Source organism: Pseudomonas sp. R1-7, from assembly GCF_051132105.1.
In the GTDB taxonomy this organism is placed as follows: domain Bacteria; phylum Pseudomonadota; class Gammaproteobacteria; order Pseudomonadales; family Pseudomonadaceae; genus Aquipseudomonas.
Window position 1 is genome coordinate 3,038,959 of record NZ_CP071661.1, and the last position, 57,671, is coordinate 3,096,629.

Sequence of the window (57,671 nt, forward strand, 5' to 3'; positions counted from 1 at the left end):
CGCTTCGGCAGCCGTCGAGCGGTAGACGCGACGTGCTGATCGAAGTCATCGGTTCCGGGATCCTGGTGGCCGTCACGTTCCCCAGCGTCATGTGGCTCAGCGGCAGAATCCTCAGCCTCGCCGTGCCGGAAATGAGGGGCGCCCTGGCCACGCTGCCATGGGTTGCCGGGTTCGCGCTGTTCCTGGTGCTCGATGACATGACCCAATACTGGTGGCATCGGCTGACGCACCGGGTCCCGGCGCTGTATGCGCTGCACCGCGCCCATCACTCCGCACCGTACATGAGCATCCGCATCGTCTACCGCAACAACAGCTTCTATTACTTGCTGATGCCGGGTATCTGGCTGTCCGGCATGTTGATCTACCTTGGGCTCGCGCCGGTCTACTACGTCTACCTGATCATCAAGATGACGGTGATCTTCGCCGCCCACAGCAGCGTGCCGTGGGATGACAAACTCTACCGCATCCGTATTTTGCGACCGTTGGTCTGGGTGCTCGAACGAACGATCTCCACCCCCGCGACCCATTCCGCTCACCACGGTCTGACCGCCGATGACGGCGTCACCCATTACAAAGGCAACTTTGGCAACTTGCTGTTCTTCTGGGATGTGTTGTTCGGGACGGCAAAAATCACCCGTCGACGTCCGCCTGCTTACGGCATCGAACACCTGAAGCCGATCACCTGGAAAGAAGAATTGTTCTGGCCCATCGTGCGCTCCCATCGTGCGTCGCCAAAGGTCAGCACAACACAGGAAGTGAACCCATGAACCCGCATATCGTTGTGCTCTCGGGTTCCAATCGGCTGGACAGCCAATCGGCCAAAGTTGCGCGATACCTGCGCCAGCGACTAATGGATCTCCACCTGTGTGAATCCAGCGAGCTGATCGACCTTGCCACCAGTCAGCTGCCACTCTGGCCGGAACATGACGTTGACGAGACCTGGCGAGCCCAGCAATCGGCCCTTGCGCAAGCGACGGCGCTGATTGTGATCAGTCCGGAATGGAACGGCATGGCATGCCCCGCCTTGAAGAATTTCTTCCTGTACGCCGGGCTCGCCGAACTCGGGCACAAGCCCGCGCTGCTGGTCGGTGTTTCGGCCGGGACCGGAGGCGCCTACCCCATCGCCGAGCTGCGGGCGTCGAGCTATAAGAACTGCCGGATCGCGTATTTGCCCGAGCAATTGATCATCCGGCACGTTGAATCGGTGCTGAACGGCGAAGAGCCCGCCGACCCAAGCGACAGCCGCCTGCGCGCCAGGGCTGATTGGACGCTACGAATGCTCTGCCGCTACGAACAAGCCTTCCACCAGATTCGCGCTGCGATCGAGCATCCGCCGGCCTACACCAGCGGGATGTGAAGGCCGTTTACACCACCCCGCTTTTCCCATGAAACGCCTGCCCCAGCACCGCCAACCGCTCCGCCAGGGGCGGCAGGCACTGGCTGCTGCGGGTCAGCACGCCGATGTTCTCGGCGTTGCGCTCGGCCACGGCCTGCACGGTTTGCAGCCGCTCGTTGAGGCCCAGCGAGGCCTTTGATTGCGCCTCGGTCGTACTGGCAATCAAATCGTTGAAGTGGTTGATCACGGCGATGTCTTCCACCACCGCATGGAGCAATTGCGAGGCTTGCTGGCTGGCGGACACGCAACGCTCAACCCCTTCGCGGCTGTCTTGCATGGCGATGGCGGCTTGACGGCTGCCTTGCTGCAGCTTGGCGATGATCTGCTGGATTTCCGTCGTGGAGGTCGAGGTTCTCTGCGACAACGTGCGTACTTCATCGGCCACCACTGCAAACCCACGGCCTTGCTCACCGGCGCGGGCGGCCTCGATGGCGGCGTTGAGGGCCAGCAAGTTGGTCTGTTCGGCAATGCTGTTGATCACGTCCAGCACTTGGCCGATCTGCTGGGCCTGCTCGGCCAACAGCTGCACGGTGTCGTTGGTCAGGTTGATGCGTCCCGCCAGTTCGACAATTTCTTCGCGGGTCTGGTCAACGGTGCTGCGTCCCCGGTTGACCTGTTCGTTGGCTTGCCCGGCCCGTTGCACCGTCTGGCCGACATGGCTGGAGATGTTTTCCATGGCCTGGACCAGATGAGCGATCGCGCCACTCATCTGCGCCACCTCATCGAGTTGGTGCCGGGCACCGTTTTCCAGGGTCTGGCCGACCTGGGACAGATCCTGGCCAAGGTCCGACAAGTTGCGGGTGTCGCGCACCACGCCGTCCACCAGATGGGTGACTTGTCGGAGGAAATGGTCGAAACGCTCACCAGACGAGACTTTCGCGCCATGGCTGCGTTGAGCGCTGGTGTCACTGCTCAGTTGCGCGGCGGCGGCCAGCACTTTGTCGAGCACCTCCTGGTTTTCCCTGGCGTCCTTCAGGCTCTGGTTGGCCAGGTAGATCAGGATCACGCTCTCGACCACAACGTAGAAAGCATGAACGAAGATCATTCCCCAGCCGCCATGGGCATCCATCACGAACACCGGGAAGCCTTGGTGCTGCAACCAATGAAAGCCGACATGATGGACGGCGATGGTGGCGGCGGCCACGACGATGGGCAGCCAGTCGCGATAAAACGTCAACACCGCCAGCAGCACGAAGATGCCGAAGTGAAATTCGATTACACCTTGGGTCTGGTTGATGTGCAGGGCCGCCATGACCATCAGCGCCGTGGCGATGATGCAACGCATGGCCCGGGTCCCGCCCAAGCCGCGATACAGGGCGGTGGTCAACAGGCAGGTCGTGCCCCCGACCAGCAAGGCCTGGGTAAACGTCGAGTGAAGGAAAGCCAGGCCCACGGCATACAGCAGCGTGAGCCAGAGCAGCCCCAGCATGATCCGATCGGCTTTGCGGTGATGCTCGTTGAAGCGCGCGGGCGAGTCCATGGGGCTGTCCTTGTCGTTTATGGTTGGGCGGATACCGGGCCGGCTAGGGAATAACAATCATTCGTCTCGCGACTATAGCCTATGGCCATCACCGATGGCAGCCGTCATAACTCTTTTCCACGGGGATCTTTGCTTTATCATGGCGCGATCCCATTTCTCTTACCTGATGGAACGACCATGACTTTCGATTTCGACCTGGTGTTCGAGCGCCACGGCACCGGTAGCACCAAGTGGAGCCGCTACCCGGCCGACGTATTGCCGATGTGGGTAGCCGACATGGATTTCGTCGTGCCCCCGGTGGTGGTCGATGCACTGCGCAAGCGCCTGGAGCATCCGATGCTCGGCTACAGCGTGGCCCAGGACAACCTGCGCGCCGCCATCGTCGCCGATCTGTGGAGCAAATACGCCTGGCGCGTCGAGCCCCAGCAGATCCTGTTCCTGCCGGGGGTCGAGCCGGGCTTCAACATGGCCTTGCACGCGCTGGTGGAACCGCAGCAGAACGTCGTCGTGCAGGTGCCCAACTACCCACCGCTGCGCAATGCTCCGGGGAACTGGGGCCTGAACAAAGTGGAATTGCCGTTCAACGCGGTGGATGGTGAGTTCCGTACGCCACTCCCTGCACTGCGCGATGCCTTGCGCGGCGGTGGTGCGCTGTTGCTGAGCAATCCGCACAACCCGTTGGGCAAAGTATTCGATGGCGACGAACTCAAGGCCGTGGCCGACATTTGCGTCGAGCAGGACGCCTGGATCATCTCCGACGAAATCCATGCCGAGCTGTGCTTCGACGACCGCAAGCACATCCCCACCGCCACCCTGGGCGCGGAGATTGCCGATCGCACCATCACGCTGATGTCCGCCAGCAAGGCTTATAACATCGCCGGTCTGAAAACCTCCTTCGCGATCATCCAGAACGCCAAGCTGCGCGAACGGGTCAACAGCGCCAGGGCCGGCATGGTCGACAGCGTCAACGCCCTGGGCCTCGAGGCCACTCGTGCCGCCTACAGCGAAGCAGGCCCCTGGCTGGAGGCTTTGAAGCGTTATCTGCAAGCCAACCGCGATTATCTGGTCGAGGCGGTCAAAACCCGCCTGCCGGGCGTCACCATGACCGTACCCCAGGGCACCTACCTGGCGTGGCTGGATTGCGCTGGGCTGGGGCTTGACGACCCGCAGGCGTTTTTCCTGAAGGAAGCCAAGGTCGGCTTGAGCGCCGGATCGGATTTCGGTGACGACGCAGGGCAATTCGTGCGGTTGAACTTCGGCTGTCCACGGGCGTTGCTCGAGGAAGGGATTGCGCGGATGGAGCGTAGCCTGACAGCCAGAAACTGACTGGATTCTCCGTGGCGAAGGAGCTTGCTCCCTCGCCGCTAGAGCAGTCCTCAGCGTTTTGTGTCAGTCGTGCATGTCGGGCGTATGCACAAAGCACAATTTATTTCCTTCCGGATCCCGGCAATAGGCGCCGTAATAGTCCTTCGAATATTGTGGCCTCGGGCCCGGCGCGCCTTCGTCGAAACCGCCCATGTCGAGTGCCGTCTGCCAGGCGTTGCGTACCGCTTCCTGTGATTCAGCAGCGAAACTGACTTGCATGCCATTGCCCCACGTCGCCGGAAGCCCGTTGATGGGCACCTGGACGAACACCTGCGGCCAATGCTTGCCGGGCTGATGCCAACCCTCCCCCGGTGGCCCGGAGTCATCCTCGCTCTCCATGCGCACCAGGCCCAGGCAGCCAAGTACAGCATCATAAAACGCGACCATTTTCGGCAGGTCCCGCGCGCCAATCTGTATGTGACTGAACATGCTCTTCTCCTGTTTTAGCCTTACTGCATTGGATTATTCGGGCTCACCCATGTTCATCCGAACGGATGAACAGTCGGCGAACCGCTGCCAATCACGCTTATCGGCCCACGCACAAATCCAACCGAACTCTGCCGGAAAGCCCGAAGTCCACCCTCCATCGCAACCACTCGCCATGGAGAACGATTATGGCCAATTACCCAACCCCGCCCTTCCCCAAGCAACAACAACCCGTACCGGGCAGCCAACAGAAAATGGACCCTTACCCGGACTGCGGCGAACAAAGCTATAAAGGCTCCGGACGCCTGGCGAACAAGATCGCGCTGATTACCGGTGCCGACAGCGGCATCGGGCGTGCCGTGGCGATTGCCTTCGCCCGTGAAGGCGCGGACGTGGCGATCTCTTACCTGAACGAGCATGACGACGCCAAGGAAACCGCTCGTTGGGTCGAAGAAGCTGGGCGCCAATGCCTGTTGCTACCGGGTGACCTCGCCGATAAGGGCCAGTGCCGCAAGGTCGTCGACGACACCGTCGCGCGCTTCGGGCGGATCGACGTCCTCGTCAACAATGCCGCGTTCCAGATGACTCATGAAAGCCTGGAAGAAATCCCCGACGAGGAATGGGTGCGCACCTTCGATATCAACATCACGGCGATGTTCAGGATCTGCCAGGCCGCGGTGCCGCACATGAAGGTCGGTGGTTCGATCATCAACACCACCTCGGTCAACTCCGACATGCCCAAGCCAACGCTGCTGGCCTATGCCACGACCAAGGGCGCCATTGCCAACTTCACCGGCGGTCTGGCGCAGATGCTCGGGCCCAAGGGCATCCGCGTGAACAGCGTCGCGCCAGGGCCGATCTGGACGCCGCTGATCGTCGCCACCATGCCCGAGGAAGAAGTACAGAATTTCGGTTCCCAGACGCCACTGGGCCGTCCCGGCCAGCCGGTGGAAGTGGCGCCGATCTTCGTGCTGCTGGCGTCGGATGAGTCCAGCTACATTTCCGGCTCGCGGTATGCGGTGACGGGGGGCAAGCCGATTCTGTAGGCACACGCACATATCCCGTGGCGAGGGAGCTTGCTCCCGCTCGGTTGCGCAGCGGCCGCAAAAATTTCAGGGGCGCTGCGCACCCCAGCGGGAGCAAGCTCCCTCGCCACAGAAACGTCCTTCGGATCACTCCTTGGCAATCACCGAAATCTTCCCATTGCGCTCGATGATCGCAAACTTGATCTGGTCCAGGGTCTCGATGCCCTGGCTCGATCGAGCCGCTTCCATGATGTCCGCCTCGATCAGCCTCGCGTGGCGCATGCGCCCCTCCAAGATACGCCCATCTTCGACAATGACGGTCGGGCCGCCGTCGATCAGCCGGGACACCCAATCGGAGCGCAGCTTGAGCAACGAAAAACCGATGTCGATGGCAATCAGCGTGACGATGACCATGAATGCGTTGGTCATTGAAAAGTCATCCCCCAGCAGCGCCTGCTGGGTCGCCTCGCCAATGATCATCAACAACACGAAATCGAAGGTGGTGATCTCCGCCAGCGAACGGCGCCCGGCGATCTTGAACAGCACCATCAACACCGCGTACATCGCGGCGGCTCGCAATACCGAATCCATACGTCACCTAAGGAAAGATGAATTGACTGAACGTAACCACGGCGCCATTGGGCGTGGCGATGCGGCTGTGAAAGGTGCCAAGGCCTTCGCCGAGCAATGACAGGTGCAGGTTCGCCTCACCTTGGCCATCGGCCTGGAGCCAGAGCTTCATGCCCGGCCCCGCGGCGGACGAGCGCATGGGTTGCGGTTGCACGCTCTGCACGTCGAACCCTTCCAGCCAGTCACCGCCGAGCTCGACTTCCAGCACCGCATTGGGTGCGCCTTTCAAGCGAACGATCAGCGGGTTGGTCGAGCCGTTGCGGTGGAACTTCTCGTACTCCACGCCAATGCTGCCGTCGGCGCTGTGTATTTGACGGCTGCTCAACGGGCCTCGGGAAAACAGCCCGAGCAAGGTCAGGATCACCAGCAGCACCAACACGTACCAACCCACCCGTTCGAAACGCCAGACCTTGTGTTGGAACACCATGTCCTCACGCACCGGGTACTCGCGGCTGCGATGGTCGTCCTGCTCGCAATGTTCGGTCATGACGGTTCTCCCTATCGACGGTCACCCGCCAAAGCGCGCTGGTGGTAGCTCGGTATTTGCCCCAAGGCGTACTCACTGGACAGCCGTTGCACCTGGGAACGATCGCCAAAGAACCGTTCCCGGCGACTGAACAGCGCACGTTGCCCGTCCACCTCGAACGCCCAGGCAAAACACACGGTGCCAGCGGGAATACCGTCCTTGTCGTCCGGCCCGAGCAGACCGGTGGTGGCCACCGCGACGTTGGCGTTGGCGTCGCGCAGGGCGCCGAGGGCCATTTCCTCGGCAACCTCGCGGCTGGTCAGGTTGAAGGTCTCGATGGTTCGTGGCTTGACCCCGAGCAGCCGCTGCTTGGCTTCGGGGGAATACACCACATAACCGCTTTCGATCAGCGAACCGCTGCCCGGCACTTCTGCCAGCAGCGTGACGATCAGCCCGGCGGTGCAGGACTCAGCGGTGGTCAGGCGCAAGTCATGTTCGCGCATGTACTCGATCAGGGAATGGGCAACAGTCATGGCATACAGTCCTTCATGGATGCTGATGGGTTGACCCCGGCCGTTTCGAATCATTCCCTTTATCGCGCCGCGCCCATGAGTGGCCAAATAAATGAAACCCCTGGCCAATCCTGTACCTCATAACGGTATGAGCCTCATGCAGAGGCTGTCCTGATCAGGAGGTCGTCATGTCCGTGCTTTTCGTCAAACTGTTCACCCATCCTGAATTCGCCTGGGGGGACATTCGCGAGCAAGAGCAGGCTCATCCCCACCATTACCTGGCGCATTTGCTGTTGCTCGCGTTGATCCCGGCGGTGTGCCTGTTCATCGGCACCACCTGGACCGGTTGGAGCCTGGCCGAAAACGAAACCGTGCGACTCAGTCACGCCAGTGCGCTGCAGCTGTGCGTCTTGCTATACGTGACCATCGTGGTGGGTGTGTCGCTGATGGGATTGTTCATCCGTTGGATGTCGCGCACCTTCGAGGCAAGACCGACGGTCAACCAGTGCATCGGTTTCGCCGCCTACACCGCTACCCCGTACTTCCTGGCCGGGATCTTCGGCGTGTATCCGAGCCGCTGGCTGGCGGTGGCGGTCCTGCTGGCCGCTTCGGCCTACTCGACGTTCCTGCTGTTCGTCGGCCTGCCCAAGTTCATGGGTTTGAAGAAGGAACAGGGCCTGCTGTATTCGGCCAGTGTCTGGGGCGTCGGCTTGCTGGTGCTGGTCACGATCCTGGTGGAGATGATCCTGCTGTGGTTCAACTATTTGCAGCCGGAATATCTGCGGGTTCCGGTAGGCTGAATGGCTTTTGAAGGTACACAATGTGGGGGGCGGCGGCGTAGCGAAGCGTGAGTTTTCGCAATCTTCGCGTAACCCGACTATCCTGCGACTTTTTGCATCCAGAATCGAGTCGGCAGCGCTGGACCGCCCCGCCGCCCCTTAAGGCCAAATTTATATGCCATCTTCAAGCAAACGCTCTCCCAACGTGCCACAGCGACGAGAGCTGAGCCCCAGCACCCTGGATTTCGCCGTGGTCGGAATCGGCGCTTCCGCGGGTGGGCTACAGGCCATCAAGCAGTTTTTCGAACACATGCCCAAGGACAACGGCATGGCGTTCGTGATCGTTCTCCACCTGGCGCCGGATCATCAGAGCATCGCCGACAAGATCATCCAGGAATCCACCAAGATGCCTGTGTTGCAGGTGACCGAGGCGGTGCCGATCCAGAAGAACCGTGTCTATGTGATTTCCCCTGCCCATCAGTTGTCGATGAACGACGGTTACCTGAAGGTTTCCCCGGCCGAGCCGCGCCAGGGCGGACACGTGGCGATTGACCTGTTTTTCCGTGACCTGGCCGATGTGCACAAGGACCGCGCGTTCTGCCTGGTGCTGTCCGGCACCGGCTCCGACGGCGCGGTGGGCCTGTCGCGCATCAAGGAACAAGGTGGCGTGACCATCGCCCAATCGCCCCAGGACGCGGAGTTCGACGGCATGCCCCAAGCCGCCATCGACACCCAGATGGTCGACCTGGTGCTCCCGGTCGTCGAGATGCCGCAAAAGCTCCTGGAGCTCTGGCGCAACTCCCAGACGATCCGCCTGCCGACGGCCAATGATCCGGAGATAAAAACCCAGCCACCGGCGTCGGAACGCGAAGCCGTCGCCGCCGAGCAATCGTTGCACGACATCCTGGTGCAGCTGCGGGCCGGTACCGGCCATGACTTCAAGCATTACAAGCGTGCCACCGTGCTGCGTCGCATCGAACGGCGCATGCAAGTCACCACCCAACCGGACCTGGGCGCCTACTACAGCTACCTGCAAAACCACCCGGAAGAAACCAAGGCACTGCTCGGCGACCTGCTGATCGGAGTGACCAACTTCTTCCGCGATCGCGAGGCCTTCGAAGCGCTGGAGCGAGACGTCCTGCCCAACCTGCTCAAGCCGGTGGAACCGGGCAGCGTGCCCCCGGAGGAAATCCGCGTCTGGTCGGCCGGCTGCTCGACCGGCGAAGAAGCCTACACCCTGGCGATGTTGCTCAGCGACCAGCTGCAACACGACGCCAGCAGCGCCAAGTTGCAGATATTCGCCACTGATATCGATGAGCGGGCGATTACTGTGGGTCGCGGCGGCGCCTATCCGGAAGCGATCATCACCGACGTTCCCCCCACCCGCCTGCGTCAGTACTTCTTGAAGGAAGGCGCCAGTTTCAGGGTTCGCAAGGAAATTCGCGAACGGGTGCTGTTCGCCAAGCACAGCCTGCTGTCGGACCCGCCTTTCTCGCAGATTGGCCTGATCGTCTGCCGCAACCTGCTGATCTACCTCGACCGCGAAGTGCAGCGCGAAATCCTGCAGATGTTCCACTTTGCCCTGCGACCGGGCGGCTATCTGTTCCTCGGTTCCTCGGAGTCGGCGGATGCTTGCCATGAACTGTTCAGCCCAGTGGACAAGCGCAACCGGATCTTCCGAGCCAAGTACGGCACCGCCAGCAGCCGCCGCACCCCGACCATGCCCCGTGGCGGCTACGTGCGCAGCACCTCCGCGCTGGCCGCGCCGCAGATCGTCGTGCCGCGCAAGGTCTCGTTCTCCGATATCCACCTGCGCGCCATCGAGCAGGCCGCGCCACCGAGCATGATTATCGACACCAACGGCGACATCCTGCACATGATCGAAAGTGCGGGTCGCTTCTTGCGCCATGTCGGCGGCGAGATGTCGCGCAACCTGCTGACGCTGATCAATCCGCAACTGCGCCTGGAAATCCGCACCGCGTTGTTCCAGGTCAACCAGAATGGGCAGCCAGTCAAGTCGCGCCAGGTCAATATGGAGCGCGATGGCCGGCGTTTCCTGGTGGACCTGCTGGTCCAGCCGTATCGCGACGAACAATCCGATGGTGACTTTGTGCTCGTCGTGTTCGAAGAGGAAGAAGTCGACCCCAGCCAGCAGGTTGCCGCTATCACCAGCCAGACCGAAAACCAGGTGCTCGCCAACCTGGAACGCGAACTCCAGCGCACCAAGTCGCACCTGCAAGACACCATCGAGCAGGCCGAAGTCTCCAGCGAGGAGCTCAAGGCTTCCAACGAGGAAATGCAGGCCATCAACGAGGAACTGCGCTCCGCCACCGAGGAGCTGGAGACCAGCAAGGAAGAGCTGCAATCGATCAACGAAGAATTGCTGACGGTCAACTACGAGCTCAAGACCAAGGTTGAAGAAACCGACAAGATCAACGATTACCTGACCAACCTGATCGCCTCCACCGACATCGCCACGGTGTTCATCGACCGCAGCATGCGCATCAAATGGTTCACGCCTCGGGCCACCGACATTTTCAGCATGCTTCCGGTGGACACCGGGCGCTCGCTGCTGGACATCACCCATCGCCTGGACTATCCGGACATGGCGGCGGACGCGACCCAAGTGTTCGAGTCCCTGAACATGATCGAGCGCGAAGTCAGCAGCAGCGATGCGCGCTGGTACATCGCCCGGCTGCTGCCGTACCGCTCCAGCGAAGACCATATCGACGGCACAGTGCTGACGTTCATCGACATCACTAAGCGTCGGGCCGCCGAAGAGGAGCTGCGTTTGGGTGAGGAGCGCATGCGCCTGGTGGCTGAAAGCACCCGCGACTACGCGATTATCCTGCTGGACGAGCACGGCGTGATCACCAGTTGGAACACCGGGGCGGAGCTGATCTTCGGTCATACCAAGGGCGAAGCCGAAGGCAGTTATTACGATTTCGTGTTCACGCCGGAAGACCGTGCCACCGGCGTCCCCGAAACGGAACTGAGCACCGCTCGGGCCAAGGGCCGTTGCGAAGACGAGCGCTGGCACCAGCGCAAGGACGGCAGCCGCTTTTTCTGCAGCGGCGAAGTCACGCTGCTCAGTGGCGACTATTTGCAGGGCTACGTGAAGATCGCCCGTGACCTCACCGGCCACAAGCGCCTGCACGAGGAACAAACCCAGCGACTGATGGAAACCCAGAACTCCAGCCATTTGAAGGATGAGTTTTTCGCCGTCATGTCCCACGAGCTCAAGCACCCGTTGAACCTGATCCAGCTCAACGCCGAGCTGCTGCGGCGCCTGCCGGTGACCAAGACCGTCACCGCGGCGGCCCGGGCCGTCAATACCATCTGCGACGCGGTCACCAGCCAGGCGCGCATCATCGACGACCTGCTGGACGTGGCCCGTGTCCGCACCGGCAAGCTCAAGCTCAAGCGCCAGCCGGTCGATCTGGCGCGGGTGCTGCAAGACATCTACACCGTGGTGATCAACGACAATCACCCGAACAAGGTCACCCTGGAGCTGCCTGAAGGCTCCAGTGGCGAGCTGATCGTCAACGTCGACCCGACCCGGCTGGAGCAGATCATCTGGAATCTGGTGAACAACGCGCTGAAATTCACCCCGAGTGGTGGTCGAGTGCAACTGGTCGCCAGCCATGACGACCATATGGCGCGCCTGGACGTAAAGGATTCTGGCGTGGGTATCGCGGCGGAGCACCTGAACGAAGTGTTCGACCTGTTCGGCCAGGCCGAGACCCAGCACGCCACCCACCAGCGCGAAGGTCTGGGGATCGGCCTGTCACTGGTCCGGCAATTGACCGAAGCCCACGGCGGCAGTGTGGAGGTCAAGTCCGAAGGGTTGGGCAAGGGGTGTACCTTCACCATTCGCCTGCCCCTGAGCAATGCCACGATCGAGCCTAAACCTCAGTCCTGCGACGAGCAGTCCGGACGCCTGAGCGGGCTGACGATCCTGCTGGTGGACGACTCGCCTGACGTACTCGACACCCTCAAGCTGCTGTTGGAGATGGAAGACGCCAACGTGGTCGCCTTCGATCAGCCGCTGCAAGCCCTGGAGGCTGCCAAGGACGCCCGTTTCGACGTGGTGATTTCCGACCTGGGCATGCCGGTGATGAATGGCCATGAGCTGATGCGAGCGCTGCGCGAGCTGCCCCACATCAAACACATCCCGGCCATCGCCCTGACCGGCTACGGCGCGTCCATCGACCTGCATAAATCGCAACAATCGGGCTTCGACCAGCACATCGGCAAGCCGGTGTCTTATGACGAGTTGATTGAAACGATCGAGCAGTTGCGGCGTTCGCAGGTTTACTAGCCCTGGACTGGCTAGAATTGCTTTTGTGGCGAGGGAGCTTGCTCCCTCGCCACAAAAGCGGGTCCGCTTCAGCGAGTAGATGATTTGCTGTCCACCGAAGCGGTACGGCGAAAATACTATTTGCCGGTCTTCTTCATCCCAATCCGCCGCCGCATCTCTGCGGTGATGCTCTGGCGCGTCTTGCGCAAGTCCGCCCAAGGCTCATGCCCCACCTCCGCCAGACGCTCATGGACGTTGTGCACGTTCCACAGGTTCGCGCCCTTGAGCTCGGCCACTTCTTCGCGGTAGATCGGCACTGACACCGGCAACCCTTCGCGAGTGCGTGCGGCGTAGGCACAGATCGTAGTGGCGCCGAGACCATTGCGCAGGTAGTCGATGAAGATCCGCCCTACCCGGTTTTTTGGCCCTGAAACCGCCGAGAAGCGATCCGGCAACAGTTTGGCCATGTGGCTGACGATGGCATGGCTGAAGCCCTTCACCTCGTCCCAGCCCAACTTGCGGGTAATCGGCACGACGATGTGGATGCCCTTGCCGCCGCTGGTCTTGAGAAACGCCTTCAGGCCCAGCTCATCCAGCACCGACAGGGTCAATTGCGTGGCTTCCACCATGCTTTTCCACGGTAGCGCCGGGTCCGGGTCAAGATCGAGGACGAAGCGATCGGGCTTGTTCAGGTCGACTGAAGTGCCGTTCCAGGTGTGCAGCTCCACGGTGCTCATCTGTACCGCGCCGATCAGCGCCTCGGCGTTGTTGATGATCATCACCGGTTGCCCGGTCAAGTCCTTGTCCAGGCTGACGATGCCGGGAATGGCCAGGCGCTCGGGGTTCTTCTGGAAGAACAACTCCCCGGCGATACCGTCCGGCGCCCGAACCAGCGCCACCGGACGGTCGGCCAGCTCCGGCAGAATGAAATCGGCCACGCTGGCGTAGTACTCGGCCAATTGCATTTTTGTCGTGCCGCTGCTCGCGTCGATGATCCGATCCGGATGGGTGATGCGGACCTTGCCGTCCAAGGTTGGCGACTGCGTGGTCTTGGGCTTGGCTCGCGACTTTGGCTTGGCCGCCGCCGGTTTGGCATCGTCCTTGGCCGCGGTCTTTTTCACGGTCTTGGGCAGTTCCTGGGTGATCGCCTTGGCGGGCTTGTCGTTGCGCAAGCCATGGAACACCGCATGGCGTACCGAGCCTTCCTTGGTCATTTCGGCAAACGCCACTTCCGCCAGCAACTGCGGCTTGAGCCAATGCACGCCCTTGGCGTCGTAGCCGGTGGGCGGATTGACCACGGCGGCTTTTTTGGTTTCGAGGGGCAACAGTTGCTGGTAGATGCTCTTGAGCGTGGTTTCGTTGAATCCGGTGCCGACCTTGCCGGCATAGCGCAACTCGCCGCTGTCGACATCATGCAAACCCAGCAACAGGGCGCCGAACGCGCTGCGAGCGCCCTTCGGGTCGCTGTAGCCGACCACCACGAATTCCTGACGATTCTTGCACTTGAGCTTGATCCAATCGCTACTGCGTCGGGAGACATAGGCGCTGCCCTGGCGCTTGCCGATCAACCCTTCCATGCGCATCTGGCAAGCGCTGTTGAGCAGCGCTTCGGGGGTTTCTTCGAAGGAATCGGAGAAACGCAGCAGTGGGTCTTCATTGGGTTCAAGGACCGCGGCCAACGCGGCCCGGCGTTCTTCCACCGGCACTTTGCGCAGGTCCATACCGTTGAGGTACGGCAGGTCGAACAGGTAATAGGCGATCTTGCCGCTGCTGCCGACGTCGAAAGCGTTTTGCAGGGCCTGGAAATCCGGCACGCCTTGCTCATTGGCGACGACCATCTCGCCGTCGAGCCAGGCAGACTCCAACCCCAGCCCCGCCAGCGCCTCGGCCTGTTTCGGCAGTTTATGCGTCCAGTCATGGCCGTTGCGGGTGATCAAGCGCACGTCGCCATTGTCGATACGTGCCATGACCCGGTAGCCGTCAAACTTGATTTCATAGAGCCAGTCGCCATCGGGTGCGCTTTCCACCAGGGTCGCCAGTTCCGGCTTCAGGGTTTCAGGCAGCGGGCCGGCGACGGCGCCGCTGAGGGTTGTCTGTCCGGTTTTTTTCGTCGACTTCGGTTTGGCAGGTTCGTCCGGCTGCTTGACGGGTTTGGCTGCAGCCGCCTTGCCCCGGCGCTTGGGCACAATGGTGCGGTCGCTGAGCACGCTGTCGGGCTCGGCCTGCACCACGTCGTAGTCGCTTTCCGGGCGGGCAGCGTCGTCCTGATGCTTGATCAGGAACCATTGCTCCTGCTTGCCCGGCATATGGGTGCGCACCAGGTTCCATAGGCCCGCGAGCTTTTCCCCGCGCAATTCGAATTTGAGCCGGCCCTTTTCGTAGGCTTCGTGTACGTCACCCTGGGGAATCCACACGCCCCGGTCCCAGACGATGACGTCGCCGGCGCCGTAATGCCCCTCGGGAATACTGCCCTCGAAGGAGGCGTAATCGAGCGGATGATCTTCAACATGCACCGCCAGGCGCTTGACCTTCGGGTCCAGGGACGGTCCCTTGGGCACCGCCCAGCTTTTCAATGCGCCATCCAGTTCCAGGCGAAAATCGTAATGCAGCCGCGTGGCGTCGTGCTTCTGGATGCAGTACTGCAGCGCATGGGCGGTTTTCGCCGATTTGCGTGAACGCTTCGCCGCCGGCTCGGGAGTGGCGGCGAAGTCGCGCATGCGGTTGTAGTCGTCGAGGGTCTTGCTGGTCATGGGCCACCTGCCACTTGCGCGAGGGTCGGATCCGCGACGGGCATCCCGGCGGTTTCCGATAGCAGCTGGTCGACGACCCGGCCCAGTGCCTCGTCGGTCGTGTCGCCCAGCAGCAGCCCTTGTTCGTAGAGGAGCACTTGCCGATCGGCGCTGGTACCCTCCTGGATGATCCGGCGCGCTTGTTTGAACACGTCCTGCGCACCCAGCGCCGTTGCGGTGTCGCCGAAGGTCTGTTCAGCCAGGTTCAGCAACTCGCCAATCAGCATCGGTTGCTCCTGGCCCTCGACGATGAACTCGGCGAGGATGCCGTGGCGTTTGGCCCGGTAGCGGTTTTCCTTGAGGATCCAGTGGGACATCAAGCTGTAGTTGGCGCCCGCCTTGGGCTGGGCGATGGCGTGGGCAATCATCAGCCGGAATAGCGATACGAGGCACAGCACATCTTCAATCCGTGGGCAGGCATCACAGATGCGCAATTCCAGGGTCGGGTAACGCGACGAAGGCCGCACCACCCACCAGCAATCGCTGGGCTGGCGGATCGACCCGGTGCGCGTGAGCATGTTGACGTAACCGTCGAACGCCGCTTCGTCCTCGAAGAATTCGGGCACGCCCATGCGCGGCCACTCATCGCAGGCCACTTGCCGATAACTGCTGAAGCCGCTGTAGGCGCCATTCCAGAACGGCGAAGACGCACTCAGCGCCAACAGCATCGGCAGCCAGGGCAACACCTCATTCATCACCTTGACCCGGTCATGATCGCCCGGCACTTCTACGTGTACGTGCAGGCCCGACAGGACGCTGCGGCGCGCTACGCGCTGGTAATCGTCGAACAGTTGCTGGAAGTGCAACTCGTCGGTGGGCTGCAAGCCGACGGTCGCCATCGGATGGGATCCGGCGCTCAGCAATCCCAGGCCATGGGGCGCCAGGCGCTGGGTCAGGCCGGTACGCACTTTCGCCAGGTAATCGCCTGCTTCGGCCAGGCTGCGGAAAATGGGCGAAGCCATTTCTACCTGGCTCTGGAACATTTCATGGGCGAAATGCTTGCCCAACTCCTCCCGGCATGCCGCAACGGCCGCCGCGGACGGCTGGTCGGGCATGCGGCGGGTTTGCAGGTCGGTGATGAAATATTCCTCTTCAATGCCGAACTTCAGACGCCTGTTCATCGATGTTCCCTCCGATACCCGCACCCGTGCGGGTGACAACCAACGCCACCACGGCGATCCTTTCCACGTCCTGATAACCCGGTGTGAGCAGCTCCTCGCCAAACACGTCCGGGTCCAATTCCCTGTAGGTCCAGCCGAACTGCGGCGAATCGCGCCACGGGCCCAGGGCCTCCAGGAACGGGTCACGACCATCGACCATCGCCACGCCGGTATAAAGCACCAGCGAGCCGCCAGGCGTGAGCCGGGGCAACGCCTGTTCGACGATCCGCAGCGACAACCCGGCGCCCAGCGTTCCACCGCCATGGCGATAGGCGCGCTCGGCGGGGTCGGCCATGTACGGTGGATTGGCGACGATCAAGTCGAACTCGCCCTCGACGTCCCGGAGCACATCGCTGCGGGCGACCTCGACGTTGGCAACCTCGGCCAGCGCCGCGTTGACGGCACACAGGCGCAGCGCCAAGGGATTGATGTCGACGGCCAGCACCTGGGCCTCGCGTCGGGCACGGGCAATGACCATCGCCCCGACACCCGCGCCACAGCCGATGTCCACGGCGCGATGCACGGCGGTGAAGTTCTGTTGCAGATGGGTATGGATCAGATGCGCAAAACGGTAGCTGTCCGGGCCGAAGAACACCGCGTCATTGGCCTGGGTCGGGAATTGCGAGTGGGCAAACAGCATGCCGTCCAGGCTCGACCAACGCACGCGGCTGCGCAGCAGGCCATCGCGCTCTTCCAGCACTTCAGCCTCCTGCAATTGGCGCTGCTCGTCGGCGGAAATCAGGCCCGGCGCGAAAGGCCGCGACCAACCGAACACATCCCGCAGGGTCTTGGAGCGCTCGTTACCGGGGCGCTGATTGACCCGCTCGTGGGTCAGCGGCGTCGGGGTGATGAAACGGTAACCGTCGGCGTGCAGGCGGCGACCCAGTTGCAGCAGCGCCAGGTCGGGTTCGGACAGGCGATCTTCCTGATTCATGCAAAGCTCCTAGCGAAGGGCGGATTTGAGTTCGATGAACCGGCGGGTCGCCAGCAACCCGGCCGGATGGCTGTGGCAGCGGGCCGAGAGCCAGGGCCTCAGGATCTGCATCTGCTCGTCGGGCGCCTTGCCCCGCAGCGTTTGCTGCAGATTCTGCACGTCCGGATCCTGGGCCGGCGCCGGCGGTTCATGCGCCGCGCCATGGTTTCGTCGTGCGCCGGGGCGGCCACGCTGATCCAGCCAGTCGCCAGCAATCCAATCGTGCAGCAACTGTTTTTCATAAGGGCTGAAGACCCCGAACATGGCTGCGCCCGCGCCTTCGATCAGGGTCCAGAAACGGCTGTTCTGCGGATCTTCATGGCGTCGGATCCAGCCTTTGCCTTGCATGGCCTTGAGGAAACCTTCCAGTTGCCCCGGTTCCGCCAGCCACTGGTTGACGGTCTTACCTTCGAATTTGCAGTAGTCGGAATGCATGTGCTGGCCAAACGGGCGCTTGCGCTCGAGCATGTCCAGCACTTCGCGCTCAAGGTCGAACGACTCGATGATCGCCCGGCTGCCCTGCCCCAGGTCATTCAGCCGATAGCCGAGGGTGACGCGGTGCCAGAAGGCTTCGCGGTCGGCCTCCATCGGCATCAGTTGTTGCAACGCTTGCACGGCTTTGTGGGCGTGGCCGGTGCTGGCGTTGTCGATTGTCACGTGGAGGGTGAAGTAATACGGGTCGATGTCGAGTTCGCTCAGCTCATAGGCGCTGATCAGCAAATGCAGGGGCAGTTGTTCATAGCCCAGGTTGTAGCCGATGACCTCGGGCAGGTATTCGTCGCCGGCATAGCCCAACGCCAACTGAACCGCGCCTTGCAGGTAGCGTTCATCATCGATGTCAGGCATGTCCTGCAAGCCATGTTCAGCCAGGAGCTTGCGGTAGAGCACGACGTGATTCTGCGCGGGAACGCCATCCCCAAGCTCTTCCAGGTAGGTGCACAGCAGCCCTTCGAAGCGATGGTCATGCCAGTGCTTGAGCACGCCATACAACCAGGCGCCGTCCACGAGCTTGGTCGGGGCCACGGCCTGGATAAAATACAGGGCATGGGCCTTGGTCTGGAAAAACTCCCGGCAGCCGCCGTTTTTGCGTCGCTCCAGATAATCGGCATATTGCCGGGCCACGCCGGCGCTGTGCTGTTCTACCCAAGCCAGCAAGGCGCTGGGGTCGTCTGGCATCTCCTGGGGCAATGTGCTGGCTTGTTCAAGGCAAGGTTGCAGGAAGGCTTGGGCGGCCGCTTGTTTTTCGGCATCGTCGGTGCCCTGCAGCAGCTGTTCGTAAGATTGACGAATGCTGCCAGCGGTCGCGAATGGCTGCGCGGTGGCAGGCCTGGATTGGAGGGGTGTCAGCGCAGTCATAAAGGCCTCTTGGGTTCTTGGCTGGACGCTCGAATCGGCACGTCTCTTCCTTTGCAGAGCCTTGCGGACGGCAAAAAATTCCCCTGGATCGAAAAGCGCCCGGATAAACGGAAGCGCGCCGATACGCAGTGGAACCCTCGCTTCCCTATGGGTCTCGAACGTTAGACGAGGCGTTTCGTTACCCAAGGAGCAATCATGATCTTCACCGTGTGGGTAGCCGTGCTCGGCGCTGTCTTGCTGACCTTGGCCCTGACCTCCTCCTACCTGCGCTGGATGCCTGTCACCACCTCCGCGGTGTGCCTGGCGCTGGGCGTCGCCATCGGGCCGGCGGGGCTGGGGCTGCTAAAGCTCGACTTGGATGATTCTTCCGTGTGGATGGAGCACCTGACCGAGGTCGCCGTGGTGTTTTCGCTGTTCGTCAGCGGGCTCAAGCTGCGCCTGCCCCTAAAGAACCGTAGCTGGCGCGTGGCGTATGGGCTCGCCGGACCGGTGATGATCCTGACGATCGCCGGGCTTTGCCTGGTGCTGCACTATCTGTTTGGTCTCGGTTGGGGCCTGTCGATGCTGATCGGCGCGATACTGGCGCCGACCGACCCGGTGCTGGCGGCCCTGGTGCAGGTCAACGATGCCCGCGACGACGACCGGGTGCGGTTCGGCCTGTCCGGTGAAGCCGGACTCAACGACGGCACGGCATTCCCCTTCGTCATCCTTGGCTTGCTCATGCTCAACGAGGACGGCGGCGGCTTCCTGGGAGAGTGGGCATTGCGCGATGTCCTTTGGGCGGTGCCGGCGGGTTTACTGGTCGGCTATTGGCTGGGGCGCGGCATCGGCAGGCTTACCTTGTCGCTGCGCATCAAGAATGCAGACAGCACCTTATCTCCCAATGACTACCTGGCCCTGGCGCTGATCGCCTTGGCCTACGTCGCGGCGGAAGCGGTCCAAGGCTACGGTTTTCTGTCGGTTTTCGCCGCTGGCCTGGGGTTGCGCCAGGCGGAAGTGGAGTCCACCGACGAACACGCGCCCCCAGCCGAGCACTTGGTACAACCGGTGGTCGGCCACGAGACGGTCGAGCCCCACCAGGCGGTGCACGGCGACACCCAGGCCTTGGACGACGGTCAAGTGGCGGCAGGTGTGATGATGAGCGACATGCTGGCGTTCGGCAGCCTGGTGGAGCGCGCCATGGAAGTCTTCCTGGTCACATTGCTGGGCGTGGTCCTTGCAAGCCATTGGGATTGGCGAGCCTTGGTCGTTGGCGTGCTGCTGTTCGCCTTCATTCGTCCACTCAGTGTGCTGGCGATGCCTTGGGGACGGTTGCTGGACAACCCGCAACGCCTGCTGATCGGCTGGTTCGGCATCCGCGGGATCGGCAGTCTGTTCTATCTGTTCTATGCATTGAACCATGGCTTGCAACCTGGAATGGCGCAAGTGTGCGTCGACCTCTCGCTGTCCGTGGTGGCGCTGAGCATCCTGGTCCACGGCGTGACCACCCAACCCGTCCTGGCCTGGTATGAGCGCCGCAAAAACGACCCCGGCGCCTAGCCGCCCGGATCGCTCACTTGGATATACACCGAATAGACCCCCAAGAGCACCCAGAACGCCGCGAAGATCCAAGGTGTGCGCACCGAAAACAGGAGCGATTTACGGTAGCCCTTATGCGTCGACTCCTGCTCGCTGAACAGCGGGGACTCATCGTAGGCCAGGCCCATCAATGGCTCGCTGCGCAGCAATTCACTTTGCTTGAAGTGCCAGTGGTCGATGATCTCGTAAGCGGCGCGAATGCCCGGCCAGGCGTTGAGCGAACTCAGGAAGCCGAGCAGCGCCAAAAAGGGCGGCACGATCAGCGTAAAGAGCTTGCCCCATTCCGGGTTCAGGTTGGCCATGCACGAGGCAAACGCAATCACCAGGAAGGACTGGGCGGTCAGGTAGGCGTCGGTGCGATTGGCCAGGATGCTGGTTTCGTACTGGATTTCCCGACGATAGAAGTCCAGCCGCTCCTTGGGCGACCCGAACAGCTTGGCGTTGTGTTCGGTCAGGTCTTCTTCAGGGGTCTGGCGGGTCAGGATTCTGGGCATTGCGTGAATTGTCCCTCGGCTTGGTTGGGTGCATTTGGAAAGGATCACCACGAGGCAAGTTCAAGCCGATGGACCAAAGGTCAACGAAACGCTACGCGCTCACCGGGGTCTTTAAGGAATCGATGGCAAGAGGAAAAACGCGTGGATTATCTTGGATGGGTGCAATGGCCGGCGATGGCCGTCACGGTGCTGGCGGCCTGGTTGATCGGCTCGCGCCAGCCCCGTCGGCGAGTGGCGGGCTTCAGCTGTTTTATTCTCAGCAACATCTTGTGGGTCATCTGGGGCTTGCACACCGATGCCTATGCATTGATCGTCCTGCAGTTCTGCTTGTGCGCAATGAACCTGCGGGGCTTCAAGAAAAACACCCAAGGGTCCTGATCAGCGGTTTATTTCATCGTCTGTCCAATGATCTGCACCAAGTCGATCTGCTTGAACGGCTTGGTCAACCGTGGCAACTGCGTGGCAAACCCTTCCAGGCGCTCGGCGTAGCCGGTGGCGAGGATGATCGGCAGGGCCGGTTGGCGCTCACGCAGCAGTTTTGCCAGTTGCGCGCCATCCATCTGTGGCATGGCCATGTCAGTGATTACCAAATCAATGCCTTCATTGCGCTCGAACAACTCCAGCGCCTGGGCGCCCGACAACGCGCAATGGACCCGGTGCCCCAGGTCTTCGATCAATAGACGCGTGCTGGTCAGCACCAGGCTGTCGTCGTCCACCACCAGCACCGTCAGTGCTGGGACGTGTTCCCCGGCAGTCTCGATGACGGCCGGCTTGTCCCTGACCGAGTCATCGGCCACTGGCAACCAAAACTCGGCGCTGGTCCCGACGCCTTTTTCGCTCCTGAGAATCAGCCTGCCACCCAATTGCTCGGCCAGGCCATGCACCATGGACAGCCCCAGGCCTGTGCCCTTGCCGACGCCCTTGGTGGTGAAGAAAGGGTCCACCGCCGAGGCCAGCGTCGCCTCGTCCATGCCCTCGCCTTCATCGGTGATGGTCAGGCAAATGTAGCGCCCGGTGGCCAGTGGTTTGCTCGCCGCCGGAGCGTCGCTGCCTTGCCGTTCCTGCGCCTGAATCAATATCCGGCCGCCCTGGGGCATCGCGTCCCGCGCATTCGTCGCCAGGTTGAGGATCGCCAGTTCGAGCTGGTTGACGTCGGCCAGTACCGGCGACAACGCCTCGGCGAACTGGGTCTGGATGTGGATCGACGGGCCCATGGAGCTTTGCAGCAAACCACTGATGCCGTCGACCAGCACCGACAGTTCCACCGGCTCGGCGCTGAGCTTCTGCCGACGGGCAAACGCGAGCATGCGTTGGGTCAGCGACACGCCGCGCAGCGCGCCCTGTGTAGCGTTGTCCAGAAGCTGGGTGAGCTTGGGTTCGCTGGGGATACGCTTGCGCACGATCTCAAGGTTGCCGAGGATCACCGTCAGCAGATTGTTGAAATCATGGGCGATGCCACCGGTGAGCTGGCCGATGGCATGCAGTTTCTGGGATTGGAACAGCGCCTCGCGCGCCTGTTCAAGGGCCTGTTGCGCCTGGGTGGCATCGGTGATGTCCCTGGTTATCTTGGCAAATCCAAGCAACGTACCGGTATCACTGCGAATCGCGTCGATCACCACGTGGGCCATGAATCGCGTGCCGTCCTTGCGCACGCGCCAGCCCTTCTTTTCGAAACGCCCCTCAGTGGCGGCTATGCGCAGGGCGCGCTGTGGCTCGCCGGCTTCGCGGTCCTCAGGGGTATAGAACATTGAAAAATGCTGGCCGATGGCTTGTGCCGGCAGATAACCCTTGATGCGCTGGGCTCCCTGGTTCCAGTTGGTCACCTGCCCATCGGGATCGAGCATGTAGATGGCGTAGTCGGTGACGCTTTGCACCAGCAGGCGAAATTGCTGTTCGCTTTGCTTGAGGGTTTCCTCGGCCATCTTGCGATCGGTCAGGTCACGGGTGATCTTGGCAAAACCGAGCAGCTCGCCACTCTGGGCGTCGATGATCGGATCGATGACCACATGGGACCAGAACAGCGTGCCGTCCTTGCGCACTCGCCACCCTTCGCCTTCGAAGCGCCCTTCGCGCACGGCCGTGTCCAGCGCCCGTTGGGGCAGGCCGGCGGCACGGTCCTGATCGGTGTAGAAACGGGAAAAATGCTGGCCCAGGATCTCCGACTCTTCATAACCCTTGAAGCGCCGCGCCCCCGAATTCCAACTGGTGATGATGCCCGACGGATCGGTCATGTAGATGGCGTAGTCGACCACCGCGTCGATCAGCAAGCGAAAGCGCTGTTCTTCATCGATACGGGTGGTCTTGGGGTTCTTCTCAAGCATGTGGCCGAGGCATCCATGGGAATTTGGGTGGAGTATGGAACAACTGCCGCGCCAGGAAAAACCTGATTTTCGTAGGGCTATAAGTCGCTTTGCGAACCATGGAGGAACCCAGCAGGTTCGCAGGGGGATCCAAGCGCCTCTTGCTTGATCGACCACCACCGCGGCAGCAATCGCTGCACCTTGGCCTCGCCAAAACGATCGTCGATCAGCATCACCACCCCGCGATCCTGCTGGGTGCGGATGACGCGGCCGGCGGCCTGCACGACCTTTTGCAGGCCCGGATACAGATAGGTGTAGTCGTAGCCGTCACCAAAGATCGCCGCCATGCGCTGCTTTATCTGTTCATTGACCGGGTTGAATTGCGCGAGGCCCAGGGTGGCGATGAAGGCGCCGATCAGTCGCGAGCCCGGCAGATCGATGCCTTCGCCGAACGCCCCGCCCAGCACGGCGAAACCGATACCCTGGCTGTGCTCCATGAACCGATCGAGAAAAGCCTGTCGAGGCGCCTCGCCCATGCCGCGCGATTGCGTCCAGGTCGCAACGTGGGGATGCCGCTCTTCGAACAACCCGGCCACCTGTTGCAGATAATCGAAACTGCTGAAGAACGCCAGGTAATTGCCGGGGCGCTCGTCGAACTGGCGGGCCATCAACGCAACGATCGGCTCGAGGGACGCCTGGCGGCGAGCGAATCGGGTGGAAATCCGGCTGACCACCTGCACGTCCAATTGTTGGGCCTGGAACGGTGATTCGACATCGATCCACACCGTGTCCGTCGGTGCCCCCAGCAGATCAGCGTAGTACCGCCGAGGGCTCAAGGTCGCGGAAAACAGCACGCTGGCGCGTGACGCCGTGAACCGGGGCCGCAGGAAACCGGCCGGGACCACGTTGCGCAGGCACAGCGTAGACAGGCTGCGCTGGCGACCGACGTCGCGCTTATGGATATCGAACAGGAAGTGCTCGTCGAATGACTCCGCCACGCGCCCGAACTGCAAGATGTCGAAATAGAACGCCTGCAGGCCGCTGTCCAGGCCTTGGGGATGGTCGTTGAGGTAATCGCCCATCGCCGTGGCGCAGGATCCCAGCGCCAAGAGCAGCTTTTGCGGGGGTTTGTCATAAGCCTGGTAGTCGGCGATCTGCGGCCCGTGCAGGGCATTCCATTGGCGATTGACCTTTTGCAGCGGTTTCTTCAGCGCCTCGGGTGCGCTCTTGAGGACGGCCGCCAAGTTGGCCTGGTCCAGAGTCGAGCTGTACATCTGCCGCCCCCGCTCCACCAGGTTGTGGGCTTCGTCCACCAGGGTCGCGACCGTCCAGCCGTTGGCCTGGGCAAGGCCGAAGAGCAAGGCGCTGAAGTCGAAATAATAGTTGTAGTCCGCTACCACCACGTCGGCCCAGCGGGCCATTTCCTGGCTCAGGTAATACGGGCAGACATCATGCTCCAGCGCGATGCCACGCAACGCGGCTTGATCGAGCAGCGTGACCTGGCTCGCCGCAGCCCGAGCCTGCGGCAGGCGGTCATAGAAACCTCGGGCCAGCGGGCAGGATTCACCATGGCAGGCTTTGTCCGGATGTTCGCAGGCCTTGTCCCGCGCAATCATCTCCAGCACCCGCAGCGGCATTGCGGGCGCGCTGTCGGTGAGCAGCCGGGCGGCGTCCAACGCCAGTTTGCGCCCCGGGGTTTTCGCAGTGAGGAAAAAAACCTTGTCCAGGCGCTGCGGCGCCAAGGCCTTGAGCATCGGGAACAGCGTGCCGACAGTCTTGCCGATACCCGTCGGCGCCTGGGCCATCAGGCAACGACCGGTGCTGACGGCCTTGAACACCGATTCAGCCATATGACGTTGCCCGGGCCTGAAGCCCGCGTGGGGGAAAGCCAGGGCCTGGGCGCCCTGGTTGCGGGCCTGGCGGTGGCGCATTTCCTGCTCCGCCCAGGCCAGGAACCGTGCACACTGCTGCTCGAAGAACGCCTGGAGTTGCGACGCTTCGAACGTTTGGTCCAGGCAGGTTTCCCTCTCGCTGACGATGTCGAAATAGACCAGGGCAACGTCAATGCGCGGCAGCTGCAATTTCTGGCACATCAGCCAGCCGTAGATCTTTGCCTGGGCCCAGTGCAACTGACGATGGTTGTCCGGCTGTTTGCTCAGGTCGCCACGGTAGGTCTTAACTTCTTCGAGACGATTGCGCGCAGGGTCGTAGCCGTCTGCCCGGCCCTTGACTCTCAGGCTATGGTAGTCGCCTTGCAGGCTGACCTCGGCTTGATAACCCTCGCTGCGCCGCGCTGCCACGGTCCGGTGGCCGACAATTCCCTCCAGCGCCGTGGGCGATGGCGTAAAGCGCAAATCGAGGTCGCCGGCCTTGGCGGTGAACTCACAGAGCGCGCGGACAGCAATGCTGTAGCCCGGCACCTCGGTCATGCGCCCTGCTCCGCCCATTGCACGTAACAGACGGCGACCGGCATCTGGTGTTCATGGCAGAAGTCCAGCCAGCGCAGTTGATTGTCCTGCAGGCGATCGCCAGGACCTTTGACTTCGATCATGCGGTAGGTCTTGTGCTGCGGCCAGAACTGGATCAGGTCCGGCATGCCGGCGCGGTTGGCCTTGATGTCCAATAGCAGGCGACTGAACCAGTGCTTGAGGTGCTCCGCCGGCAAACAGTCGAGCGCCTGGTCCAGGAGCGCTTCGGACAGCGCCCCCCAAAACACGAAAGGTGATTGAACCCCGTATTTTTCCACGTAGCGACGGCGGATGGTCCCGCGGTAGCGACCGTCATCCAGTTCCGCGAAACACGCCGCGAACAGCTCGGCGCGCCGCTCACGAAAGTCTTCGTTGAGCAGGTCCACCGGACCGCGTTGGAAGGGGTGGAAAAACGACCCCGGCAAAGGCGCAAAAATCGCCGGCCAGCACAGCAGGCCGAACAGCGAATTGACCAGGCTGTTCTCGACGTAATGCACCGGGGCGTCGTCGTCATGCAAATGGGCCTGGACGCAATATTCCACCGACGATGCCGGATCGACCCGGGGCAAGTGCAAGTCCAGCCGCTCGACTTCCCGCGCAATCGGACGCGGCACGGGTGGCCCGCCCAGTTTGCGCCGCAGCCGCGGCACGATCCGCAGCAACGCTTGGCGTTCAGCGGCGCTTTGTGGCGATTGCGCGGCGGCTTCGCCCAGCTCCAAGGCCAAGGCATGTTCACCGATGCGCTCCAGCACTCGGATCATCCGCAACCGTGCGCCGGGATAACTGCAATCGCGATAGACGCACAGGGCCGAGGCGAATTCACCGATACGCTCAGCGTGCTGGCCGATCTGGAACAACAACTTGCCCCGGCGTCGCTCCAGCCAAGGGTTATCCAGTTCCAGCGTATTGATCCGGGCAACGATCGTTTCGAGCGCTTCGCCGGCCTCGAAACATTGCTGGCACTCATGCAGGAAAAGACAGGCGTCGATGTCCTGGCGGTTGCGCAGTCCCCGGGACTCGGCGCTGAACTCAACCGTTTCGTAGGAAAAAATGCCCAGGTCCGCCAGCACGAATTCCGACCAGTCCTGGTAGAGATTGCCGAAAAACATCAAGCGCAAGCGGTCGCACAACGCCATGACCGTAAGACTGAACAGCCGATCCTCCAACTGAGGGCACCAGACCCCAAAGGGCTGGGGCTGGTTGAAACGTTCGCACAGCGCCAACAGCCAGTCAGCCTTCTTCGCCTTGGGCTGCTCGATCGCATGGCCCAGGCAGAGCAGGATTTCAGGCTTGAGCAACACTTCGAACAGCTCCGTCAGGCTCAACTCAGCCTGCTCCTGCACCCAGCCCAATACGATCAACGGTTGCACCGCAGCGCCGATGTCGCCGATTTCGTGATAACGCAGTTTGCCGAGGCGAAAATGCAGCCCCTTGCGCATCACCATCCGCACCAGCAGGCCTTGGGACGGACGCGGTAATTCGGCAAAAGCCTCGATGAAGCGCTGCTCGTCGATGCTGAGCACACCGGCGTAGCGTTGTGCCAGCCAGGCAAGCACCCGCTGGAAATTGTTCAGGTAATAAAAAGGATCGTCGAGGGGGTTGGTTGTCACGGGAGAAGCGCCACGGTGCTTTGAAGTACTGGTTATGCGTACAGATATCAGCTAGCCGCGGTCCAGGCAACTGCAAAAGATGAGCGGTCTCCTATATTTAAAGGAGAATTCCTTCAGGCGGCGATGAACTTTCCTACAACAAGCGGGACAAATGGCGGTTAACTCAGTGATGGCCCGGTCGAATCAACTGGGCGTCATCCCTTTGCATAGAGGTTATGGATATGAACATCAGGTTTCCGGGCCTGCCCTTGGTCGCGGTGGCATTTCTCGCACTGGCCGGCTGCGCATCACCGACCGTCGTGACCTTGCAGAACGGCACCCAGTATTTGACCGAGGACACCCCCAATACCCGCACTGCGGATGGCTTCTACGAGTTCGAAGACATCTCGGGCAGGAAGGTCCGGGTTCGTGCCGATGAGGTCGGGACGATACGCAAGGAAGACTGATCGAAAGCCGAGCCCTCTGTCCCGGAGGGCCTCACGCCCCTTCCATGTCCGGAGGTCGCGTGGCAGCCCCCGCTATATCCCCTTTTCTCCCGCGCATACTTCTCGCAAGCAACCCCTGAGCCAGCGGTGCACGGGGTCGGCGTCCATTCGCGGGTGCCAGAGCATCGCGACAGTGAACTCAGGAACCACGACCGGCAGCGGGAAACTGTGCATGCCAAGGCGCAAGCGCGTGGTGTAGCGTTCCGGCACGCTGGCGATCAGGTCGCTGGACCGGGCGAGCCCCAGGGCAGTCGAAAAGCCCGGTACGCAAGTCACGATTTCCCGGGATAGCTCCAAGGTGCTCAACGCCTCATCGATCGGGCCTTGCTCGAGGCCGCGCAGGGAGACACCGACGTGCCGGCCGGCCGCGTAATCATCAACGCTCACCTTGTTCCGGCTCAGCGGATGCCCTGCCCGGACCACGCCGATGATGCGATCGACAAACAACGCCTGGGTGCGCAGTTCGGGGCGCGTGTCCTCATCGACGACCGCCGTCTCCAGGTCAACGCTGCCTTCGCGCAGCGCCGTGCTGTCCCGGTCGGTCTTTTCGACAAAACGCAGCCGCACGCCCGGGGCCTGCTCGCCAATGTGGTTGATCAGGTCGACGGCGAAGTTCTCCACGAACCCTTGCCGAGTGCGCAAGGTGAACGTTCGGTTGATCCGTTGCAGGTCCGGGGCCCGCACGGGGCGCAGGGCCGCCTGGGCGTCCTGGACCAGTTGGCTGACCTGCTCGCGCAACTCCATGGCCCGGGGCGTGGGAACCAGTCCGCGCCCTGCCCGCACCAACAGTGGATCCCCCGTAGCCTCGCGCAACCGCGCCAGGGCCCGGCTCATGGCCGAGGCGCTGAGGCGCAGCCGCCGGGCCGCACCGGCGACGCTGCCTTCAGACAGCAACGCGTCCAGGGTGACGAGTAAATTCAGATCGATCGCGGACATTGACGAGCCCTTGGCTGAGATAGATGGCGTCTGGTGCAGCTATAACCTGCAACTCATGCGTCTTCCGCCATGTTAAGCCTGGACGTAACGTTGTGACAGTACGTCAAACACAACGGGGACATGATGAAGCCAGCCAATGCAGAACAACGCTTGCCACCGATCGCGGTGCCACAGTCACGCATTCCAGTGCGCTGGGCCTTGGCCAGCCTCGCACTGTCGACACTCCTGGCGTCATTGGGCGCCAGCGTAGCCACCGTCGGCCTGCCGGTGCTGGCCGAGGCTTTCGGAGCCTCTTTCGCGCAAGTCCAATGGGTCGTGCTGGCCTACCTGTTGGCAATCACCACACTGATAGTCAGCCTGGGCAGGCTCGGCGACCTTGTAGGCCGACGCAGGCTGTTGCTCGCGGGCATTGCGCTGTTCACCCTCGCGTCAGCGCTGTGCGGCCTGGCACCGTCATTGTCGTGGTTGATCGCGGCCAGGGCCGTGCAAGGCCTGGGAGCGGCGATCATGATGACACTGACGTTGGCTCTGGTCGGCGAGACGGTGGAAAAAACCAGGACCGGCAGCGCCATGGGGTTGCTCGCCACGCTGTCGGCGGTGGGCACCGCGCTGGGCCCGTCCCTGGGTGGCCTGTTGATTACAGGTTTTGGTTGGCACGCGCTGTTCCTGATCAACGTCCCCCTGGGCCTGCTGACGCTGCTGCTGGCTTGGCGCTTCCTGCCCACGGGACACCGACCTCGGACGGCCGGGCGCTTGCGCTTCGACGGCTTGGGCACGCTGCTGCTGACCGCAACGCTGGGGACCTACGCGCTGGCGATGACCCTTGGACGCGCAAGCTTCGGCGGGTTGAACATCGGGCTGTTATCCGCGGCGATTATCTGTGGCGGCCTGTTCATTCAGGTCCAACGTCGGCTGGAGTCGCCACTGATCCCCTTGGCAATGTTCCGCGATCGTCTTCTGGTGTCGGGCCTGGCGTCCAGCACATTGGTCGGGGCGGTCATGATGGCGACTTTGCTGGTCGGTCCGTTCTACCTGTCCATCACCCTCGGACTGGCCCCGGCAATCGTGGGGCTGGCCCTGGCGGCAGGCCCCTGCGTGGCCGCGCTCGCCGGTGTGCCCGCCGGACGCCTGGCTGACCGATTCGGAGTACGTCCCATGCGGCTTGCAGGGCTGACGACAATGATCCTCGGTACCCTGCTCTTGTCCCTGGTTTCCCCCGCCCTCGGCATCGCGGGCTATGTTTTTTCCATCGCCATAACCACCCTTGGCTATGCGCTGTTTCAACCAGCAAACAACGCCGCAGTCATGGCGCCGGTCTCTGATAACAACCGCGGCGTCGTTGCCGGTCTGCTTAATCTATCGCGCAATCTCGGCTTCTTTACTGGCGCATCGGTGCTCGGCGCGGTTTTCGCCACCCAGTTGCCGACGAACGGTATCGCCGCGGCAAGCCCAAAGGATGTGACAAACGGCTTGCATCTCACCTTTGCCGCCGCCCTTCTATTGACCGCGCTTGCATGGCTAATTGCCGCTGGATTACCCGTGCCAGAGGGGTTTCTACAGAACGAGGACAACGCCGGCAAACAATGATGGCGTTCTGAACATTTATGGTTAGGTCATGATGCAGATCAAAAAAACTGAACCAATCGCCAAACGGACTGAAAAAATCCACGTGGCGTTCATTTTCCGGTGCTATTTTTAGTTCTCACTGGTAGAGCCATGAGGGCTCTTCCTTCCTGATATGAGCAAAAGGAAGCGCTTGATGAAGAAGGCGGGCTACAGATGAATAAAGGATCTTTCAGCAAGGTAACGTTCCCCAATGCCTGCCAGTTGATGCGCTGGCATTTCCATCCCATGGGCTTCGAAGCCAGCATGGACGCGCCGGGCAGTATGGTTGCCCGGCTATTTGATCGCGCAAGCGGCGAAACCATGATCGCAATTGCAGGTATCCCCTGTGCGACCGTGATGAATGCCCCCGACGTCGAGCGAATTATCGAAGCGGTGGAAGCCGAGCTTGAAGCCTTCGTTCCGCCGGTTGGATTGCGACGATTCGCCTCCTGACAAAAAAGCCCACATATCCATGTGGGCTTTTTTGTCGGTGTTGGTTTCCCCAGGCAGGTCAGCCCCGCGCCCGGCGATGGTCAACGAAAAACGGTTTGCCCACCCCGATACGATCCGAAGCCTTCGGTGCGTTGGCCGCCTGGCTGTCCTGGCCGTCGACATACCAATAGCAGTGCTGCATGGCCCGGGTAATACCCACGTATGCCAAACGCAGGATCTCATCCCGCTGCGCCGAGTCATACGGCTCGGCATCGCCTTGCTGGCCCAGCCCTGCCATGCGATAGATCTGGTTCTTGTAAGGCGAGCGCGTCAAATGTTGGCAGTCGCCCACCAGGAACACCGCATCCGCCTGGAGGCCCTTGGCACTGTGATAGGTCATTTGTCTTAAGCGTCGCTGGCCATACGACAACCTAGAATCCACATTAACTGTCGACTCTATATACTTTTGAATCAGTGACTTATCGCCACTTCTTCGATACAAAATCAAGATTGAATCACCGTTGCGGTAATGTTCGTCGAGCCGCCGCGCCAAGCCTTCATCGTCCCGCTCCAACACGTTGACTGGGCTGGGTGACCGAGGCTCTCCACTGGCCTTGGCTTTTTTGCCAGGAATGGAAGGCGCCGCTCGCACGATGTGTTCGGCTGCGTCGATGATGTATTGGTGGCTACGGTAGTTGTCGGTGAGCATGACCCGCGTATGGGTCGGCGACGGAAATTGCTTGTTGAAATCCATGAAAAAACTCGGCGAGCTGCCACGCCATCCGTAGATCGACTGCCAGTCATCGCCCACGCACAGCAACGACGACCGCTGGGCGCCCCGTCCTGCATGCAGGGCGGGCCCGCGTTTGCGCACTTCACCCAAGGACGCCCGCAACCAGGAGACGATCTGTGGCGAAACGTCCTGGAACTCGTCGATCATCAAGTGCGACATGGGCCTTAGCAGCGCGTCATCGAGCAGCTTGAAGTTTTCCGGGGAATGCTCGCTGAACAGCGAGAACATCCGGTTATAGGTCATTACCGGCGGAGACTGGTCGAGTAGATGGTCTTCGAACGCTCGCCAGAAACGGCTCAGCGCCTCGAAAAAATGCCGGTCCGGGTCGTCCTGGGAGAAACACAGCCTGCCAACGGCATCCGGCACATCCAGTCCGAGGTTCTCGATGAAACCTGCCGCCGACACGAAACAATCCAGCAAAGGGGCCGAGCCCAACTCTCCCTGGATCTTGTAATCAAAGCCGGGACCAGCCGTGGCGTTACCGGCCAAGGAGGCCAAGACCCGCCGAGCTTCTTCATAAGTATCCAGCCAGATCAATGGCTTACGACAGAATGCTTGAAACAGGGTTCGCTTTACGGCCCATTCGGCCCGCAGGCTCAGCTTGGCCCCGGGTCGACTCAACTGAGCGTTTTCTCGCGGATCGAACCCCAGCATCACCCAGGCGTCAAGGGCCGGGATGTAACCATGGCAGAAAAACCTGGATCCGTTGATTTCAAATCGTTCGCGCTTGGGCTCAACGCCTTTGATAGGCCAGGCGCCCGCGCGAAACCACAGGTCTTCGATTGCATCGCACAGCGCTTCATCGCGCTGGGCCGCCAGCTCGGTCACGGCCATACGCTTCTGTACGTCTGGGTGATCGCGCTCCAGCTCCTTGAGTTGCAAGGCGTGACGGGAAAGCGATTTGATCAGCTCACGGAAACGCTCATCACGCTGGTAAAGCCCGTGGTAGCAGGCATTGAGTTGCTGGCGTTGGGCATCGTTGATGCGTAGATCGAACGGATTAGCCTGGGCATCCTCGTCGTCCGGCCCCGTACGGTGGCTCAGCGTTTCAAAGGCCTGGAGCCGTTCGAACCCCGGCAGACTGCGAACCATGGGCAGGATACGAGAATGGAAGGTGCGCACCAGATCCCGTGCCTCTTTTACACTGATCGCTCGCCCCCAAAGCGAAAAGACCGAGATGAGCTTCTCGATGAAATCCTTGCGCGACTCCCGGGTAAACGTCACGACTGTCATCGAGCCCAGCTCGAACCCCAGGTACTCGCAGAGCAGCACGATGCGCAGTACCAGCGTCGTCGACTTGCCCGCGCCCGCCCCGGCAATGACCGAGGTCGTCGGCGTATCGCTGAAAATCATTTTCCACTGGGCATTGCTGGGCTGCGCATTGGCCGGCAACAAACGGGCGACGTCGGCCTTCATGCGTTTTTTCAGGTCGGCGGTCAGTGGCAAGCGCCAGTCGTCGAACAGAAGATCATCGACCTTGGGCGCCGGATGGTCCGTGCTTCGCGAATCGCGGATCAACAGGACCTGGCGACCTTCTTCCAACCCCTCGGCCTTGCCTTCGCTGAAACCATAATCGAACCCGGCAGTGTGGCCGCTGCGAAAGCCATCGGCCTGGCCGTGCAGCCAGGACGCCCGGTGCTGGGCGCGCAAGCGTGTCAGGCCGTGGCCAAAGAAACGCGCAGCCAGGCGCTTGAACCAAGGCATCTGGGCCAAGGGCAGAAGATCGGGGGGAAGATCAGGACGGTGTTGCGACACGCTGAAGACTCCGCTACTCAGAACCATGGCGACTATGGTGTCTGGATTTAACTGCGGATTCCAGCCAAAAGCTTTTAATTCATGGATTTGGGCGATGAACTGAAAGTGGCATGGCAGGTTGGTATCGCGATGTCTAGTGGTGTTGCTTCTCGAGCAAGCGTGCCCTCACACCCGGACCTGCATCGCTGCAAATGCCGGGTGGGAGCGATAAAGGCCGTTCGGTTATTGCCCGGAAATGGCGCCATCCACCAGCGCCTGCGCCTCGACGACCAATTGTTTCAAGTGCTCGTCACTCACAAAGCTTTCCGCATAGATCTTGTAGATGTCTTCGGTGCCGGATGGACGCGCAGCGAACCATCCGTTCTCGGTCATTACTTTCAAGCCGCCGATGGCCTGGTCGTTGCCCGGCGCATGGCTGAGGATGTTCTGGATAGGTTCCCCGGCCAGCTGGGTGGACTGGACCTGATCGGGCGACAGCTTGCTCAGCAATGCTTTTTGCTGGGCGCTGGCCTTGGCGTCGACACGCACCGAGAACGGTTCGCCCAACTCGTCGGTCAGCCCGCGATAAGCCTGGCTTGGATCACGGCCGGTGCGAGCGGTCATTTCCGCAGCCAGCAGTGCCGGGATCAGGCCGTCCTTATCCGTACTCCACACGCCTCCGTCCTTGCGCAGGAACGAGGCGCCGGCGCTTTCTTCGCCGCCGAAACCCAGGGAACCGTCAAACAGCCCATCGGCAAACCACTTGAAGCCCACCGGGACCTCATAGAGGCGCCGTCCCAGGCGCTTGGCCACGCGATCGATCAGGCCGCTGCTGACAACGGTCTTGCCAACGGCGGCGTCGGCGCGCCATTGCGGGCGGTTCTGGAATAGATAATCGATGGCGACCGCAAGGTAGTTGTTCGGCGCCAACAGCCCACCACTTGGGGTCACGATGCCGTGGCGGTCATGATCCGGATCGCAGGCGAACGCCACGTCGAAACGTTCCTTCAGGCCGATCAGGCCTTGCATCGCGTGGCTGGAAGAAGGGTCCATGCGGATCTGCCCGTCCCAGTCGACCGTCATGAAGCGGAAAGTCGAGTCCACGTGAGTATTGACCACTTCCAGGTCCAGGCGGTAGTGCTCGGCTATGGCCGGCCAGTAGCGCACACCCGCGCCGCCCAGCGGGTCGACGCCCAGGCGCAGCCCGGCATTGCGAATGGCATCGAAATCGATGACGTTGACCAGATCTGCGACGTAGGTGTTGAGGAAGTCATGGCGGTGGGTCGTGTCAGCCTTGAGCGCCTGCTCAAGGCTGACACGCTTGACGCCGGCCAGTTGATTGGCGAGCAGCTCATTGGCCTTGGCTTCGATCCATTTGGTGATATGGGTATCGGCCGGGCCACCATTGGTCGGGTTGTATTTATAGCCCCCGCTTTGCGGCGGGTTGTGGGACGGCGTGATGACGATGCCGTCAGCCAGCCCCGTTGTACGGCCACGGTTGTAGCAGAGGATGGCATGGGAAACCGCCGGCGTCGGTGTGTATTCATCACCCTCGGCGATCATCACGGTCACGCCGTTGGCAGCCAGCACCTCCAAGGCGCTGGCGCCCGCCGGGGTCGACAACGCATGGGTATCGATACCCACGAACAATGGCCCATTGATGCCCTGGGCTTCACGGTACAGGCAGATCGCCTGGCTGATGGCCAACACATGCCATTCATTGAAGCCCAAGTCGAATGAACTGCCCCGATGACCCGAGGTGCCGAAAGCGACGCGCTGGGTTGCAACCGAGGCATCAGGCCGCCCCGTGTAATAGGCTGTCACCAGTCGCGGGATATCGATCAACAATTCTGCCGGTGCCGGCTTACCCGCAAATGGACTGACTGTCATGCAAAAAACCTCGGAGTGGAGTGGCTCGAAAATGGACGCAGTTTACTGACAGTTCGACCATCACGCGATGGGTTCGATCCATCGCACTGCGGTCATGATTGTTCGAGCCTCAGTGCGTCGGCCAATGCGCAAAACGCAGCGTCTGGATCGCTCACCCCGTTGAATGCATGGGTCAAGCGCAGATTCTGCCCATACAGCCCCTGGAGGCTGAACAGCTCCCCTGGCGCAATGATAATACGCCTGGCGAGCAATCGCTGGAAAACCCCACGCAAGTCCGCTTGTCGCGATGACCGCGCCCACACCGTCGCTCCACCTTCGGGCTCGATCCATTGCAGGCAGTCCCCCAGCCGATCGCGCATCAGTTGTGTCGTCGAGGCGGCGCTTTCGCGCAACAGGCGTCGCAACACTAACAGGTGTTGGTCTATGCGACCGTTTCCATACAAGCGAGCAATCGCTTTCTGGCGGATCGGTGACAGGCGAAACGCACGCAGCAGAAAATATCGCTGTAGCTTCAACGTCAGTTGCCTTGACAACACGTAGCCATAGGGCGCCTCGGGGCCTATGGTTTTTTCAAATGTGGAATAGACAATCAGCCGGTCTGGGTCGAGCAATTCCCGCAAGGGCGTATTGCCTGGCTCGAATGCAAGATCGGTATAACTGTCGTTTTCCAATACCCAGCAGCCTCGCAGGTCCAGCAACCGGGCGATGGCCTGGCGGTTGGCTTCGCTTTTCAGCGTGCCCGTGGGCATGTTCAGGACTGAAGAAAGCACTACCAATCGAACGGTTTCGGTCGCCAGCAGCCGTTCCAACTGGTCGATATCGACGTCGCCGCCCACCAGCAGTGGTAGCTCGATGACCTTGATGTCAGCCGCTTGCAGCAAACGCAGCACCGTCCAGTCACATGGCGATTCGACCAGGACCGTATCACCCTTGAGGGCCAACACCGCAATCAGGATTTCCAGGACCCCGCGCAGGTCAGCGCCAATGTACACATCATCGGCATTCCAGCAGCGGGCCGGCGATGAGGTGTAGCGTGCCGCCAGCGCCATGCGCAGCTCCTGCTCCCCCCAGGGTTGCGAAGGCATTTGCGACGTGCGCGGATACTGACGCAGCAACTCGCGCTCCAACAATAGAAGTGGACTGTCGAGCGATTGCAACGATGCCGGCTCATCGGCGCTGAGCACCAGCATGCCTGGCCGGCGCGCATTGACGTACAAGGTTTCGAGCAAGTCGTCACCGTCGCCCAGGGCGGTCACGCAAGGCACTGGCAAGGCGTAATAGCCCGATTTGGCAACCGAATAGACCCTGCCCTCCTTTTCCAGCAAGGAATAGGCGTACTGAATAGTGGAAATGGACACGTTCAGTCGCTCAGCCAGCTGGCGCAACGACGGCAATCGCACGCGGGGATCAGCGCCCAACTCATTGATCAGGTTTGTCAGGTATCGATAGACAGCCTGGTAGGCGAAATCGGTTTCACGACTTCCCTTCATAATGCGAGACCAGCGAAACAAGCCTGTACCGGCCGTGCCGGGACGATGGAAACGAAATCCCTCAAACCTGGCTCCTCAGCGTCGTGCCGAGCGTTCGCACAGCTCGTCGGTGTCCTGCCCGTCCTCGTCCTGATCGAAAATCCCGACAGTCGAATGGCGAACGACCGCCGACGCACTTTCCTGCTCCGTACATGAGATGCGGGTCCGGTACAACGTGCGAAGCATGGGAACCGACAACCCGCTCACATCCATCATCCATTGCTCCACCTGGTCGCCTCCGGTGCCGCCCTGCAACGCCTTGTGCAGCTCGGGCATCCCCACCAGCATGCCGGGATGACAGCAGCGCAGGTAATGCTCCAGACCCACGCCGTTATCAACAAAGGGCGCGTACAGCATGCACACCAGTTGCGTTTCGTTGATTCCCAGGACTTCACTTACTTCGGCGGCGGCCTTGGCGCGACGCTCGGGTATGGCCGAAGGTGAACCGAACAACTCCTGTACCTGTTGGCAGACATGCATGGGCATTTGCTTGCGATGCATGATCATGACCGTGCGCTGGACATAATCGCCATAGCCGGTCTCGTAGCTACGCCCTTGCAGGTAACACGCCTGCAGGCCGTACAGATGGGCGGACAGATATGGGCTTAGGTACTCGTGTTCGAGCGTCGGCGCGACGAGCGCATCGGGGCGCACCCTTAGAAACTCGCTGAACAAAGCCCAGTTGCTTTCTTCCAGCCGTTCGCCCATCAAGTCGTCGATGCTGACGTGCCCTATTCGCCGACAAGCCTCGAAATGCCCTTCGGGCCGCCATGGCCCCAGGCAATCCTGCCCATAGAAGCGCCGGAACAGCTCACCGCCCAGATGATCGAGCTGTGCCAGGAGCCCATCGAAACCACTGCTCGGATCAACGACCTGACCGATCTTTCGGGCCACGCGATGAAGCCCTGTCATGAACTGCCTCTGCTGGCGTACCGTATCGCTGGTGACCCAAGAATCGACGCCCGCCTCCCAACGCGCCATGTTCCTGTAGAACTCCGCCATCGCCAGGTAACCGTCGTCGCCCAATCCCAAAAGGCTGTCAGCCGAGCGCAGGTGTCCGAACATCAGCAGGTCCACTCGATTGGCCGCGCGTCCTCCCGCCGATAGCGGTTTCCTGTGATTGAATGGCAGCACCTCACGATTGTCCGCCATCAACAGCTCGACCCGGGAATCGTCATAGACGAACAGCGCGCTGTAGCAGCGATGGATGTTTTCCAGGGTTGCCTGCGAGGTCTCCCCTATGCGCGGGGTGACAATGCGCAGGTTGAACGTCGCCGGGTGCCGCCCAGCGATGCTCAACTGCGCCGCCCGAAGGGCCGTGAGGACATAGAAGCCTTCCCTGCTGCCGTTCTGGACCATCAGCACGCGATAGTCGCCAATTCGGTCAATGCCGCCGGCGGCCACGATCAAACGCTGGATCAAAAGCTGCAACGCGGTGCGTTCCGCGCGGGAATAGAAGTCCAGCAAGCGTTGCAATATCTGTTGATATACGTAAGTCATCGCCTGCTCATGAATTGCACTCATAACCATTTACCTGGAAATTTCGATTGTCGGCGTCACACCAACACCGACTTGATTGCACGACGGGCCTGCCGAGATGGAGGATTTTGTTATTGCAAACAGTATTAGCAGCAAGTTCAATTCTTGCCTCTAGTAATTATTTGATACATATACAAGGGTCATCCTACCTGTCCAACAAGCCTCTCCTAAACCCCTTATTTCATTGGAGAAATCCAAATAAACGGCTCGTCCTAGGAGATTTCTTACAGCGTCCCACAGACAATTAATACAGAAAATCAGGAACAGCCCTATCCATATTTCTTCGCTGAATCCGGCCAATCTCTTCGCATGCCGACGCATAAAATTAGAGCAAGCAAGGACGACTTGAAAATGCACTTCGGGATGTGACCCGGCCGAACACCTGTATCGCGTCATGACTTCTTCCTTGAGACTGAAACAAGCGTTCAATTATCAAGACTTAAATAATGATTAGAAGATACAGATTGACAGCAAAAACCAGTTCAGTTGGTTTTGCTGATCGTTGATGTCCAGGAAACAGAGGGCGGCGGGCTTGAGGCTACGCGCCAAGGCGTCATCCGCCAGGGCGACCCCAAGCGGCGAGCAGGATAGGCAGGGGCAACGAGTGGCCGGTTTGGCCGCAGACCGCGCAAGAGCCGTTAAGAATGACTCTTGCGCAAAGGGATGGATCAAGCAGGATCGACTACCTGAAGGGCAACACGCTCACGACAAGGGCACTCGCCCATGTAACGGTGGGCCTCGACGAACTCGGAAAACGGGAAAACCCGGGTCTTGAGCGGCAGCAGTACACGATCGGCGGTAAGTTGATTGATATCGCGCAGCGCACGCTGCAAGGCCACCTGGTCCTGGACAATCCCCAGCTCCGGCTTACCGGTGAAATTGCCGATGCAGTGCACGAAGAACTGAATATTCTTCTGGAAGGCCGCGCACGCAGGGAATGGCGTCTGGTTGCCACCTTGCAAGCCATACAGCACCAGGCTGCCTCGCGGTGCCAGCACGTCACCCAGCAACGACATCTGTGGACCGCCAAGGCCGTCGAACACCACGTCGACGCCGCGGTTGTCCGTCAGCTTGTTGATTTGCATCAGCAAGTCCTGTTCTTCGGTGACGATCACCTTTTCAGCGCCGAGCGACACCAGGTATTCACGCTCATCAGCGGTCTTGGTCGCCGCGATCACCCTGACACCCAAGGCCTTGCCCAACTGTACGAACGATGGGCCGGCGCAATGGCTGGCGTCGGTGACCAAGGCAAATTGCCCAGGCTTGACCCGCGCCAAATCCATGTAGGCGAAATAGGCGATCAACAGCGGCGTGTAGTGCACGGCGGCTTCGATCGGGCTGAGCACGTCGGGATAGCGGGTCAGCGCGGTGCGTGGCAGCACGATGACCTCGCCATACACCGGATAATCGTTCGGGCTCTCTGCGGGGAAGCTGGCGACCTTGTCACCCACGGCCAGATCGTCAACCCCGTCGCCGACGGCGGTGACCACGCCGGCCATTTCATGGCCAAGCCCTGACGGCAGTCGCGCCTGTGACGACGCCAGGTTCTGGCGCCACAGGGTGTCATACCAACTGATGCCGATCGCTTCAACGCGGACCTGCACCTCTCCCGGCGCAGGAACAGCCGCCGCATGCTCTTCGCATTTGAGCACCTCGGCACCGCCAAACTTGTGAAAACGGATCGTGCGGGACATCGCAAACCTCGTCAAAGTAACCTCTAATACCATGAACTCTATCCGGGCTTTGTACCCAAGACCATCAGTGGCTATTAATAGTCGACATGCCTGTCATTGATTCCGCAGCAAGAATACCGAACCACTCCTGTAGGACTCCTCCCCAAGAAAATGCATTTATCCGATGCAGAGCACCAGCCTTTCCCCGTAAGATTCATGCCGGCCATTGTTCTCAAATGGCCGTCCACGTCAAGCTTGCCGAATCTGCCAGGACCCCAGATGAATCGTAATGACCTGCGTCGTGTCGACCTGAACCTGTTGATCGTGTTCGAAACATTGATGCATGAACGCAGTGTGACCCGCGCCGCCGAGAAATTGTTCCTCGGCCAGCCGGCCATCAGTGCCGCGCTGTCACGCCTGCGCAGCCTGTTCGATGACCCCTTGTTCGTGCGCACCGGACGCAGCATGGAGCCAACGGCCCGCGCCGTGGAGATCTTCGCCCTGCTCTCTCCGGCCCTGGACTCGATCTCCACGGCAGTCAGTCGGGCGGCAGAATTCGACCCCGCCACCAGCACCTCGGTGTTTCGCATCGGCCTGTCGGACGACGCCGAGTTCGCCCTGCTGCCCATGCTGCTCAAGCGCTTGCGGGCCGAAGCGCCAGGTATCGTGTTGGTGGTGCGCCGGGTCAATTACATCCTGATGCCGGGCTTGCTGGCCTCCGGTGAAATTTCCATCGGCGTCAGCTACACCGAAGACCTACCGGCCAACGCCAAGCGCAAGGTCTTGCGGCGCAGCATGCCCAAGGTGCTGCGAGCCGACACCGCGCCGGGAAAACTGACCGTGGACGAATTCTGCGCGCGTCCCCATGCCCTGGTGTCCTTTGCCGGGGACCTGAGCGGGTTTATCGACGAAGAGCTGGAAAAACTCGACCGCAAGCGTCATGTGGTGCTGGCGGTGCCACAATTCAACGGATTGAGCACGCTGTTAGCCGGCACCGACATCATCGCCATCGTGCCCGACTACACCGCCGACGCCCTGACCGCCGCCGGCGGCGTACGCGCCGAAGACCCACCCATACCGGTGCGCAGCTTCGAACTGCACATGGCCTGGCGTGGCTCCCAGGACAACGACCCTGGAGAGCGGTGGTTGCGGTCGCGGATTCAGATGTTCTTCGGGGATCCCGATAGTCTATAGGCGACGTCCGGCTGGCTGTTTATCTGAACATTTCTGGCTTTTCATAGGCCATGGAGATCCGTTCACCTCCGGGCTGCGCTTCGGTTGAGCCAGTGGTCGGTTCTGCGACAGCCCGCCGTCGACCAACAGTTCCACACCGTTGACATATTCTTACATTGGCCAACCGCTGCACCGCCGCGCCCCGAAGTCGCGTTGCCAGCCATTCCCACCAGCAAGGTCGCGAAAAAGATGACTCCGTATCCCTCATTGACGTCCTTCGCCCCCTGCGAACTCGGCACCCTGCTGTGCAGCCTGCAGGCCATTGCGCCGCTGCTCGACACTCTTTCGGACACGGTGTTTTTCATCAAGGACGACCACGCCCGCTACGCATTCGTCAACCAGACCCTCGCCCGGCGTTGCGGCTTCAAACGATGCGATGACCTTTTGGGCCTTACCGCCGAGCAGGTGTTCCCGGAGCGCTTCGGGCCGTTGTACACCGAGCAGGATCGGCGCGTGCTCGCTAGTGGCCGGGAACTGGCCGACCAACTCGAATTGCATCTGTATTACGGCAATCAGCCGGTGTGGTGCCTGACCCACAAGCTTGCCCTACGCGAACCCGAGGGCCGCATCGTTGGCGTGGCCGGGATTTCCCGTGATCTGCAGTCGCCGCAATCGAGCCATCCGGCGTTCCAGAAACTGGCGGCGGTGGATGCGCATATCAAGCAGCACTTCGCCCGCCCCATCAGCCTGGCGGAACTCACCGCCATCGCCGGGCTGTCGGTGGCGCAACTGGAGCGGCACTGCAAGCGCATCTTCCAGCTCACGCCCCGGCAGATGATTCACAAGGCACGCCTGGAAGAAGCCTCGCGACTGTTATTGGAGCTGGATTTGCCCATCACCGAGATCGCCCTGCGCTGCGGCTACACCGATCACAGTGCTTTCAGTCGCCAGTTCCGCGCGCTGACGAGCCTTTCACCCAGCCAGTACCGAGATAACCAGCGCTGAGGTTGTTCCTTTACAGGGCACCCTCACCTCCATTGCTCCCATCTGTAACACCTCCTTTCAGGCCTTGGCCGCCAGGCATCAAAGGCGTAGTTCAAACAATCGCCCAGTAATCAAGGCTTTACCCAAAACCGAGCCGGCAATACAAAACAGGCACGTCGATTGCTTATCTAATATCGTATACGAAATCCTCAATACGATATCTCACCGCATCTATTCGACAGCGAGGCCTTTATGAAAAACCGTGCATTAGCCGCAGCCCTCAGCGTTGTCCTCCTTCCCCTGATAGCCCTTCCCGCCCACGCCGACAAGCTCGACGACATCATCGGCTCTGGCAAGCTGCGTTGCGCCGTGACACTGGATTTCCCGCCGATGGGCTTTCGCGATGAAAGCAACAAACCGGCGGGATTTGACGTGGACTATTGCAACGATCTGGCAAAAGTCCTTGGCGTAGACGCCGAAGTCGTGGAAACGCCATTTTCCGACCGGATCCCCGCACTGCTTTCAGGCCGCGCCGATGTCATCGTCGCCTCCACTTCCGACACCCTGGAGCGGGCCAAGACCGTTGGCCTGACCGTGCCTTACTTCGCCTTCCAGATGGTGGTGCTGACCCGCGACGACACCGGCATCAACAGCTACGCCGACCTCAAGGGCAAGAAGCTCGGTAACACCAGCAGCACCTATGAAGCCATCGCCCTGGAAAAGGATCAGAAGAGTTGGGGCAGCGGGAGCTTCCGTGCCTACCAATCGCAGAACGACACACTGCTGGCCGTCGCCCAAGGGCATATCGACGCCACCGTGGTGACCAACACCGTAGCCGCCGCGACCATCAAGTCGGGCAAGTACAAGGGCCTGAAAATCGCCGGTGATGCGCCTTACGTCATCGATTACGTGTCTCTCGGCGCCAAGCGCAGCGAGTACGGCTTGCTCAACTACCTCAACCTGTTCATCAACCAGCAAGTGCGCACGGGCCGCTACAACGAGCTGTTCGTCAAATGGGTCGGCAAGGAGATCCCGCCGGCCAACCTGACCGTGCCCCAGGTCTATTACTGAGGATCGCGGCATGCCAAGCACGCCTGTCTGCCTCTACGGCCGCAGCCTGGTGACGGGTGCCGCCCAGGGCACCCTGCTGTTCGCCGATGTCGGCTTGAGTTTCTGGGGCGGGGTCGATCCGGCCACCGGCGAAGTCATCGACCGGCATCATCCCCTCAGTGGTGAACACTTGGCCGGCCGCGTTCTGGCAATTCCCAGCGGGCGCGGCTCCTGCACCGGCAGCAGCGTGTTGATGGAACTCATCAGCAATGGCCACGCACCGGCCGCCCTGGTACTGGCCGAAGTGGATGAGATCCTGGCCCTGGGCGTGCTCGTGGCCGAGGTGATTTTCCAGCGCTCGCTGCCGGTGTTGTGCATTGGCCGCGAGGCGTTCGAGGGTTTACGGGGCCAAGGGTTCGGGCGCGTCGAGGGTAACTGCCTGACGTTGTCCGGCCGCCGGCCCAACGATCAATGGCACGGAACAGGGACTTCCCCACAACCGCCGATGCCGTCCAGCGTCCAGTTGAGCGAGCGCGATCGAGCGATGCTCGACGGCACACACGGCAAGGCAGCCCAAGTGGCAATGCAAATCGTCTTGCGCATGGCCGAGATCCAAGGCGCGGATGAACTGCTGGACATCACCCAGGCGCACATTGACGGTTGTATCTACACGGGCCCAGCGAGCCTGCGCTTTGCCGACCAACTGGTGCAGTGGGGGGCGAAGGTGAGCGTGCCCACGACACTCAATTCGATTTCCGTTGACCAGCGCCGCTGGCGCGAACTGGGCGTCGACCCGACACTGGGTGAACCGGCCAGCGCCTTGGGCGACGCGTACATGGCGATGGGGGCGCAATTGAGCTTCACTTGTGCGCCCTACTTGCTCGACACCGCGCCCGCGGCCGGCGAGCAGATCGTCTGGGCAGAGTCCAATGCGGTGGTCTACGCCAACAGCGTGCTTGGCGCCCGCACACAGAAATACCCGGACTTCCTCGATATCTGCATCGCGCTGTGCGGTCGCGCGCCGTTGGCCGGTTGTCACCTCGATGGCCCGCGCCAGGCTGGGTTGATCGTCGAGGTCCAGAGCCTCGGCCCGGTGGACGACAGCTTCTATCCGCTGTTGGGCTATCACATCGGCAGCCTGACGGGGCGACGCGTCCCACTGATACGCGGCCTGGAAAATGCCGCGCCGACCTTGGATGACTTGAAGGCCTTCGGCGCCGCGTTCGCGACTACCAGCGCCGCGCCGCTGTTCCACATCGCCAGGGTGACGCCGGAGGCCATGGACCCGGCCAGGGTGCTGGACCGCGACGCCGTGTTACCCATGGAAACCGTCAACGCGGCGGGGCTGCTCGCCAGTTGGCGCGAGCTCAACAGTGCTCGACACCGCCACGTAGACGTGGTTTCCCTGGGCAACCCGCATTTCTCCCTCAGCGAATTCGCTGCCCTGGCACGCCTTTGCGCGGGACGGACCAAACACCCCGGCGTGGTCCTGGCGATCACCTGCGGCCGGGCCGTGCTGGAACAGGCCCGCCAGGCCGGTTACCTGGACGCGATCCAGGCCTTCGGCGCAACGCTGGTCACCGACACCTGCTGGTGCATGTTGGGCGAGCCGGTAATCCCGCCAGCCGCAACGACGCTGATGACCAACTCCGGCAAATACGCGCACTACGCGCCGGGCCTGGTGGGTCGGGGTGTGCATTTTGCCAGCCTTGCCGATTGCGTCGAGGCCGCCTGCACCGCCACCGCCAGCGATCATCCTCCGCAATGGTTACAGCTCTGCGCACCCAAGGAGATCCCGCGCCATGTTTGACTACAGCTTCCAATGGCGCCCGGCCTTGCGCGCCCTGCCCGACATGCTGGCCGGCGCATGGGTGACCTTCGAAACCGCGGCGCTGTCGATGATTTTCGGCGTGCTGATCGCCCTGGTCCTGACGGTGATGCGCCAGGCGCGCCATCCGCTGCTGCGCGGTGTCGGCAACGGCTGGGTGTCGATCGCCCGCAACACGCCATCGTTGTTCCAGATCTACATCCTCTATTTCGGCCTCGGCTCCCTCGGGTTGCACGTCAGTTCGTGGTTTGCCTTGTTGGCCGGTATCACCTTCAACAACGCCGGTTACCTGGCGGAGAATTTTCGCGGCGGACTCAAGGCGGTGCCGGGCACGCAAATGCGCGCTGCCCGCTCCCTGGGCATGAGTGCGTTTCAGGCCTACCGGATGATCATCGTCCCGCAACTGCTGCGCATCGTTTTCTACCCATTGACCAACCAAATGGTCTGGGCGGTGCTGATGACGTCTTTGGGCGTGGTGGTGGGCCTGAACAACGACCTCACCGGGGTGACCCAGGAATACAACGTCAAGACGTTCCGCACCTTCGAATATTTCGCCCTCGCGGCGGTGCTGTATTACCTGATCGCCAAGCTGATCGTCGGGTTGGCCCGGCTGTTGTCCTGGCGGCTGTTTCGTTATTGAGGGCGGGTCATGTTTTCTACAAGCCTTACCGTTAACGACGTGTTGTATCTGCTCGAAGGTGCCTGGGTCACCGTGCAATTGACCGCCTGGTCGATTTTGCTGGGCACGCTGGCCGGCTTGCTGTTCGGCCTGCTGCGGGCGCTGCTGCCCCGGGCTAGCCTGCCATTGGCCTGGGTGCTCGATGCGTTTCGCAGCGTACCGCTGCTGATCCAGTTCGTGCTGTTCAATTCCCTGAAGAGCATCGTCGGCCTGGACCTCAGCGCCTTTGCCGTCGGCTGCATCGTGCTCGGGGTCTATGCCGCCGCGTATTTCACTGAAATCGTCCGTGGTGGGGTGCTGGCGGTGCCGTTGAGTACCCGACGAGCCAGCCGTTCCCTGGGGCTCACGTATTTGCAGGACCTGCGCTTCATCGTCCTGCCGATCGCCACGCGGGTGGCGTTTCCCGGGTGGCTGAACCTGGTCCTGGGGGTGATGAAAGACACCGCGCTGGTGATGTGGATCGGCATTGTCGAGCTGCTGCGGGCATCGCAAACCATCGTCACGCGCATTCAGGAACCCCTGCTGGTGCTGTGCATCGCGGGCCTCATCTATTACGTCATGAGCCTGGTGGTCGCCCGCCTCGGCGCTCGCCTGGAAAGAAGGTGGCAAGAAAATGATTGAGATCGAGAACGTGCACAAATCCTTCGGCCACCTGGAAGTGGTGAAGGGCGTCAGCCTCACCGTGGACAAGGGCGAAGTCGTGTCGATCATCGGTGGCTCCGGCTCCGGCAAATCGACTTTGCTGATGTGCATCAACGGCCTGGAGCCGATCCAGAAAGGCAGCATTCGCGTGGACGGCGTCGAGGTCCATGACAGCGCCACCGACCTCAACCGGCTGCGGCAGAAGATCGGCATCGTCTTCCAGCAATGGAATGCCTTTCCCCACCTGACCGTGCTGGAAAACGTAATGCTCGCGCCGCGCAAGGTGCTGGGCAAGAGCAAGCAGGACGCCGAGGCGCTGGCGGTCAGGCAGCTTGAGCACGTGGGCTTGGGGGACAAGCTCAAGGCCTTCCCCGGCAAGCTCTCCGGGGGCCAGCAGCAGCGCATGGCAATTGCCCGCGCCCTGGCGATGTCGCCGGACTACATGTTGTTCGATGAAGCCACCTCGGCCCTCGATCCGCAACTGGTCGGCGAGGTACTGGACACCATGCGCATGCTCGCCGAAGACGGCATGACCATGGTGCTGGTAACCCATGAGATCCGCTTCGCCCGGGATGTGTCCGACCGGGTGGCGTTCTTCTGCAATGGCCGGGTCCATGAGATCGGGCCGCCGGACCAGGTGATCGGCAATCCGGTGCAGCCGGAGACGGCGGCGTTCCTCAAGTCGGTGAAATAACGATTAGGCCCGACCAGAAAACACAAGGATTTGACCCATGCGCTCATCCAGAATCATCCACATAGTCAGTTGCCATGCCGAAGGCGAAGTCGGCGATGTCATCGTCGGCGGCGTCGCGCCGCCACCCGGCGCCACGGTGTGGGAACAGTCGCGCTGGATCGCTCGGGACCAGACCCTACGCAACTTCGTCCTCAACGAGCCCCGTGGCGGGGTGTTCCGCCACGTCAACCTGCTGGTGCCGGCCAAGGACCCGCGGGCGCAGATGGCCTGGATCATCATGGAACCCGCCGATACGCCGCCGATGTCCGGCTCCAACTCGTTGTGCGTCGCCACCGTGCTGCTGGACAGCGGCATCCTGCCGATGACCGAACCGCAGACGCGGTTGGTGCTGGAAGCGCCGGGCGGCTTGATCGAAGCCGTGGCCGACTGCCGCGACGGCAAGGTGCAGCGGGTCGAAATCAAGAACGTCCCCTCCTTCGCTGACCGCCTCGACGCCTGGATCGAAGTCGATGGCCTGGGGTCATTGCAGGTGGACACTGCCTACGGTGGCGACAGCTTCGTCATTGTTGACGCCGAGCGCCTGGGCTTCGCCATTCGCCCTGACGAAGCGGCCGATCTGGTGGCCGTGGGGCTGAAAATCACCCGGGCCGCCAACGAGCAACTGGGCTTCGTACACCCATTGAATGCCGACTGGTCGCATATCTCGTTCTGCCAGATCGCCGCGCCCATTGTCCGGGAAAACGGCGTCGCCACCGGTGCCAACGCCGTCGTCATCCAACCCGGCAAGATCGACCGCTCGCCCACCGGCACCGGCTGCTCGGCCCGCATGGCGGTGCTGCACGCCAAGGGCCAGATGCAGGTGGGCGAGCGGTTTATCGGTCGCTCGATCATCGGCTCCGAGTTCCATTGCCGGATCGATTCCATGGCCGACGTGGCCGGACGCCCGGCGATCTATCCGTGCATCGCCGGGCGAGCATGGATCACCGGCACGCACCAATTGCTGCTCGACCCGGCCGATCCGTGGCCGCAGGGCTACAGGCTCTCGGATACCTGGCCGGGCGCATGATTTCGAGATTCACCCAAAACCCTTGTGGCGAGGGAGCAAGTTCCCTCGCCACAACAGCACTATCAAAAACGGAGACAACCCATGAGCAAACGCATCAACTGGAGCGGCGTATTCCCCGCAGTCACCACGCAATTCAACGATGACTTTTCTATCAATCTGGAAAAAACCCATCAGGTCATTTCCAACGTGATTCGCGACGGCGTATCCGGCCTGGTGGTCTGCGGCTCCGTGGGGGAAAACACTTCCCTGAGCGCCGAGGAAAAAATCGCCGTGACCGAAGTCGCGGTAGACGCCTCCCGTGGCCGGGTGCCGGTGATCTGCGGCGTGGCCGAGTTCACCAGCGTGCAGGCCGCCAAGGTTGCCAATGCAGTGCGCAAGGTCGGTGTCGACGGGGTAATGCTGATGCCGGCGCTGGTCTACGGCTCCAAGCCGTTCGAGACCGCCGAGCATTTTCGCTACGTCGCTCGGCATGCGGACGTGCCGCTGATGGTCTACAACAACCCGCCCATCTACAAGAACGACGTTACCCCGGACATCCTCATTTCCCTGGCCGATTGCGACAACGTGGTGTGCTTCAAGGATTCATCCGGCGACACCCGGCGCTTCATCGATGTGCGCAACGAAGTCGGCGATCGCTTCGTGCTTTTCGCCGGTCTCGATGATGTGGTGTTGGAAAGCCTGGCCGTGGGCGCCGAAGGTTGGGTGTCTGGCATGTCCAACGTGTTCCCCAAGGAAGGCGAAACCATCTTCCGCCTGGCCCGCGCCGGACGTTTCGCCGAAGCCATGCCGATCTATGAATGGCTGATGCCGATCCTGCACCTCGACGCCCGCGCCGACCTGGTGCAATGCATCAAGCTGTGCGAAGCGATCGCCGGCCGCGGCAGCGCTCTCACTCGCCCGCCACGCCTGGCCCTGCCGGAAGAAGATCGGGTGTATGTGGAGCAGATCATGGCCAAGGCGCTGGCCAATCGGCCTGCGCTGCCGGATGTGGGGCTGTAAGCACTCGCGCAGAGGCTCAGGCATTTGGGAAACCCTGTGGGAGCGAGCTTGCTCGCTTCCACAGGGGTTGTGGTACGAACGCGTGACCAACCGACCAGCAGCACGGCGCCATCGCCAGTCTTTGCTACGCTTTTCCCGGCGCAATGACGCACGGGAGGCGTCCCATGAATTACTTCCTGGCTCAGGCCCTCAACAACCAATGGGCCAACCACAGGCTGCTGGACGCCTGCGCGCAGCTCAATAACGCGGAGTACGAGGCCTACCGCACCAGCTTTTTCCCCTCCATCCAAGCCACGCTGTGCCATATCCTCGAAGTTGACCGTTATTACCTGACCGCCCTCGAAGGCGACGTAGCGGGCCAGGAACGAGATTTCTCCGAGATGCTGGCGTTCGCCCAACTCAGGGAAAGCCAGGACCGGACCGATCGGCAACTGACGGCATTCTGCGAAAACCTCAAGCACAAGGACCTGTCCCGCTCCATCGACCTGGTGCGTACCGACGGCAAGGTGCGCGAACGGATCGACCGCTTGCTGCTGCACCTGTTCGAACACCAGATCCATCACCGCGGCCAGGTCCACACCATGCTCAGCGCCACCCATGTGGATCCGCCACAGCTCGACGAATTCTTCCTCGATTGCGACCGCAGGTTCCGCAAAGCAGAGGAACACCTGCTGCAACTGGACGAGCAGCGGGTCTGGCGCGATTACCAACCCGATTGAATCGAATGTCCCAAGGAGAGCTTGCCATGAACATGATTCTTCGCTGCTTCGGCCTGTCTTCGATGCTGGTAGCCACCGCAGCCCTTGCCCACCATGGCTGGAGCGAATACGACGCGAGCAAGCCACTGACCCTCGAAGGCACGATAAAGGAGTCGGGGTATTCCCATCCCCATGGCACTGTGCGCTTGCAAACCACGGATAAGACTTGGACCGTCGTGCTCGCACCGCCTTCACGCATGGAGAATCGGGGGCTGACCAAAGACATGCTCAAGGCCGGCAACCGGGCCACCGTGGTCGGCTACGCCAATAAAAACAAGCCTGACGAGCTACGCGCCGAACGGATTACCATCGACGACAAGACCACCGAGTTGCGCTGATGCAGCTCGAGGGCTCCGTCGAGCAAGGCTGGATGGATCGACTGGGCGACTCGTCTCTGGCATTGGCGATGCGCAGCGAGCTGTGGCTTTATCCGCTGGTGGAAGTGGTGCACATCGTCGGGTTTTCTGTCCTGGTCGGTGCGGTGGTGATGTTCGACTTGCGCGTCCTCGGGCTGTCCAAGGACATCGCCGTGACCGCACTGGCGCGCCATCTGCTGCGATGGGCCGTCGGGGCCCTGCTGCTGATCATGCCTGCCGGCTTGATGATGTTCAGCGCCCACCCTCACGATTTCGCCGGCAACAACGTGTTCATCCTCAAGCTGTGCCTGATCGCCGTGGCGGGCCTCAATGCCCTGCTGTTCCACGTTGGGCCCTACCGTAGCGTCCACCGATGGAATATCGACCACACGGCGCCGGCCCTGGCCAGACTCCAGGCGCTGTTGTCCGTGGTGCTATGGATCGCAGTGATTGGCTGCGGTCGTCTGCTGGCCTACACCTGAGGCACACCTTAGGCACACCCGAAAAAAAAGCGATGGCCGCTGCCGGCCATCGCCAAATCGCCCACCTCAGGCGCTCTCAGATCCGTGCGGGTGACACGATGATTTTCACGTTGTGTTCCTTGTTGTTCACCAGTTCCTCGAAGCCCTGCCCGACGATCTCCTCTAGCTGGATGCGCCCGGTCACCAGCGGCGAGATGTCCAGGCGTCCGTCGGCGATGAAGGCAATCACGTCGGCAAACTCGCCGTTGTAGGCCAGCGCGCCGAGCACCTGCTTTTCGGTGGAAACCAGCTCGAAGAAGTTGAACTCGCTCGGTTCTTCGAAAATCCCCACCAAGACGCATTTGCCAGCCTTGCGGATCAGGTCGATGGCGAACTTGGCGGTGTGCTTGTTGCCGATGCACTCGAAGCTGACATCCGCGCCCAGGCCACCCGTCAGGCGTCGCACCTCGGCCAGGGCGTCGCATTCATTCGGATCGATGACATGGCTGGCCCCGACTTCCAGGGCCTTGGCCTTGCGTGCGCCGGACATTTCCAGGGCAATCACCTGGGCCGCGCCGGCCGCCTTGGCGCACATGATCGTGCACAGGCCGATGGTCCCGGCACCCACCACCACGACGTTCTGGCCCAGCAGGCTGCCGGCCTTCTTCACCGCGTGCATGCCCACCGCCAGCGGCTCGATCAACGCACCGGCCTCGGCGGGAAAGTTGTCCGGCAGCTTGTAGAGCAGGTTCGCCGGGACGTTGACCAGTTCGGCGAACGCGCCGTTGTTCATCAGCCCCGTGAACGCCAGGTTCTCGCAGATGTTGTAGAGCCCATGGGTGCAGTAATAGCAGGTGCCGCAGTGTTGGCAGGCATCGGCGGCCACCGGCTCGCCGACGCTGAAGCCCTCGACGCCCTCACCCAGCTCGACGATTTCCCCGCAAAACTCATGGCCGAGGATGCACTGTCCCTTGATTCCGGTCAGCGGATGTGGCGCCTCCACCGGGATGAACACCGGCCCGGCCACGTATTCGTGCAGGTCCGAGCCGCAGATGCCGCACCATTGCACGCGAATCTGCACCCAACCGGCGGGCGGTGAAACCGGCAGCGGTACGTCTTCGACGCGGATGTCGTTGCGGCCATGCCAGACGGCGGCGCGCATGCTGCGGGTCGGCTTGATTGAAACGTTCATAGCGTTGCCTCCAGAATTTTCATTGGGGCGACGGCTCAAGCGCCGCCCGCTGGGTCAGTGCTGGCCGATGAAATCGAGAATCAATCGATTGACCTGCTCTGCCGCTTCCATCTGCACCATGTGCCCCTGGCCCGGCAGGACTTCGACCCGCGCTGATAACCCTTCGGCGTGAGACGCCGGGATGATCGCGTCGTCGCTGCCCCAGATCACCAGGGTCGGGACGTGGCCGGCCTGCACGACTTCGCGCAGGTCCGCCTGCTGGCGACCGTCCTTGAACAGATTCCCGGCCAGTTGGCGCAGTGCGGTGTCCACGCCTTCCAGGCGCTTGTACTTGAGCATGTCGTCGAGCATCTGCCGGTTGACCAGCTCGGCATTCGAGAACAGTTGCACGAGCTGCGGCTTGAGGGCGTTGCGATTGGCCGCGTCGACGAAGCCTTGCAGGTAACTGCCGTTGATCTCCGCGCCCAGGCCGGCGCTGCCGATCAAGGTCAGCGAGCGCAAGCGTTGCGGCATCAGGCGCGCGGTATTCAGTGAGACGGCCCCACCCATGGAATGCCCGACGAGATGGGCCGCGTTGATGTCCAGGTGATCGAGCAACGCCAGTACCACACCACTCAGTTCATCGAGGTCGCCGCGCTCCAAGGTCTTGGCCGACTCGCCATGGCCCGGCAGGTCCAGGGCAATCACCCGACGTCCCGCTGCCAGCGCTTCATGGTTGAACAGCCAGTTGTTCAGATCGCCGCCAAACCCGTGCACCAGCACCAGTGGCGTGCCGCCCTCGCCGCGCTCGAAATAGCGGATCACCCGGCCGTCCACCTCGACTTTCTGCGGTTTGGGGCCGCTGTCTTCGTCGGCCGCGTCGCCGGGCACGAAGTTGGATTGGAATTGTTCAATGACCGCGTCGATTTCGGCGTCGCTGGCCTCGCCTTCGACGACGATGCCGAGCAAGGCGCCGACCGGCAGGGTTTCATCCTGACGAGCCACCTGCCGGCGCAGGACACCGGAGAACGGCGCTTCGACGCTGCTGGAGATCTTGTCGGTCTCGACGTCCATCACTTCATCGCCCTTGGTGATGGGCTGCCCCTCTTCCTTGAGCCAGGCATCGACCCGGCCTTCGGTCATCGACAGGCCCCACTTGGGCATGGTCAGGGTAAAAATCTGGCTCATCAGCGCTTGCTCCACTCGATCACGTTGAGCACGGCTTGTTCGATCTTCGCCGCGTCAGGGATGTACAAGTCTTCCAGGGAATCGGAGAACGGCACCGGCGTGTGCGGCGCGGTGACCATTTCGATCGGGGCCTTGAGCGCGCCGAAGGCCTTTTGCGCCACCAGCGCGGAAATATCGGTGGCCATGGAACAGCGCGGGTTGGCCTCGTCGATCACCACCAGGCGTCCGGTTTTCTCGACGCTTTCAAGGATGCTGTCCTCGTCCAGCGGGCTGGTGGTGCGCAGGTCGATCACTTCGCAATCGATGCCACGTCCTGCCAGGTTGCGCGCCGCATCCATCGCGGTGTTGACCAACCGCCCGTAGGACACCAGCGTCACGTCCTTGCCGTCGCGCAGGAAGTTGGCCTCGCCGAACGGCACGGTGTAGAGCTCTTCCGGCACCTCGCCCTGCATGCTGTAGAGCAATTTGTGTTCGCAGAAGATCACCGGATCGTTGTCGCGAATCGCCTGGATCAGCAGGCCCTTGGCGTCGTACGGCGACGACGGGCACACCACTTTCAGCCCCGGAATATGCGTCCACAGCGAGGTGAGCATCTGTGAATGCTGGGCCGCGGCGCGCAGGCCGGCGCCGACCATGGTGCGAATGACCAGCGGCGTGGAAGCCTTGCCGCCGAACATATAGCGGAATTTCGCCGCCTGGTTGAGGATCTGGTCCAGGCAGCAGCCGGCGAAGTCGACGAACATCAGTTCGCACACCGGGCGCACGCCGCAGGTGGCGGCGCCGACTGCCGCGCCGACATAACCGATTTCCGACAGAGGCGTGTCCAGCACCCGCCCGGGGAACTGGTCGTAAAGCCCCTTGGTGACGCCGAGCACGCCACCCCAGGCGTCGTTCTCACCGGGTGCGCCGGCACCACCGGCCACGTCCTCACCCATGATGAACACGCTGGAGTCGCGGCGCATTTCCTGGGCCAGGGCTTCGTTGATTGCCTGCTGATAGCTGATTTTTCTCGCCATGATGGAATTCTCTCTTGTTGTTTTATAGGGGCGTTCAGGGGTAGCTGACGTAGACGTCGGTCAGCAGGTCGGACGCAGCCGGCTTGGGATCGGACTTGGCCTTGTACACGGCGTTTTCGATCAACATCTCCACTTCCTTGTCGATCTGGTCCAACTGCTCGACGGTGAGCAGCCCGGCCCGGGTGGTGCGCTCGCGGAACTGCATCAGGCAGTCCTGGTTTTCGCGGAAATGCTTGACCTCGTCCGGTGCGCGATAGGTCTGGGCGTCGCCCTCGAAGTGGCCGTAGTAGCGGGTCAGCTTGACCTCGATCAGCGAGGGCCCTTCCCCGGCGCGCGCGCGTTCGACAGCGGCTCCGGCGGCTTCATGCACGGCGAAGAAGTCAAAGCCATCGACGGTCACGCCGGGCATGCCGAAGCCGGCGGCGCGGTCGGCGATGTGGTCGCAAGCGACCGACCAGTTCGACGCGGTGGCTTCGGCGTAGCCATTGTTTTCCGCGATGAACAGGCACGGCAGGTTCCACACCGAGGCCATGTTCATGGCTTCGAACACCGCGCCTTCGTTGGAGCCGCCGTCGCCGAAAAACACCACGGCGACGCTGTCGGTCCCCTTGAGCCGAGCCGCGAGGGCCGCGCCGACCACCAGTGGCGCACCGGCGCCGACGATGCCGTTGGCGCCGAGCATGCCTTTCTCGAAATCGGCGATGTGCATCGAGCCGCCCTTGCCTTGGCAGACACCGGTTTTCTTGCCATAGATCTCGGCCATCATTCCGTAGACGTCCACGCCCTTGGCGATGCAATGGCCGTGGCCGCGGTGGTTGGAGGCGATGCAATCGTCATCGCCCAGGTGGGCCATGACGCCGGCGGCCGAGGCTTCTTCGCCGGCATACAGGTGGACGAAACCAGGGATCTCGCCGGTGGCGAATTCCACGTGCAGGCGCTCTTCGAAGGCGCGGATGGTGCGCATGACCTGATAGGCGTGCAGCAATTGATCATGGGTGAGCGATGTCGACATTTTTATTCTCCAGGCGTGTCTTCTTGAAGGTTCAAGGGGTGTTGCGGGTGCTCGCGGCCGATGGCCAACAAGCGTTGTTGCGCGGCGTAGGTGAGCACCGCGTTGACGTCGATGCTCAGCGGGCCGCCGGCATCGAGGGTGACCGTGGGCCGGTCCTGCACGTTGAATTCGATTTCCCGCTCGCCATCCAGGGCCAACGTGCCGGCGGACAGCGACAAGCCATGGGCGACGCCGGGTTCCAGAGGGCCGGCGGCGAGCACCCCACAGCCTTGCAACAAGCCCGGCGCCAGCGGCACCAGCAGCGCTTCGGGCGATTGCGGGTCCAGGCGCATCCAGGCCCCGCCCGGCGCCTGGCGGGACACCGGAAACCACAAGCCGCACAGCGCCGACAAGCCGATGGACTGCGGCTCGGCGAAGGTCACGAACACTTCGGCCAGATCCTGTGCCCGGCTGATGGCCCGGGCGCCGACGAAGCGCAGCGGCGACACGGCAACGTCCACCAGGGCGACTTCACGCAAGCCGCGAGCGGCATCGCATACCAGCAAACGCTTGTTGCGGCGCAAACCGATTTCGTCCGGGATCCTGCCGCTGGCGTACAGCCCGCCGGCCAGTCCGGCGCTGGTGGCCTCGCGCAGTTCGGGGAAGGCATTGTTGGTGCCAGTGGAAAGGGTCAGCAGAGGAATGTCGCCAACCTCGGCCGCCACGGCTTTGTGGGTCCCGTCGCCACCGAGCACGGCGATCAACGCCACCCCGCGTTCGGCCATCAGGCGTGCGGCGCGGCGAGTGTCTTCGACGGTCTGGCGCAGGGTCAGGTCGAGGAATTCCAGGGCCGGCCAGTGGCTGCTGCGGGCCTGGCGGCTGTGGCTGTTCTTCAGCACGGCGGCGGCCATGCCGATCATGTCGGTGGGCATCAGCACGTGCTCGATGCCGGTGGCGCCGAACGCCGCCAACAGGCGCTGGATCACCGAGACCTTGTCGGTGCTGGAAAACAGCCCGGCGTTGGCGGTCAGGCGCCGCACGTCTCGACCGGATGCGGGGTTGGCGATGATGCCGACAGTGAGCGGGCGGTGGCTCATGGCGCCACCGTGGCGGAAACGATCAGTTGGCTTGGCGTGCAAGTCATAGGCACCTCTTTTTATTATTGGAAGCCCAACGGGTGTGGGTCCAAGGCCTAGAGCAAGGCCGGTGCCAATTGCCTGATACTCGGCGAAAACGCCCGAGATAGAGGGCTCGCGGCATCCCGTGGCAAGCGTCGCCGGCCAGTCAGGTGAGACGCCGCATGCCAGCCTGCACGACCAAGCCGCGAGACGCTGAGACGTGGCGTCTCACCTCGGCCCTCGCGCTCCGTCGGGCTTGTCTGAGCCCGGCGATCAGCGCTTAATGTGCCGACAACGACAAGAAGCTGAACCGGAGGCCCCTATGCTTTCCGCTCACTCCCGGGCGCATGTGGATTGCGTCAGCCGCGTGCTGAAGAACGCTACCCAACTGCCGCAACTGCCCGTGCCTGACCTGATCCTCGACTCCTGGCGCCGCTCCATGGAGCAACATCACCTGGACCCCGGCTCGCTGCAGGGGCCGCGAATCCTGTCCCACGACGTGCTCAAGCAATGTCGCGAGCGCTCGGAACTGTTCCTCAACATCGCCAGCGACGAAGTGGCACGCCTGCATGGCCGGGTGCGCGATGCCGACTATTGCGTGCTGCTGACCGATGCCCAGGGCCAGACCATCGACTATCGGGTGGAAACCACCCTTCGCAACGACTGCCGCAAGGCCGGGCTGTACCTGGGCACATGTTGGTCGGAAGGTGAAGAAGGCACCTGCGGCGTGGCGGCGGTCCTCACTGCCAAGACGGCGGTGACGGTGCACAAGCGCGACCACTTCCGCGCGGCGTTCATCGGCCTGACCTGCTCCGCCGCGCCGGTCTTCGATCCCCAAGGCGAGTTGCTCGGCGTGCTGGACGTCTCGGCGGTGCGCTCGCCGGATGATCGACGCTCCCAGCACCTGATACGGCAAATGGTGGTGCAGAGCGCCCGGGAAATCGAACAGGCATTTTTTATGAGCAGCGTCCAGGGCTATTGGGTGCTACGGGCCCATCGCAACGCCGGCTACGTCGACAGCCAGCCGGACTTGCTCTTTGCCTGGGATGACGACGGCTGCCTGCAAGCCCTGAACCCGGCGGCGCGCCAGTACCTGATGCAACGCTACGGCCAGTTGCCTCGCCACATCAGCCAGGTCTTCGACCCACAATTGCTGCACCGCGCCCGGGACGAAAGCCTCTATCCCCTCGACGTTGACTTGCATGGCCGCTTGAGCGCGCCACGCCGCCGCGCCACACCGCGCCCGCGCGCCGCAATGACGCCGACCGAACTTGACCCACGCCTGGCCGACAGCCTGAACCTGGCGGTGCGGGTCAAGGACCGTAACCTGCCGGTGCTGATCCAAGGCGAGACCGGTTCCGGCAAGGAAGTCTTCGCCCGCCAGTTGCACCAGGCCAGCCAGCGTCGCGACCGGCCTTTCGTGGCCTTGAATTGCGCGGCCATCCCGGAAAGCCTGATCGAGAGCGAGTTGTTCGGTTATGTCGCCGGTGCCTTTACCGGCGCCTCGGCCAAGGGTATGCAGGGCCTGTTGCAGCAGGCGGACGGCGGCACGCTGTTCCTCGACGAAATCGGTGACATGCCGCTGGCCTTGCAAACGCGCTTGTTGCGAGTGCTGGCCGAAGGTGAAGTGGCACCGTTGGGAGCGTCACGGCGCAAGGCCGTGGACATCCAAGTGATCTGCGCCACCCACCGCGACCTGGAAACCCTGGTGGCGGCCGGCGAGTTTCGCGAGGATTTGTATTTCCGCCTCGGCGGCGCCCGCTTCCAACTGCCA

Annotated in this window: 48 protein-coding genes (2 of these 48 only partly in view); 24 read left to right on the top strand and 24 right to left on the bottom strand. The window is 61.9% G+C overall.

Going from position 1 to position 57,671, the window contains the following annotated elements:
* Window positions 1–767 carry the 3' portion of a sterol desaturase family protein gene (locus J3P79_RS13650; RefSeq protein WP_434603229.1) on the top strand. It extends 88 nt beyond the left edge of the window, so 767 of the gene's 855 nt are visible here — the last part of the coding sequence; its start codon lies beyond the left edge, outside the window; it ends in the stop codon at window positions 765–767.
* Window positions 764–1,357, top strand: a complete 594-nt coding sequence (locus tag J3P79_RS13655; protein ID WP_434603231.1) for an NADPH-dependent FMN reductase — start codon at window positions 764–766, stop codon at window positions 1,355–1,357. Before J3P79_RS13650 ends, J3P79_RS13655 begins: the two co-directional genes overlap by 4 nt.
* A gap of 7 nt (window positions 1,358–1,364) precedes the next feature.
* Here J3P79_RS13655 and J3P79_RS13660 read toward each other — a convergent pair whose 3' ends face one another.
* Window positions 1,365–2,876, bottom strand: coding sequence for a methyl-accepting chemotaxis protein (locus J3P79_RS13660; RefSeq protein ID WP_434603233.1), 1,512 nt, complete (start codon window positions 2,874–2,876; stop codon window positions 1,365–1,367).
* 177 nt (window positions 2,877–3,053) lie between these two features.
* Here J3P79_RS13660 and J3P79_RS13665 point away from each other — a divergent pair, with 177 nt between their 5' ends.
* Window positions 3,054–4,202 carry a MalY/PatB family protein gene (locus J3P79_RS13665; protein WP_434603235.1) on the top strand — a complete coding sequence of 383 codons (1,149 nt, stop codon included), beginning with the start codon at window positions 3,054–3,056 and terminating at the stop codon, window positions 4,200–4,202.
* Window positions 4,203–4,265: 63 nt separating this feature from the next.
* Here the strand turns inward: J3P79_RS13665 and J3P79_RS13670 are convergent, their stop codons facing one another.
* Window positions 4,266–4,670, bottom strand: coding sequence for a VOC family protein (locus J3P79_RS13670; protein WP_030140620.1), 405 nt, complete (start codon window positions 4,668–4,670; stop codon window positions 4,266–4,268).
* Between the two features lie 185 nt (window positions 4,671–4,855).
* Here J3P79_RS13670 and J3P79_RS13675 point away from each other — a divergent pair, with 185 nt between their 5' ends.
* The gene (locus J3P79_RS13675; RefSeq protein ID WP_434603238.1) at window positions 4,856–5,713 is read left to right on the top strand and encodes an SDR family oxidoreductase; all 858 of its coding nucleotides are present in this window, start codon (window positions 4,856–4,858) and stop codon (window positions 5,711–5,713) included.
* Between the two features lie 126 nt (window positions 5,714–5,839).
* On the opposite strand, the gene J3P79_RS13680 is transcribed toward J3P79_RS13675, so the two are convergent.
* The 3 genes from J3P79_RS13680 to J3P79_RS13690 are packed head-to-tail and all read right to left on the bottom strand — an operon-like array spanning window position 5,840 to window position 7,321.
* A complete protein-coding gene (locus J3P79_RS13680) occupies window positions 5,840–6,283 on the bottom strand; it encodes a DUF421 domain-containing protein (protein ID WP_434603240.1) in 444 nt (147 codons plus the stop codon).
* Window positions 6,284–6,290: 7 nt separating this feature from the next.
* Window positions 6,291–6,809, bottom strand: a complete 519-nt coding sequence (locus J3P79_RS13685) for a hypothetical protein (protein WP_434603242.1) — start codon at window positions 6,807–6,809, stop codon at window positions 6,291–6,293.
* An 11-nt stretch (window positions 6,810–6,820) separates the two neighbouring features.
* A complete protein-coding gene (locus J3P79_RS13690; RefSeq protein WP_434603244.1) occupies window positions 6,821–7,321 on the bottom strand; it encodes a CinA family protein in 501 nt (166 codons plus the stop codon).
* A 167-nt stretch (window positions 7,322–7,488) separates the two neighbouring features.
* Here J3P79_RS13690 and J3P79_RS13695 point away from each other — a divergent pair, with 167 nt between their 5' ends.
* Both J3P79_RS13695 and J3P79_RS13700 read left to right on the top strand, forming a co-directional pair.
* Entirely contained in the window at window positions 7,489–8,100 is a 612-nt protein-coding gene (locus tag J3P79_RS13695; RefSeq protein ID WP_434603246.1) for a Yip1 family protein, read from the top strand.
* Between the two features lie 154 nt (window positions 8,101–8,254).
* Window positions 8,255–12,400: a CheR family methyltransferase gene (locus J3P79_RS13700; RefSeq protein ID WP_434603248.1), complete on the top strand. Its 4,146-nt coding sequence runs from the start codon at window positions 8,255–8,257 to the stop codon at window positions 12,398–12,400.
* 116 nt (window positions 12,401–12,516) lie between these two features.
* On the opposite strand, the gene ligD is transcribed toward J3P79_RS13700, so the two are convergent.
* The 4 genes from ligD to J3P79_RS13720 are packed head-to-tail and all read right to left on the bottom strand — an operon-like array spanning window position 12,517 to window position 18,657.
* Window positions 12,517–15,129, bottom strand: coding sequence for a DNA ligase D (gene ligD, locus J3P79_RS13705; RefSeq protein ID WP_434603250.1), 2,613 nt, complete (start codon window positions 15,127–15,129; stop codon window positions 12,517–12,519).
* A complete protein-coding gene (locus tag J3P79_RS13710) occupies window positions 15,126–16,289 on the bottom strand; it encodes a carboxylate-amine ligase (protein ID WP_434603252.1) in 1,164 nt (387 codons plus the stop codon). Before J3P79_RS13710 ends, ligD begins: the two co-directional genes overlap by 4 nt.
* Window positions 16,261–17,262, bottom strand: coding sequence for a methyltransferase (locus J3P79_RS13715; protein ID WP_434603254.1), 1,002 nt, complete (start codon window positions 17,260–17,262; stop codon window positions 16,261–16,263). The genes J3P79_RS13710 and J3P79_RS13715 overlap by 29 nt, the downstream gene beginning before the upstream one ends.
* A 9-nt stretch (window positions 17,263–17,271) precedes the next feature.
* A complete protein-coding gene (locus J3P79_RS13720) occupies window positions 17,272–18,657 on the bottom strand; it encodes an iron-containing redox enzyme family protein (RefSeq protein WP_434603256.1) in 1,386 nt (461 codons plus the stop codon).
* Window positions 18,658–18,852: 195 nt separating this feature from the next.
* Between J3P79_RS13720 and J3P79_RS13725 the strand changes: the two genes are divergently transcribed.
* Window positions 18,853–20,196 carry a cation:proton antiporter gene (locus J3P79_RS13725; protein WP_434603258.1) on the top strand — a complete coding sequence of 448 codons (1,344 nt, stop codon included), beginning with the start codon at window positions 18,853–18,855 and terminating at the stop codon, window positions 20,194–20,196.
* Here the strand turns inward: J3P79_RS13725 and J3P79_RS13730 are convergent.
* Window positions 20,193–20,729 (bottom strand): hypothetical protein, encoded by a 537-nt coding sequence (locus J3P79_RS13730; RefSeq protein WP_039588588.1) that lies wholly within the window; start codon window positions 20,727–20,729, stop codon window positions 20,193–20,195. The two genes, J3P79_RS13725 and J3P79_RS13730, sit on opposite strands and share 4 nt — an antisense overlap.
* A 141-nt stretch (window positions 20,730–20,870) precedes the next feature.
* On the opposite strand from J3P79_RS13730, the gene J3P79_RS13735 reads away from it, so the two are divergent.
* On the top strand, window positions 20,871–21,107 hold the full coding sequence (locus J3P79_RS13735) for a hypothetical protein (protein WP_039588589.1): 237 nt from the start codon (window positions 20,871–20,873) through the stop codon (window positions 21,105–21,107).
* 8 nt (window positions 21,108–21,115) lie between these two features.
* Here the strand turns inward: J3P79_RS13735 and J3P79_RS13740 are convergent, their stop codons facing one another.
* The 3 genes from J3P79_RS13740 to J3P79_RS13750 form a co-directional block, all read right to left on the bottom strand.
* Window positions 21,116–23,050, bottom strand: a complete 1,935-nt coding sequence (locus tag J3P79_RS13740) for a PAS domain S-box protein (protein ID WP_434603260.1) — start codon at window positions 23,048–23,050, stop codon at window positions 21,116–21,118.
* Window positions 23,051–23,127: 77 nt separating this feature from the next.
* Window positions 23,128–25,458 (bottom strand): ATP-dependent DNA helicase, encoded by a 2,331-nt coding sequence (locus J3P79_RS13745; RefSeq protein WP_434603262.1) that lies wholly within the window; start codon window positions 25,456–25,458, stop codon window positions 23,128–23,130.
* The gene (locus J3P79_RS13750; protein ID WP_434603264.1) at window positions 25,455–27,107 is read right to left on the bottom strand and encodes a VRR-NUC domain-containing protein; all 1,653 of its coding nucleotides are present in this window, start codon (window positions 27,105–27,107) and stop codon (window positions 25,455–25,457) included. The genes J3P79_RS13745 and J3P79_RS13750 overlap by 4 nt, the downstream gene beginning before the upstream one ends.
* Before the next feature lie 221 nt (window positions 27,108–27,328).
* Here J3P79_RS13750 and J3P79_RS13755 point away from each other — a divergent pair, with 221 nt between their 5' ends.
* A complete protein-coding gene (locus tag J3P79_RS13755) occupies window positions 27,329–27,553 on the top strand; it encodes a YgdI/YgdR family lipoprotein (protein ID WP_434603266.1) in 225 nt (74 codons plus the stop codon).
* A 72-nt stretch (window positions 27,554–27,625) separates the two neighbouring features.
* Here J3P79_RS13755 and J3P79_RS13760 read toward each other — a convergent pair whose 3' ends face one another.
* Window positions 27,626–28,528, bottom strand: coding sequence for a LysR family transcriptional regulator (locus J3P79_RS13760; protein WP_434603268.1), 903 nt, complete (start codon window positions 28,526–28,528; stop codon window positions 27,626–27,628).
* A 123-nt stretch (window positions 28,529–28,651) separates the two neighbouring features.
* Between J3P79_RS13760 and J3P79_RS13765 the strand changes: the two genes are divergently transcribed.
* A complete protein-coding gene (locus J3P79_RS13765) occupies window positions 28,652–30,115 on the top strand; it encodes an MFS transporter (RefSeq protein ID WP_434611465.1) in 1,464 nt (487 codons plus the stop codon).
* Between the two features lie 192 nt (window positions 30,116–30,307).
* A complete protein-coding gene (locus J3P79_RS13770) occupies window positions 30,308–30,586 on the top strand; it encodes a DUF1652 domain-containing protein (protein ID WP_003201764.1) in 279 nt (92 codons plus the stop codon).
* A gap of 58 nt (window positions 30,587–30,644) precedes the next feature.
* On the opposite strand, the gene J3P79_RS13775 is transcribed toward J3P79_RS13770, so the two are convergent.
* The 5 genes from J3P79_RS13775 to J3P79_RS13795 all read right to left on the bottom strand — a co-directional run bounded on the left by J3P79_RS13775 (window position 30,645) and on the right by J3P79_RS13795 (window position 39,744).
* On the bottom strand, window positions 30,645–33,113 hold the full coding sequence (locus tag J3P79_RS13775) for a UvrD-helicase domain-containing protein (protein ID WP_434603270.1): 2,469 nt from the start codon (window positions 33,111–33,113) through the stop codon (window positions 30,645–30,647).
* Window positions 33,114–33,335: 222 nt separating this feature from the next.
* Entirely contained in the window at window positions 33,336–34,982 is a 1,647-nt protein-coding gene (gene pgm, locus J3P79_RS13780; RefSeq protein ID WP_434603272.1) for a phosphoglucomutase (alpha-D-glucose-1,6-bisphosphate-dependent), read from the bottom strand.
* A 92-nt stretch (window positions 34,983–35,074) separates the two neighbouring features.
* The gene (locus J3P79_RS13785; RefSeq protein WP_434603274.1) at window positions 35,075–36,472 is read right to left on the bottom strand and encodes a PLP-dependent aminotransferase family protein; all 1,398 of its coding nucleotides are present in this window, start codon (window positions 36,470–36,472) and stop codon (window positions 35,075–35,077) included.
* Window positions 36,473–36,547: 75 nt separating this feature from the next.
* Complete coding sequence (locus J3P79_RS13790; protein ID WP_434603276.1) at window positions 36,548–38,035, bottom strand: hypothetical protein; 1,488 nt, start codon at window positions 38,033–38,035, stop codon at window positions 36,548–36,550.
* Window positions 38,036–38,718: 683 nt separating this feature from the next.
* Complete coding sequence (locus tag J3P79_RS13795; RefSeq protein WP_039588603.1) at window positions 38,719–39,744, bottom strand: zinc-dependent alcohol dehydrogenase family protein; 1,026 nt, start codon at window positions 39,742–39,744, stop codon at window positions 38,719–38,721.
* Between the two features lie 258 nt (window positions 39,745–40,002).
* On the opposite strand from J3P79_RS13795, the gene J3P79_RS13800 reads away from it, so the two are divergent.
* The 12 genes from J3P79_RS13800 (at window position 40,003) to J3P79_RS13855 (ending at window position 50,434) form a co-directional block, all read left to right on the top strand.
* Window positions 40,003–40,917, top strand: a complete 915-nt coding sequence (locus J3P79_RS13800) for a LysR family transcriptional regulator (protein WP_039588604.1) — start codon at window positions 40,003–40,005, stop codon at window positions 40,915–40,917.
* 228 nt (window positions 40,918–41,145) lie between these two features.
* The gene (locus J3P79_RS13805; RefSeq protein WP_434603279.1) at window positions 41,146–41,901 is read left to right on the top strand and encodes a helix-turn-helix domain-containing protein; all 756 of its coding nucleotides are present in this window, start codon (window positions 41,146–41,148) and stop codon (window positions 41,899–41,901) included.
* A 231-nt stretch (window positions 41,902–42,132) separates the two neighbouring features.
* Window positions 42,133–42,951 (top strand): ABC transporter substrate-binding protein, encoded by an 819-nt coding sequence (locus J3P79_RS13810; protein WP_434603281.1) that lies wholly within the window; start codon window positions 42,133–42,135, stop codon window positions 42,949–42,951.
* Window positions 42,952–42,961: 10 nt separating this feature from the next.
* Window positions 42,962–44,740, top strand: a complete 1,779-nt coding sequence (lhpI, locus tag J3P79_RS13815; RefSeq protein WP_434603283.1) for a cis-3-hydroxy-L-proline dehydratase — start codon at window positions 42,962–42,964, stop codon at window positions 44,738–44,740.
* Window positions 44,733–45,398, top strand: a complete 666-nt coding sequence (locus J3P79_RS13820) for an amino acid ABC transporter permease (protein ID WP_434558928.1) — start codon at window positions 44,733–44,735, stop codon at window positions 45,396–45,398. The genes lhpI and J3P79_RS13820 overlap by 8 nt, the downstream gene beginning before the upstream one ends.
* Before the next feature lie 9 nt (window positions 45,399–45,407).
* Window positions 45,408–46,058: an amino acid ABC transporter permease gene (locus tag J3P79_RS13825; protein ID WP_434603285.1), complete on the top strand. Its 651-nt coding sequence runs from the start codon at window positions 45,408–45,410 to the stop codon at window positions 46,056–46,058.
* On the top strand, window positions 46,051–46,773 hold the full coding sequence (locus J3P79_RS13830; protein WP_434603287.1) for an amino acid ABC transporter ATP-binding protein: 723 nt from the start codon (window positions 46,051–46,053) through the stop codon (window positions 46,771–46,773). Before J3P79_RS13825 ends, J3P79_RS13830 begins: the two co-directional genes overlap by 8 nt.
* Before the next feature lie 37 nt (window positions 46,774–46,810).
* On the top strand, window positions 46,811–47,839 hold the full coding sequence (locus J3P79_RS13835) for a trans-3-hydroxy-L-proline dehydratase (RefSeq protein WP_434603289.1): 1,029 nt from the start codon (window positions 46,811–46,813) through the stop codon (window positions 47,837–47,839).
* Window positions 47,840–47,920: 81 nt separating this feature from the next.
* Window positions 47,921–48,838, top strand: a complete 918-nt coding sequence (locus J3P79_RS13840; protein ID WP_186632069.1) for a dihydrodipicolinate synthase family protein — start codon at window positions 47,921–47,923, stop codon at window positions 48,836–48,838.
* 164 nt (window positions 48,839–49,002) lie between these two features.
* Window positions 49,003–49,557 (top strand): DinB family protein, encoded by a 555-nt coding sequence (locus tag J3P79_RS13845; RefSeq protein WP_434603292.1) that lies wholly within the window; start codon window positions 49,003–49,005, stop codon window positions 49,555–49,557.
* 26 nt (window positions 49,558–49,583) lie between these two features.
* Complete coding sequence (locus tag J3P79_RS13850; RefSeq protein WP_434603294.1) at window positions 49,584–49,934, top strand: DUF6152 family protein; 351 nt, start codon at window positions 49,584–49,586, stop codon at window positions 49,932–49,934.
* Window positions 49,934–50,434, top strand: a complete 501-nt coding sequence (locus J3P79_RS13855; RefSeq protein WP_434603296.1) for a DUF6644 family protein — start codon at window positions 49,934–49,936, stop codon at window positions 50,432–50,434. The genes J3P79_RS13850 and J3P79_RS13855 overlap by 1 nt, the downstream gene beginning before the upstream one ends.
* Before the next feature lie 76 nt (window positions 50,435–50,510).
* Here J3P79_RS13855 and J3P79_RS13860 read toward each other — a convergent pair whose 3' ends face one another.
* The 5 genes from J3P79_RS13860 to J3P79_RS13880 form a co-directional block, all read right to left on the bottom strand.
* Window positions 50,511–51,575 carry a 2,3-butanediol dehydrogenase gene (locus J3P79_RS13860; protein ID WP_434611467.1) on the bottom strand — a complete coding sequence of 355 codons (1,065 nt, stop codon included), beginning with the start codon at window positions 51,573–51,575 and terminating at the stop codon, window positions 50,511–50,513.
* Between the two features lie 84 nt (window positions 51,576–51,659).
* Window positions 51,660–52,772 (bottom strand): acetoin dehydrogenase dihydrolipoyllysine-residue acetyltransferase subunit, encoded by a 1,113-nt coding sequence (locus J3P79_RS13865; protein ID WP_434603298.1) that lies wholly within the window; start codon window positions 52,770–52,772, stop codon window positions 51,660–51,662.
* Window positions 52,772–53,788: an alpha-ketoacid dehydrogenase subunit beta gene (locus tag J3P79_RS13870; protein WP_039588736.1), complete on the bottom strand. Its 1,017-nt coding sequence runs from the start codon at window positions 53,786–53,788 to the stop codon at window positions 52,772–52,774. Before J3P79_RS13870 ends, J3P79_RS13865 begins: the two co-directional genes overlap by 1 nt.
* Window positions 53,789–53,822: 34 nt before the next feature.
* The gene (locus tag J3P79_RS13875) at window positions 53,823–54,800 is read right to left on the bottom strand and encodes a thiamine pyrophosphate-dependent dehydrogenase E1 component subunit alpha (RefSeq protein WP_181288463.1); all 978 of its coding nucleotides are present in this window, start codon (window positions 54,798–54,800) and stop codon (window positions 53,823–53,825) included.
* A 2-nt stretch (window positions 54,801–54,802) separates the two neighbouring features.
* Window positions 54,803–55,876, bottom strand: coding sequence for an ATP-NAD kinase family protein (locus J3P79_RS13880; protein WP_434603301.1), 1,074 nt, complete (start codon window positions 55,874–55,876; stop codon window positions 54,803–54,805).
* 343 nt (window positions 55,877–56,219) lie between these two features.
* On the opposite strand from J3P79_RS13880, the gene J3P79_RS13885 reads away from it, so the two are divergent.
* Window positions 56,220–57,671, top strand: partial view of a sigma-54-dependent Fis family transcriptional regulator gene (locus J3P79_RS13885; RefSeq protein ID WP_434603303.1) — the 5' portion only. The gene runs 414 nt beyond the window's last position; 1,452 of the gene's 1,866 nt are visible here — the first part of the coding sequence; it begins with the start codon at window positions 56,220–56,222; its stop codon lies off the right edge, out of view.

Coding starts and splice junctions, on each gene's coding strand:
- J3P79_RS13655 (WP_434603231.1), top strand. CDS start 764: ATGAACCCGCATATCGTTGTGCTCTCGGGTTCCAATCGGCTGGACAGC.
- J3P79_RS13660 (WP_434603233.1), bottom strand. CDS start 2,876: ATGGACTCGCCCGCGCGCTTCAACGAGCATCACCGCAAAGCCGATCGG.
- J3P79_RS13665 (WP_434603235.1), top strand. CDS start 3,054: ATGACTTTCGATTTCGACCTGGTGTTCGAGCGCCACGGCACCGGTAGC.
- J3P79_RS13670 (WP_030140620.1), bottom strand. CDS start 4,670: ATGTTCAGTCACATACAGATTGGCGCGCGGGACCTGCCGAAAATGGTC.
- J3P79_RS13675 (WP_434603238.1), top strand. CDS start 4,856: ATGGCCAATTACCCAACCCCGCCCTTCCCCAAGCAACAACAACCCGTA.
- J3P79_RS13680 (WP_434603240.1), bottom strand. CDS start 6,283: ATGGATTCGGTATTGCGAGCCGCCGCGATGTACGCGGTGTTGATGGTG.
- J3P79_RS13685 (WP_434603242.1), bottom strand. CDS start 6,809: ATGACCGAACATTGCGAGCAGGACGACCATCGCAGCCGCGAGTACCCG.
- J3P79_RS13690 (WP_434603244.1), bottom strand. CDS start 7,321: ATGACTGTTGCCCATTCCCTGATCGAGTACATGCGCGAACATGACTTG.
- J3P79_RS13695 (WP_434603246.1), top strand. CDS start 7,489: ATGTCCGTGCTTTTCGTCAAACTGTTCACCCATCCTGAATTCGCCTGG.
- J3P79_RS13700 (WP_434603248.1), top strand. CDS start 8,255: ATGCCATCTTCAAGCAAACGCTCTCCCAACGTGCCACAGCGACGAGAG.
- ligD (WP_434603250.1), bottom strand. CDS start 15,129: ATGACCAGCAAGACCCTCGACGACTACAACCGCATGCGCGACTTCGCC.
- J3P79_RS13710 (WP_434603252.1), bottom strand. CDS start 16,289: ATGAACAGGCGTCTGAAGTTCGGCATTGAAGAGGAATATTTCATCACC.
- J3P79_RS13715 (WP_434603254.1), bottom strand. CDS start 17,262: ATGAATCAGGAAGATCGCCTGTCCGAACCCGACCTGGCGCTGCTGCAA.
- J3P79_RS13720 (WP_434603256.1), bottom strand. CDS start 18,657: ATGACTGCGCTGACACCCCTCCAATCCAGGCCTGCCACCGCGCAGCCA.
- J3P79_RS13725 (WP_434603258.1), top strand. CDS start 18,853: ATGATCTTCACCGTGTGGGTAGCCGTGCTCGGCGCTGTCTTGCTGACC.
- J3P79_RS13730 (WP_039588588.1), bottom strand. CDS start 20,729: ATGCCCAGAATCCTGACCCGCCAGACCCCTGAAGAAGACCTGACCGAA.
- J3P79_RS13740 (WP_434603260.1), bottom strand. CDS start 23,050: ATGCTTGAGAAGAACCCCAAGACCACCCGTATCGATGAAGAACAGCGC.
- J3P79_RS13745 (WP_434603262.1), bottom strand. CDS start 25,458: ATGACCGAGGTGCCGGGCTACAGCATTGCTGTCCGCGCGCTCTGTGAG.
- J3P79_RS13755 (WP_434603266.1), top strand. CDS start 27,329: ATGAACATCAGGTTTCCGGGCCTGCCCTTGGTCGCGGTGGCATTTCTC.
- J3P79_RS13760 (WP_434603268.1), bottom strand. CDS start 28,528: ATGTCCGCGATCGATCTGAATTTACTCGTCACCCTGGACGCGTTGCTG.
- J3P79_RS13765 (WP_434611465.1), top strand. CDS start 28,652: ATGAAGCCAGCCAATGCAGAACAACGCTTGCCACCGATCGCGGTGCCA.
- J3P79_RS13770 (WP_003201764.1), top strand. CDS start 30,308: ATGAATAAAGGATCTTTCAGCAAGGTAACGTTCCCCAATGCCTGCCAG.
- pgm (WP_434603272.1), bottom strand. CDS start 34,982: ATGACAGTCAGTCCATTTGCGGGTAAGCCGGCACCGGCAGAATTGTTG.
- J3P79_RS13785 (WP_434603274.1), bottom strand. CDS start 36,472: ATGAAGGGAAGTCGTGAAACCGATTTCGCCTACCAGGCTGTCTATCGA.
- J3P79_RS13790 (WP_434603276.1), bottom strand. CDS start 38,035: ATGAGTGCAATTCATGAGCAGGCGATGACTTACGTATATCAACAGATA.
- J3P79_RS13795 (WP_039588603.1), bottom strand. CDS start 39,744: ATGTCCCGCACGATCCGTTTTCACAAGTTTGGCGGTGCCGAGGTGCTC.
- J3P79_RS13800 (WP_039588604.1), top strand. CDS start 40,003: ATGAATCGTAATGACCTGCGTCGTGTCGACCTGAACCTGTTGATCGTG.
- J3P79_RS13805 (WP_434603279.1), top strand. CDS start 41,146: ATGACTCCGTATCCCTCATTGACGTCCTTCGCCCCCTGCGAACTCGGC.
- J3P79_RS13810 (WP_434603281.1), top strand. CDS start 42,133: ATGAAAAACCGTGCATTAGCCGCAGCCCTCAGCGTTGTCCTCCTTCCC.
- lhpI (WP_434603283.1), top strand. CDS start 42,962: ATGCCAAGCACGCCTGTCTGCCTCTACGGCCGCAGCCTGGTGACGGGT.
- J3P79_RS13820 (WP_434558928.1), top strand. CDS start 44,733: ATGTTTGACTACAGCTTCCAATGGCGCCCGGCCTTGCGCGCCCTGCCC.
- J3P79_RS13825 (WP_434603285.1), top strand. CDS start 45,408: ATGTTTTCTACAAGCCTTACCGTTAACGACGTGTTGTATCTGCTCGAA.
- J3P79_RS13830 (WP_434603287.1), top strand. CDS start 46,051: ATGATTGAGATCGAGAACGTGCACAAATCCTTCGGCCACCTGGAAGTG.
- J3P79_RS13835 (WP_434603289.1), top strand. CDS start 46,811: ATGCGCTCATCCAGAATCATCCACATAGTCAGTTGCCATGCCGAAGGC.
- J3P79_RS13840 (WP_186632069.1), top strand. CDS start 47,921: ATGAGCAAACGCATCAACTGGAGCGGCGTATTCCCCGCAGTCACCACG.
- J3P79_RS13845 (WP_434603292.1), top strand. CDS start 49,003: ATGAATTACTTCCTGGCTCAGGCCCTCAACAACCAATGGGCCAACCAC.
- J3P79_RS13850 (WP_434603294.1), top strand. CDS start 49,584: ATGAACATGATTCTTCGCTGCTTCGGCCTGTCTTCGATGCTGGTAGCC.
- J3P79_RS13855 (WP_434603296.1), top strand. CDS start 49,934: ATGCAGCTCGAGGGCTCCGTCGAGCAAGGCTGGATGGATCGACTGGGC.
- J3P79_RS13860 (WP_434611467.1), bottom strand. CDS start 51,575: ATGCGCGCCGCCGTCTGGCATGGCCGCAACGACATCCGCGTCGAAGAC.
- J3P79_RS13865 (WP_434603298.1), bottom strand. CDS start 52,772: ATGAGCCAGATTTTTACCCTGACCATGCCCAAGTGGGGCCTGTCGATG.
- J3P79_RS13870 (WP_039588736.1), bottom strand. CDS start 53,788: ATGGCGAGAAAAATCAGCTATCAGCAGGCAATCAACGAAGCCCTGGCC.
- J3P79_RS13875 (WP_181288463.1), bottom strand. CDS start 54,800: ATGTCGACATCGCTCACCCATGATCAATTGCTGCACGCCTATCAGGTC.
- J3P79_RS13880 (WP_434603301.1), bottom strand. CDS start 55,876: ATGAGCCACCGCCCGCTCACTGTCGGCATCATCGCCAACCCCGCATCC.